The following is a 57,671-nucleotide window of genomic DNA, read 5'->3' on the forward strand; positions in this document are numbered from 1 at the left end:
GCGCCTACGGTTTGCTTCGCTGCACCTCCTCTCGCTGTGTTTGGCTTCGCCAAACGGTCGCTGCGCTCCCACCCCCGGATCAATCCCTCCACTCAGCCTTCCGACGTCGCCCGTGGATCAAGATCAAAAGCTTTCGGCGAGCTGACACTCGGCCATTGAGTGGGGCGGCTTCGCCGCAAGGGCAGCACGCAATCTAAACTGAACGCATCCAGTCCCATGTAGGAGCTGCCGAAGGCTGCGATCTTTTGATCTGGCTCTGGTTTTTGATGTGGCTTTGGCTTTGGCTTTGCCTTGGCTTTGGCTCTTGATGTGGCTTTTGATCTTCAGCCCCTTCGGCAGGCCGAGCGAAGGTGTCCATCCGGGGGTTAGGCGCGCAGCGCCATGCGGCGCAGCCGCATACATCGAGAGGAGGTGCAGCGAAGCAAACCGTAGGCGATGCCCCCGGATGGACACCGTAGCGAGGGAACACTGAGCCTCAGCGAAGTGCCGTACGCGGGGGCAAAGCCTTTTGGGTTACCTTTTCGGCGTCTGGAAAAGGTGACTCGCTGTAAGAGCGAAACCGCCAGCGGCAGCACCCGAAGCAACGGATATTCACCCAAAACCCAAAACCCAAACCCAAAGAGTCTGCTCGACCCAAAGGCCGCCAAGCCCCCAAAAAAAACGCCGGCAAATGCCGGCGTTTCAGTGAGCGCTGAACGTATTACCAGTTGTAGGAGTCGTGAAGAGCAGAAGTGGTGCGCGTTCTGCTCCAGCCTGCTGGCGATGACGGCCTGACAGCTGACCAATCTCCAACTGAATGCACCCAATCCAATTGTGGGCTTGCTCGCGAAGGCGACCTGCCAGCCGACCAAACTCCAAATGAAAACACCCGATCCCATGTAGGAACTGCCGCAGGCTGTGATCTTTTGATCTGCTCTGGCTCTTGATGTGGCTTTTGATGTGGCTTTTGATCTTCAGCCCCTTCGGCAGGCCGAGCGAAGGTGTTCATCCGGGGGTTAGGCGCGCAGCGCCATGCGGCGTAGCCGCATACATCGAGAGGAGGTGCAGCGAAGCAAACCGTAGGCGATGCCCCCGGATGGACACCGTAGCGAGGGAACACTGAGCCTAAGCGAAGTGCCGTACGCCGGGGGCAAAGCCTTTTGGGTTACCTTTTCGGCGTCTGGAAAAGGTGACTCGCTGTAAGAGCGAAACCGCCAGCGGCAGCACCCGAAGCAACGGATATTCACCCAAAACCCAAACCCAAACCCAAACCCAAACCCAAAGAGTCTGCTCGACCCAAAGGCCCGCCAAGCCCCCAAAAAAAACGCCAGCAAATGCCGGCGTTTCAGTGAGCGCTAAACGTATTACCAGTTATAGGTCACGTCAGCAGTCATGGTGCGGCCTTCGCCGTAATAGCAGTCGAGGGTACCGTTGCACGCGGCCACGTATTTCTCGTCAGTGAGGTTTTGCAGGTTGGCTTGCAGTTTCACGCCTTTGACATGCAGCGGCGATTTTTCCAGGTCGTAGGAGACCATGGCGTCATACACGGTGTAGGACGGAATCTGGAACGAGTCCGACTCGTAATCCGAACCGTAGCTGCTGCGCACGTAGCGAGCGCCCAGGCCCATGCCGAAACCGGCGAGGGCGGTGGAGATGTCGAAGTCGTAGTTGACCCACGCGGAGGCGGTCAGCGGTGGACGCATGGCCAGGGTGCGACCTTCGCGACCGTCGTTGTCCTTCTCCCACTTGGTCTGGTTACGCGACACCGCCGCCAGCACGCGCAGGTTGCGGGTGACGTTGACCTTGCCTTCCAGCTCGATACCGCGCGAACGCACGGAGCCGCTCTGGGTGCTGAAGCCCGGGTTGGCGAGATCGGTGGTCAGCATATTGTCCTGATCGATCTGGTACGCCGACAGCTGAATGAAACCGTCGATCGACTTCGGCTCGTACTTGACGCCGACTTCGTACTGCTTGCCGGTGGTCGGTTCGAAGGCGCCGCCGCTCATGTCGGTACCGGTCTGCGGCAGGAACGATTCGGCGTAGCTGACGTACGGCGTGATGCCGTTGTCGAACTCGTAGCCGAGGCCGGCACGACCGGTGAACTTCTCGTCTTTCTGGTTGCTGTGGCCGCCGCTCAGCGGTTGCTTGTTGTCGGTTTCGGCGAAGTCATAACGACCGCCGAGGGTCAGGAACCACTGGTTCCAGCGCAGTTGATCCTGAGCGTACAGGCCGGTCTGGGTGATGGTGTTGTCCCATTTGTACGGCTGACGGAAATTGATCTGGCTGCCATACACCGGGTTGTACAGGTCCAGACCCGGAGCGGTGCGGTCGTACAGGCCGAGGAATTTCGAATTGTAGTGGTAGTAGTCCACGCCCAGCAGCACGGTGTGATCGACATCGGCAGTCTTGAACTTGGCCTGGGCGATGTTATCGATGCCGTAGACCTTGTTGTGCTGCGACCAGTCCACGCCGTAACGGGTCTGGTAGCTGCCGTCGTTGAGGCCGGTGACTGGGTTGGTCGGGAACGCATAACCGTGCAGCGGCGCCACGTACTGGTCGTTGATGTCGGCGTAACGCGCGTTCTGCTTCAGAGTCCAGACGTCGTTGAGTTCGTGGGCGATCTCGTAACCGACGACGAACTGCTCGCGGTGGTACTTGTTCACGTCCGGCTCACCGAGGAACAGGCTGCGGCTGATGCGCCCGGCCTGGCTGCGATGTACGGTGCCGTTGGCGGGCAGGCCCTGGGCTTCCGGTACGTCGTGGTCTTTCTGGTACTGACCGAACACGGTGATGGTGGTCTGGTCGTTGGGCAGCCAGGTCAGGCTTGGCGCCAGCAGCATGCGGTTCTGGCTGGCGTAGTCGATGGCCGAGCCGCTGTCGTTGACCACACCGGTCAGGCGATAGAGGAATTCGCCCTGATCGTCGATCGGGCCGCCGAGGTCGAAGGCACCGTACTTGCGGTCATAGCTGCCGCCACCGAGCTTCACTTCGTGCAGCGGGGTCGCGGTCGGACGCTTGCTGACCATGTTGACGATACCGCCCGGCTGGTTCTGGCCGTACAGCACCGAGGCCGGGCCCTTGAGCACTTCGACGCGCTCCAGGGTGTACGGGTCGATCTGCAGCGAACCGCCGGTGCTGCCGCCGCCGTAAGGCATGTGCAGGCCGTCGAGGTACAGCGGAGTAGGGGAGAAACCGCGGGAGGTCGGTTCGTCGAAGATCTTCACCCGGTCCGAGAAACCGCCGCCGGTCATGCCGGGGGTGTATTGCAGGGCTTCGGTGACGGTCTTCGAACCGCGCATCTTGATTTCGTCTTGAGTGACGACGTTGATGGTCTGCGGGATTTCCTTGAGCGACGAATCGGTCTTCGATCCGGTGGCGCTGCGCTTGGCGACGATTCCGTCTACCGGGCCCCAGGCAGATTCCGCAGTGGCGGAAATGCTGGTCGGGGCCAGATCGAGGCTGGCACCGCCGCTGCTGCGCGAACGCAAGGCGACGTTGTTGCCTTCGACGCTGTAGGCGATGTTGGTGCCTTGCAGCAGTTGCGCGATGGCGGCGGTCGGTTCCAGGTTGCCACTGACCGCGCTGCTGCGCAGACCGCTGACTTCATCCGGGCTGTAAAGCACTTGGAGGTTGGTCTGGCGACCGAATTCCTGCAAGGCGCTCCCCAGCGACTGTGCAGGAATATTGATCGCCACGGCGGCGGCCTGGGCCTGGCCGATCATCGGCACAGTCAGGGCCATGGCGCAGAACGCTGGCAAGGTGCAACGGAAGGAGCGGCGGATCAGCAGAGCCTTGGCGAGCGGGTGGAGTCCGTGCGGTGCGGGCATTGTTCTTCTACTCTTCAAAGTGTTGACTGAGAACTATTTCTATTAACTGTTAGTAAGACGTTGAGCCTTCCGAAAACCGGAAAGCTCAACGCAATTTTTTTACAAATTTTTCACAGTCAGGCGGGTTGCAGCTCAGTGACCACTTTGCCGGCGCTCATGCGCACCAGTTGGTCGGCGACATCGAAGTAACGATCGTCGTGGGAAATGACGATGATGGTCTTGCCCAGACGCTTCAGGTCCGGCAGCAGCTCGGTGTAGAAAATCCGCCGGAAGGTCGGATCCTGATCGGCGGCCCACTCATCGAACACCAGCACCGGACGCTCCTCCAGCCAGGCGTTGATCAGGGCCAGACGCTTGCGCTGGCCGGTGGACAGGTCGGTGGTGGTGAACGAGCCGTCACGCACGCTGACCTTGTGCGCAATTTCCAGGCGCTCCAGATATTGGTTGGCGTCTTCCGGGATATGGGTATCGCCCTGAACCACGTCGTCGAACAGATAATAGTCGGCGAAAATCGTGGTGAACAACTGGCGGTAATCGTCGCGGTTGGCAGCGTCGACGAGCTGCTGGTTGAGGCGGATTTCGCCTTGCTGTGGCGCGTACAGGCCCAGCAGCAACTTGATCAGCGTGGTCTTGCCGCAGCCGTTTTCGCCGACGATGAAAATGATGTCGCCCTGTTCGATTTTCAGGTTCACCGGCCCCAACCGGAACGGCTTGGCGCCTTCTACCGTCGGGAAGCTGTACGAGACATCGGTCAGTTCCAGGCTGTGCACCGGAGTCTTTTGGTGGCCCTGGTCGCTGAGCAGCAGGTGCGGCTCGGGCGAGGAGAATTGCTCGGACAGATCGGCGATCCGGCGGAACGCGATTTGCGCACGACTGACGATCGGCAGGGTGCCGATGATGTGCTCCAGCGGCCCTTTCATGTACAGCAGCACCAGCACGAAGCCGCTCATGACTGCTTTGTCAGCACTCGGCCACAGCGATTGCAGGCCCAGCGCCAGGCCGATCACCACGAAGAACAGCATCGAACCCAAGGTCTTGGCGACCACGAAAATGTTCACCGAACGCACCTGCGTGTCGCAGATCTTGTCGGCCGTACCTTCGATGCCAGAAACGAACATGCGATGCCGGCGCGGGCGGTGGATACGCAGTTCCTTGGCGCCCTCGGCGACCGCGTGATAGTGCTTCTGCAACTCGTCTTCGTAGTCACGGGCCTTGAGGAAACCCTGCATGCCACGCCCGCGCGCGATGTACTGAATGACCGTGCCGATCAGGATCGCCACCGCCATCATCAGGAACATCGGCCACGACAGCATCGCCAGGTAGCCCATGCAACCGAGGGTCACGGTCAGGGAAATCGCCAGCGGCGCAAAGGCGAAAGCGAAGTCGCTGATGGTGTCGACGTCGTGGGTCAGCACCGGAATCAGCCGATGGCTGCGATAGCGCTCGATCTGCTCGATCGGCGCCGAGAGGACTTTTTCGCCCAGCTCTTTGCGCAATTTGGCGATGATGTGCTGGCCGACGAAATTGGTGCCGATGTCGGAGAAGATCGAGCTGGTCAGCGCCAGCAGGCACAGGCCGGCGAACACCGCGACCATCGTGCTGGTCAGTGCGCCCTCAGCGTGCAGCACGTTGTTGATGGTCGCCAGCAGCGCGGTGACGCTCAGGCCACCGACCATGCCGAGCAGGATCGACACGCTGACGATCAGTCGAAAGGGTTTGAGCAGGGCGAACAATTCATTGATCACCCCGCGTGTTGGTTTGCTCATGGAGGTTCCCTGCTTGAAGGAGCGGCGAACACCGGCACTGCTCGTGGGGTTCGCCTGGATGACGTAGAGGGCGGTGGACGCGCCATGGAGGATCGCGCCCACCTTTAGAACGACTGGCAGGACGGCTAATTTAGCCGGGCGATGGCGTTACAGATCGCGGGCGACCCGGAAGCCGATCCAGTCGCCACGGGTGTCGGTGTAGGTGGCGTTGCGGTTGCCCGAACGCGAGAACACCGGTGCCTCGCCCCAGTCGTTGCCACGGATGCGCCGCACTTCGCACTTGCCGCTCAGCCAGGCACTGCCATCGCCTGGCGCGCCAACGTAGTTCTCGTTGTAGCAATCGGCGGTCCACTCATAAATATTGCCGTGCATGTCGTAGACGCCGAAGGCGTTGGCCGGAAAGCTGCCGGCCGGCGCGGTGAAGTTATAGCCATCGGCGGCGCCGTAGGTGTTGGCGTGTTTGGCGATGCTGTATTCCTTGCCCTCATCGAACGGGAAGGGGAACGGGCCCGTGCTGCCGGCGCGGGCGGCGTATTCACGCAGCGACTCGCTGACCAGCCGGTATTGCTGGCCGGTCTTCTTCGACAGCCAGGCCACGTAAGCTTCGGCCTCCGGGAAATCCATGCACACTGCCGGGTGCTTGTCGGTGTACTGCTTGCGCGGGTCGCTGCCCTGATAATCCGGGATACCGGCCTTGCACGCGCGACCGGGACGAGTGTCGCCGTCGGGCATTTTGTAGCCGCTGTCCTTGAGGTAGGCGTCCCACTCGCCGCGCAGTATCTGGAAACGGCTGATCGCCAGCGGTTTGGCAAACGTCACCGGGTGCAGCGGCCCTTCATCCGGCTCGCGGCCGACCTCATCCTCCGGGGTGCCCATGGTGAACGTGCCGGTGGGCAGCACGACCATTTCCGGGCAGTCCTTGCAGTCCTTGAACACCTTGCCCGGCGCAGGCGGGGTGGCGGCATGCGCGGCGCCCGGCAGCAGGCCGGCGGCGAGGGCGGTGAGCATCAGCGCCGGCAGCGCCTTCAAGGAAAATCGACGCAGTTCACTGTTCATTGCGAGTCTCGCTAAAAGGAAAAAGGGAGCGTCCGGATTCACAGGGCCTGGTCGAGCACGGCCAGCAAACGGTCGATTTGCTCTTCGTCGTTGAGCAGCCCCGGTGCGGTGCGAATCACCGGGCCGACGTCGCGGTGCGCGGCATCGGCCACCACGCGGTTGGCCATCAGGTGCGCGGCGATCTTGTCGCTGTCCTTGCCCTTGACCCGGAAGAAGGTGAAACCGGCGGACAGTTCGGGGCTCAGTGGCGTCACCAGTTCGATCTGCGAACGTTGCTGCAGGCGATGTTTCAGGTAGCTGTTGAGCGCGTGAATGCGCGCCTCGACCTCGGCCTTGCCCAGCTCAAGATGCAATTTGAACGCTTCGTCCAGCGCCCAGCGGTGCTCGAACGAGTGGTAGCCACCGGGCGTCATGGTGGTGGAAAACGCCGTGGCTTCGGAGAACGTCGGAATGATCGGGGTGACGTACCTGACCTCGGCGAAGCGGCTGCAGACGATGCCGGTGCCGCGTGGGCCGAACATCCACTTATGGGTGCCGGCGATGAAGAAGTCGCAGTTCATCTGCGCGAAACTCAGGTTGTCCACGCCGAAGCCATGCACCCCGTCGACCACGTAAACGATGCGGTCGGCGTCGCTGCGACCGCGGTTGTGCTTGTCGACGATGGCGCCGATCTCACCGATGGGCAGTTTCATGCCACTGCCCGAATGCACCCAGCACATGCCCAGCACCCGGGTTTCGGGGCGGATGGCGCCGTCGATGGCAGCGAGGATTTCTGCTTTGCTCGCGTTGTACGGATCCTTGAACAGACGAATCTTGCGCACCCGGGTGCCGTCGCGTTCGCTGCGCAGGGCGAGGATGGTGTGGGTCGCGTAGTGCTCGTGCTCGGTGGTGAGGATTTCCTGATCGGGGCGCACGTGCACGCCGCCGTAAATCATCGCCAGACCTTCGGTGGTGCTGCCGGTCAGGGCGATCTGTTTGGCATCGGCTTGCAGGTAGCGACCGGCCCAGACTCGCACGTTCTCTTCGCGCTGTTCGATCACGCCGAGGTCCCAATCCATGGTCAGTCCGGGATTTTTGTCGAGGGCGGTGCGGTGCCGCTCAATTGCGTCGCGCACCGGTTTCGGGTGCGAGGTGATCAGAAAATTGGAAAAGTGCAGATACGCCGGATCCTGATCGAACAGTTGCTGCAACTGCGCCCACTTGTTGCCAGTCACGGGCGCAGCGCTCGCGGCACCCGCGACATTCGGCAGGCTCGCGCCCAGTGGCAGCGCCGCCGCGAGAATCCCGGCCTGCTTCAAGAACTCACGACGATTGCTCATGGCTTGGCGGTTCCCGGCGCGACGGCCAGTGCCGGTTTTGCGGCTTTCTCGACCTGATCCCAGACCCGCAGGAAGTTGCCGCCCCAGAGCTTGGCGATGTCCGCTTCGGAGTAACCGCGCGAGATCAGCTCGGCGGTGACGTTGCGGATTTCGCCGACGTTCTCGAACCCTTTGACGCCGCCACCTTCGTTGAAGTCGGAGCTGATGCCGACATGGTCGATGCCGATCTTGCGCACCGCGTAATCGATGGCATTCCCCAGATCCTTGAGACTGGCTTTCGGTTCCTCTTCGAGGATGCCGTACAGGCGGCTGGCGTACTGGCCGAACTTCTGTTCGGACCACGCCGCAATGATCGGGTCGCCCGGCATCAACGCCATCGCCAGGTTCGGTAGCGGCGGCAGGTCAAAGTCCTTGCGCATCTCGTTGAGCTTGTCCTGGGTTTGCTGAGTGAGCGGACGCAGGTACTGCGAGAACGCGACGATCTGCACCACGCCGCCGCTGTTTTTGATCAGCTGCATTTCCTTGTCGCTGAGGTTGCGCGGAATGTCGACCATCGCACGCGGTGCCGAATGCGAGGCCACCAGCGGCGTGCGGCTCAGTTGCGCGACTTGCTCGAGGGCCTTGGTCGACATTTGCGAGACGTCGATGATCACGCCCAGATCGTTGAGGCGCTTGACCGCCTGCTTGCCCAGATCGGAGAGACCGTCGAGGGCGTCCGGCGAATCATTGAGAAAGGGCAGCGGCCGCGACGAATCCGCCCAGTCGTTGTTGCCGATGTAGCTGAAACCGAACATGCGCATGCCGCGTGCCGTCCACAGGTCCAGCAGGTTTAGGTCGTGGCCCAGCGGATAGGCGTTGAGCATGCTGATGAAAATCGCGAATTTGCCTTCGCCGTGCAAACGCCGGAAGTCGTCGGGGGTGTAGGCGATAGCGACCTGATTGGGGTAGTCGCGAACCATCCCGGAGATGATCTTGAAGCGGATTTCCTGCTGATTGCGCGCCTCGTCGACGAAACCGGGTGTCGGCTTGTGCGGGGCGTTCGGGCCGTTCCACATTTCCGGCCAGCCGAAGATGGTCAGCGCGGCGCCGGACAGGCGCCCACGGTTGGCCTTGGCGAGGTCGAACTGGCCGTCGCCGTCCTTGTCGGCTTCGTGGCCATCGGTGCCGAAATTTTGCGTCAGGCTGACATGGCTGTCGAAAGAGAGCATGCGTTCGTGCAGCTCATCGGCCTGCTTCATGACTTTGGCCGGGTAGCCGAGGTCGTCCTTGAACCAGTGTTGCCACACGGCAAAGCCTGCGCCGGCGCTGATCGCCAGGGCCAACGGCAGGCCGATGAATAGAGCCTTTTTCGAACGTGGTTTTGTCATTGCCATCTCAGTCAGGTTCGCCATCGAGTTGCAGGCGCGGAGGCCTTCGCTATCTGGGAGGAACGAGTGGTTGGCCGTGGAATTTAGGTTGCCAGGTTAAAAGATCGCAGCCTCCGGCAGCTCCTACATTGGAACGCGATCACTGTAGGAGCTGCCGCAGGCTGCGATCTTTTCAGGTACCCCCATAAATTTGTGCATGGAGCAAACGTTCTAGCTTGGATAAAGCCTGCTTCATGGCTGACACAGGTAGGGCAATGAAGATTTCTCGACGATGGTTCATGGCGGGCCTGGCGCTGACCGGCGCTGCCGTGCCTGCGGCGTATTTTGGGCATCGTGAATGGACGAAGCCGGACCCGACGATCACCCCGGGCGAAGCGTCTTTCGACGTCGCGGACAGGGCCGGGCAGCGCCTGGCGAATGCGTTGCGCGGGGTGTGGGATATCCGTTTCGAAGGTGTCGATGCTGGCCTCGAAGGCCTGCCGCCCAAGGACCTGCAAGTGTTACTCGACATCGGCCAGAAGGGGCGCGGCGTGTGCGGTTTTCTCGACACGCCCGAGCGCCTGCGTTCCGGCGAAACCCCGCGTTACCGGATTCTTGGTGATCTCGCCGCAGCCGATGCGGCGAAGCTGAGCTGGCGCCTGATCGGCGCCGATGGCCAGATCAGCTATGAACTGGAGATGATCCTCGATGAGGTCTGGGCCGACTTCGGCAATGCCGGCAGTGGCACGCTCAGCGGCAAGGCCTTGCGCCTGGACCGCTCGCTGGCCTTGCCAGCGCAGGACAACCGCTTCGTCGCCGTCAAGCGGCTGTTTCCCGAAGCGCGCGAGCGCACGCCGCTCAATCCGACGTTGCTGGCGTGGTTGATCTCTCCCGAACATCGCCTGTTTCACCAGTTGTGGCATGCGACCCGGGACAAGTGGCACAAACTGCCCGAGGACAAACGCGAAGCCTTGCGCGGCATCGGCTGGCAGCCCGGACCGCGTGACAAGGAGCGCGATGCCCGTGGCCCGCGCAAGGATCGCAATGGCTCTGGTGTGGACTTTTTCTTCATGCACCGGCACATGCTCGGGACGGCGCGCTCGATGCAGGATCTGCCGTCGTGGGAGTTTTTCCCGCTGCCGCAGCCGGAGCTGATCCGCGACCGCGTCGGCTTCGCCCGCTATTTCGACAATCACGACGGCACTGCCTTGCCGCCGACCTGGACGGCTGCGGGCGATGACGAATTCAGCCAGTGGGTCAGCGATATCAAGACTGCCGAGACCTACGAAAGCAACTTCCAGGTCTGGGAGTCGCAGTACCGCGATCCGGCGTATCTGGCCCGGCTGACCCTCGGCCAGTTCGGCTCCGAAGTCGAGTTGGGCCTGCATGACTGGCTGCACATGCGCTGGGCCTCCGTGCCGCGCGATCCGTCCAACGGTCAGCCGGTGCCGTTTGCCCGCGATCCGGCGGACTTCGCTGCCCGCTGGTACAACGCCGAAAACGACTTTCTCGGCGATCCGTTTTCTTCCCACGTCAACCCGACGTTCTGGCATTTCCATGGCTGGATCGACGATCGTATCGAGGACTGGTTCCGTGCTCACGAGCGCTTCCATCCGGGCGAGGTCACGCGGCTGCAAGTCAATGGCGTGCCCTGGTTTGCCCCGGGGCGCTGGGTGGAGGTCGACGACCCGTGGCTCGGGCCGATCACCCATGGCTGCAGCACCACGCCGGGTTTGCAGATGGGCAAGACGGTGGAGATGGATCCGGAAACCATGAAGCTGGCGCTGCGCATCACCTTCATTACCGACGAGGAAAAACTCGCCGGCCTGTTCCGCCGCGTGCCGCAACGGCCATGGTATGCGCGCAATCTGAAGCCTAAAACCAGCCCGGCTTGAGGGCTGCGTCATCGATCATTCGCGAGCAGGCTCGCTCCCACAGGTTTATGTGTCAGCCCACAATGTCCGGGCTGACCGGACACCCTGTAGGAGTGAGCCTGCTCGCGATAGCCCCCGACCTGTCGACCTACAATTGCCTGAGCCACCGCCATCGCGAGCAGGCTCACTCCCACAGGTTTATGTGTCAGCCCACAATGTCCGGGCTGACCGGGACACCCTGTAGGAGCGAGCCTGCTCGCGATAGCCCCCGACCTGTCGACCTACAATTGCCTGACCCACCGCCATCGCGAGCAGGCCCACTCCCACAGGTTTATGTGTCAGCCCACAATGTCCGGGCTGACCCGGACATTGTGGGAGCGAGCCTGCTCGCGATAGCCCCCGACCAGTCGACCTACAATTGCCTGACCCACCGCCATCGCGAGCAGGCTCGCTCCCACAGGTTTATGTGTCAGCCCACAATGTCCGGGCTGACCAGACACCTTGTAGGAGCGAGCCTGCTCGCGAAAGCGATCTGTCAGTCGGCGCAATTACAAAGTCTGCCACCCACCCCCCAGCGCCTTGTACAACGCTATGCTGGCCTGCATCCGCGCCAGGCGCAGTTGCACGTTCTGATCCTGCGCCGCATACAAGGTGCGCTGGGTTTCGAGGACAGTCAGCAAGTCTTCGGCACCGGCCTGGTAGCGGTTTTGGGCGATGTCGAATGCGGTCTGCGCCTGATTCAGTTCTTCGTTCTGCCACAACCGCTGCTCATCCAGGCGACGGAGGCTATTGAGCGCTTTTTCCACATCGGCGAAACCGTTGATGATCGCGCCACGGTAGGTTTCCAGCAGCTCTTGCTGGCGCGCCGAGGCCTTGTCGCGTTCAGCGCCGAGGCGACCGTTATTGAAAATCGGTGCGACCAGTCCGGCGGTCAGGTTGTAGAAAGGGCTGCGAATCAAATCATCGAACTGATTGGCGCCTGAGCCGAGTTGGGCGGTCAGGGTCAGTGCCGGCAACATGGCCGCGCGAGCGACTTTGACGTCAGCTTCGGCGGCGGCCAGTTGTGCTTCGGCGCGTGCGATGTCCGGACGATGCGTGAGCAACTCGCTGGGCACGCCGGCGGCGATGTCTGGCCATCGCAGGTGATCGAAGGACTCTGTCGCCGACAATTGCTGCACCGGTCGGCCAAGCAGGGCGGCGAGGCTGATCAACGCTTCCTGGGCTTGCTGTTGCACGCGCGGCAATTGCCATTGCTGGGCGGCGACCAGGCTCTTCTGTTGCGCCAGTTCCAGCGCAGTGGCCGAGCCTGAATCAAACCGCGTCTGCACCAGTTTCAGCACGCTTTGCGCGTTGGCCAGATTGAGTTCGGCGATGCGGCTCTGCTCGCGTAGCGACAAGGTTTGCGCATACGTGCTGGCAACGCCGCTGAGCAATGTCAGCTCGACCGTCGCCCGGTCGAATTCGCTGGCCTGCAGGGCGAACTGCGCACTGTCGCGCGATGCGCGTTTGCCGCCCCAGAAATCGATTTCGTAGGTGGCGCTCAGGTTGGTATCGAAATAGTCCACCGCCTTGTTGCTGCTATTGGCATCGAGTTGGCTGTAGCCATTGCCGCGCAGCAGTTTCTGCCGATTGGCATTCAGTCCGGCCTTGACCTCCGGCAACTGTGAGCCGCCAGCGATGACGGTGCCTGCCTGGGCCTGACGCACTCGAGCAACGGCGGCCGCGAGGTCGAAACTGCCGACGCGAGCCTGTTCGATCAGGCGATCCAGTTCCGGGCTGCCAAATTGCGTCCACCACTGCGGGTTGTTGCGGGCAACGCTGGCACTATGGGGCGACTGCCAGGTAGCAGGTATTTGCACGCCGCTGTCCGGGCGCTGAACGGGATTGCCGCAGGCGCTGAGGAGCAGGCACACGGTCAACAGGCTGAGGCGCGGTTTCATAGATCGATCATTCACTGGTAAGGGCCGTGACCGGGTCGAGCCGGGCAGCTTTGCGGGCAGGCATGAAGCCGAAGACAACACCGGTGACCAGGGCGCAGCCGAAGGCGCCAAGTACCGCCATCAAGGAAAAGGCCACGGCCACTTCGCTGAGGATCAGCACGCCGCCAACGATCAGCGCCAGGGCGATCCCGGCAATGCCGCCGACCACCGAGAGCATCACCGCTTCGGTGAGGAACTGCCGGAGGATGTCGCGCTGACGGGCGCCGGTAGCCATGCGAATGCCGATCTCACGAGTCCGCTCGCGCACGGTCATGAGCATGATGTTCATCACGCCGATGCCGCCGACCAGCAGCGAAATCGCGGCAATCGAACCGAGCATCAGCGACAGGGTGTTCTGGGTGCGGGCCTCGGCCTGGATCATCGCGGCATTGTTGGTCAGTTCGAAATCCTTCTTGCCGTTGTGCAGGCGCAGCATCAGTTGCTCGATGGCCTGCTCGGTGTCCTTGACCTTGCGCGCGTCGGCGGCGGCGATGGCCACGTATTCCGGATTGCGCGTGCCGAACAGCCGGACGCTGGCCGCGGAATAGGGGATGGCGATGCGATTGTCGCTGTCGGAGTCGCCGGAGCTGGCGCCTTTTTCCGCAAGCACGCCGACTACCTGAAATGGCACATTCTCGATCAGGATGAATTGGCCGATCGGATTCGGCACATCCTTGAGCAGCTTGCTGCGGACCTTGTGGCCGATCACCGCGACGGCTGCAGCGTTCTGCTCATCGGCCTCGGTGAAGTAACTGCCTTGCACCACCGGCCAGTTGAAGATCGCCGGGAAGTTGGTGTCGTTGCCGCCGACGTAACTCAGGTGGTCGGCATTGCCGTAACGTACGCCGGCCTCGGCACCGTTGACCGGCATGATCCGCTGCACTTGCGGCAGGCTGGCCAGCGCGTGCACATCATCGAGGGTGATGATCCCCGACGGCGTGCGCGGGTTGGGCGCCGATCCGCTCAGGTAAATGATGTTCGAACCGAACGCGCCCATCTGCGCCATCACCTGGCGTTTGCTGCCTTCACCGACCGCCAGCATCACTACCACCGAGGCCACGCCGATGATGATCCCGAGCAGGGTCAGCGCGGTGCGAAAGCGGTTGATCCACATCACTCGCCACGCGGCGTGCAGGGCATCGACCAGTTCGCCTTTCCAGGCGCCGGTGGCTTCGGCGCCGTCGGCCAGGCGCTGGCGCAGATCCACCGCCTGCAGGGCGCCGGGGTTGGCGCTGGTCTGCGCTTCAGGGTTGTCGCGGGCGCTGTCGCTGATGATCAGGCCGTCGCGGATTTCGATGATGCGCTTGGCCCGGGCTGCGACTTCGCGGTCGTGGGTGATGAGGATCACCACGTGGCCCTGGTTCGCCAATTCGTCGAGCAGCGCCATCACCTCTTTGCCGCTGTGGCTGTCGAGGGCGCCGGTGGGTTCGTCGGCGAGGATGATGTGGCCGCCGTTCATCAACGCCCGGGCAATCGACACCCGTTGCTGTTGGCCGCCGGACAACTGATGCGGACGGTTGCCGGTGCGCGAGGCCAGGCCGAGTCGGTCGAGCAGGGCGGCGGCGCGGGCGTGGCGCTCGGCGGCCGGGGTGCCGGCATAGATCGCCGGCATCTCGACGTTTTCCTGGGCCGAGCCGGACGGAATCAGGTGATAGCCCTGGAACACAAATCCAAAGGCTTCGCGGCGCAGCCAGGCCAGCTCGTCGCTGTCGAGGCCGGCGACGTTTTCCCCGGCAAAGCGGTACTCGCCGGAGGTCGGGCGGTCGAGGCAGCCGAGGATATTCATCAGGGTCGATTTGCCGGAGCCGGAAGCACCGACAATCGCCACGAATTCACCGGCGTGGATCGACAGGTCGATGCCGCGCAGCACGTGTACTTCCGGAGCGTCACCGCCGCCGTAGGATTTGCGAATGTCCTGCAAGTCGATCAGAGGCGTTTGCATTCAGCCTCCGCTGCCGTCGACCGGGCCGATCAACAGGTGATCGCCTTCGTTGAGGCCGTCGACAATCTGCACTTTGAGCCGGTCGCTGATGCCGGTGCGCACCTGGCGCTGCTGAATATCACCGTTGGCCGCGACCACACGAGCGGTCTGCAGGTTGGCGCTGGTGCTGCCCTGCAACGCGGCGACTGGCGCGGTGAGCACGCCTTTGGCCTGGTCGGCGACGAAAAACACCTGGGTGGTCATCTCGGCCATCAAGGCGTTGTCGGCGTTATCGACGTCGAGCAAAACCGTGTACAGCACAACGCGGGCGCTGCCGCTTTTACTACTGCTGGCCGGGCTGCCGCCGCCCTGGCTGGTCTGGTCCAGCGGCTTGGGCGGCACCGGCAGAATCTGCCGCACGGTGCTGCTCCAGCGCCGCTGGCCGCCGCTGAGGGTGGTGAAGTAGGCGGTCATGCCTGGTTTGACGTGGCCGATGTCAGCCTCGGAAACCTCGGCCCACACGGTCATCGGTGACAGTTTGGCAATACGCAGGATCAGCGGCGTCTGCTGTTGCGCGTTGAGGGTCTGGCCTTCGCGGGCGTCGAGGGCAACTACGGTGCCGGCCATCGGCGCATAAATCCGCGTGTAGCCGAGTTCGGCCTGATCGCTGCGCAGGCTCGCTTCAGCCTGGCGGATCTGTGCCTGGAACATGTCGACGCGTGCCTGAGTGGCTTTCAGTTCGGCGCGGGCGGTTTGCACGTCTTCTTCGCGGGTGGCGCCGCCGGCGACCAGATTCTGCTGACGCTGATACTTCTGCCGCGCCAGTTCATGCTGGGCGCGCTGTTCCTGCAATTGCGCCTTGAGGTTTTCGATGGAGAAGCGTCCGGCGTCGAGTCTGGCCTTTTGCGTGGACGGATCGATCTCCACCAACAGTTGACCTTCCTTGACCACGTCGCCGACTTCCACGTGGATCCTCTGGATCTGCCCGGAGGCCTGCGCGCCGACATCGACATAACGGCGCGGTTGCAGGGTGCCCAGCGCGGTGACGCTGCTTTCGATGTCGCCACGGCTGACTTGCACGGTGGCGAAGCGCTCGCGGCCCGGCGGCATGATTTGCCACGCGGCGTAGGCAACAACGGGAATCAGACAAAGGACTGCGAGCAGGGCGCGTCGAGCGGGGCGGGGACGTTTCATGCAGGGTTCCGGCCAGTGGAATTCGGCCCGTCGTCCGGCTGCACGCCACAGCGCGCAGCCGCTGAACGCTGTCGCAGGGCGCAACAGACACGGGGAGCTGTCCTGTAAACGATGAATGTGCAGGGGAATTTAAGCGAAGACACAGGATGTTACAGGTATAGAACGGCACTATTTGACGGGCAACGACAAACGCCACTTTAAATCTATATGAGAATTACTATAAATTACGCACCTCAAGTTGCCACTATCTTGCTACCCGTGTTTACGGGGCCGTCGATCAGTGTGCTCAAGGATCGAATCCGCATCGAAGCGGCCGGGAGTCATGTTGGAAAACTACTATCGCGAGCTGGTGTGTTTCCTGAACGCCAAGCTCGGCAACCGTCAGGTCGCCGAAGATGTGGTGCATGACGCTTATGTGCGGGTTCTGGAACGCTCCAGCGACACGCCCATCGAGCAACCCCGGGCCTTTCTTTATCGCACCGCTTTGAATCTGGTGATCGACGATCATCGGCGCAATGCCTTGCGCCAGGTCGAGCCACTGGAGGTGCTCGACAGCGAAGAGCGCTATTTCACCCCGTCGCCCCACGGCACCCTTGATCACGGCCAGCGTCTGGAGATGCTCCAGCGCGCACTGGCGGAACTGTCGCCGTTGTGTCGCGACAGTTTTCTGCTGCGCAAGATCGAAGGCCTGTCGCACCCGCAGATCGCCGAACATCTGGGGATTTCCAAGGCACTGGTGGAAAAACACATCGTCAATGCGATGAAGCATTGCCGCCTGCGCATCAAGCAATGGGATGCCCATTGAGCCGCCATCGCTAAATTTTATTTCACTGTCCTCGTTCCTACTCAACAGACGACCTGCTGTCCTGCTCAAGGCCAGTCGGCTCACTTAGGCTCTCCTTTCCCCTTGTTGAGGGGTTCATCCAGAGGACACTGGAAATGACTCAGGCAATTGCATCGCCCATCGTTCACGACCTGATCGGCGTCGGTTTCGGCCCTTCGAACCTGGCGCTGGCCATCGCTCTGCAAGAGCGCGGCCCGACCCACGGTGAGCTGGATGTGCTGTTCCTCGACAAGCAGGCCAACTACAGCTGGCACGGCAACACCCTGTCGACCCAAAGCGAATTGCAGATTTCCTTCCTCAAGGATCTGGTGACCCTGCGCAACCCGACCAGCCCGTATTCGTTCGTCAATTACCTGAAGGCCCACGGCCGTCTGGTCGACTTCATCAACCTCGGCACCTTCTACCCGTGCCGCATGGAGTACAACGACTACCTGCGCTGGGTCGCCGGGCAGTTCACCGAGCAGAGCCGCTACGGTGAAGAAGTGCTGACCATCGAACCGGTGCTGCACAACCATCAGGTTGAAGCGCTGCGCGTGATCTCCCGTGACAGCGAAGGCCAGCAGTTCGTGCGCACTGCGCGTTCGGTGGTGGTCAGCGCCGGCGGCACACCGCGTATTCCGGAGGCGTTCAAGGCGCTGAAGGGCGACAGCCGCGTGTTCCACCACTCGCAGTATCTGTCGCAGATGGCCAAACAGCCGTGTGTGAATAACCAACCGATGAGCATCGCGATCATCGGCGGCGGGCAGAGCGCGGCGGAAGCCTTCATCGATCTGAACGATTCGTTCCCGTCGGTGCAGGTCGACATGATCCTGCGCGGCTCGGCGCTCAAGCCTGCGGACGACAGCCCGTTCGTCAACGAAGTGTTCTCGCCGGAGTTCACAGATCTGGTGTTCCAGCAAAACAGCGCCGAGCGTGAGCGGCTGGTCAACGAGTACCACAACACCAACTACTCGGTGGTCGACATTGATCTGATCGAACGCATCTACGGCATCTTCTATCGGCAGAAAGTCTCGGGCATCGCTCGTCATGCGTTCCGTACCCTGACCACTGTGGAAAGTGCCACCGCCACCGAGCGCGGCATCGAACTGGCGGTGCGCAACAACGCCACCGGCGAAGTCACCGTGCGGATCTACGACGCCGTGGTCCTGGCCACCGGTTACGAGCGGCAGATGCACCGCAAATTGCTGGCGCCACTGGAAGAATACCTCGGTGATTTCGAGGTCGATCGCAACTACAAACTGATTACTGACGAGCGCTGCAAGGCCGGCCTGTACATGCAGGGCTTCTGCCAGGCCAGCCATGGCCTGAGTGATACGTTGCTCTCGGTGTTGCCGGTGCGTGCCGACGAGATTGCCGGGTCGTTGTATGAGCATGGCAAGAATCGCGGGCATCGTACGGTGGCGGATCTGTTGTTGGCGGCTGCCAGCTGATTTTTGCGTCGTCTGTAATAGCGCTATCGCGAGCAGGCTCACTCCTACAAATGTTCTGTGCACGCAGGACAAAATGTGGGAGCGAGCCTGCTCGCGAAGGGGCCGTCAAAAACACCCTGAAATCTGAAACCTGAACCCTTCCTGAACATCCCCGATAATCCCCGACACACCTCCTTCCACGGGTTTACTCTCAAATCATCGAGGCGTAAGCTTCGCGCGTTTTCATCAATAGCGGAGACCCACAGTGGGTACTTGTTCGAGTGACAGTTGTCGGCCGGTCTCGGTAACCGGCAGATTCTCGGCAAGATAACGCGCAGCCTTTCTCTGCCGTTGTCTCGCCGTAAAGCGAGCAGCGGCATCCCGATCATGGTCAGTTGAGACCATGTCCCGACGTCCTTCTCATCGACACTGAAAGTATGTGATTTCGACCGTGTGGTCGTGATCGCAAACCTATCGACACGCCTGTCTTTTTCTGACCGGCGCGCCAAGCCTTGCCGTGCCGGATTTTCCGGTGAACGAGGCATGGTCGTACCTGCTCGACGGTTTCCCGGCTGACCATAGGGGCAACAGCCATGAAACTTACGCTCAAGGAATTTTTCGCAGGCTTCCTGCGTACGCGCCACATCGCCCGGCACTTCCGTCGCCTGGCGCTGCTGGAATCGATCAACGACACCACGGTCAGCCGTGAAGTCCCGCCCACCCTGGCCAACACCCTGGTCGATGCGGCCCATCGCGACAGCGGTGAACTGCTGTCGTCGCTGGGTACTCACACCGACGGCCTGACCGACTTTGAAGTCGACGCACTGCGCGCGCAGTACGGCCTCAATGAAGTCGAACACGAGCAGCCGCTGCCATGGTGGATCCACCTGTGGCACTGCTACAAAAACCCGTTCAACCTGCTGCTGACCCTGTTGGCGGTGATCTCGTGGCTGACCGAAGACCTCAAGGCCGCCACGGTGATTTTCTCCATGGTGGTGCTGTCGACGCTGCTGCGCTTCTGGCAGGAAAGCAAATCCAACCAGGCCGCCGACGCGCTCAAGGCAATGGTCAGCAATACCGCCACGGTGATGCGCCGCGACGAGCCGCGGATCGAACTGCCGATCAAGCAACTGGTGCCGGGCGACCTGATCGTGCTGTCCGCCGGCGACATGATTCCTGCCGACTGCCGGGTGCTCAGCGCCAAGGATCTGTTCGTCAGCCAGGCGGCGATGACCGGTGAATCGATGCCGGTAGAAAAGTTTGCCTGTCAGGCCGACCGCGACACGCGCAATCCGCTGGAGCTGGAGAACATCCTGTTCATGGGCACCAACGTGGTGTCCGGCACGGCGATGGCGGTGATTCTCACCACGGGCAACAGCACCTATTTCGGCGCGCTGGCGCAGCGGGTCGGCGCGACTGACCGCGCGGTGACCTCGTTCCAGCTGGGCGTGAATAAGGTCAGCTGGCTGCTGATCCGCTTCATGTTCGTCATGGCGCCGCTGGTGCTGTTCATCAACGGTTTCACCAAGGGCGACTGGACCGAAGCGCTGCTGTTCGCGCTGTCGATTGCCGTGGGCCTGACCCCGGAAATGCTGCCGATGATCGTCACCTCGACCCTGGCCAAAGGTGCGGTGTTCCTGTCGCGCAAAAAGGTCATCGTCAAACGTCTGGACGCGATCCAGAACTTCGGCGCCATGGACGTGCTGTGCACCGACAAGACCGGCACCCTGACCCAGGACAAGATCTTCCTCGCGCGCAATGTCGATGTCTGGGGTGAAGACTCCGACGATGTGCTGGAAAAGGCCTACCTCAACAGCTACTACCAGACCGGGCTGAAAAACCTGCTCGACGTGGCGGTGCTGGAACACGTGGAAATCCATCGTGAACTGAAGGTCGGCACGGCGTTTCGCAAGGTCGATGAGATCCCTTTCGACTTCAATCGTCGACGCATGTCGGTGGTGGTGGAGGGGCGTGGCGAGCCGCATTTGCTGATCTGCAAAGGTGCGGTGGAAGAAGTGTTGGCGGTGTGCACCCGCGTGCAGCACGGCGAAGTCGAAGAAGCCTTGAGCGATGAATTGCTGACCCGGATTCGTCAGGTCACCGCAGCATTCAACGCTGAAGGCTTGCGCGTGGTGGCGGTGGCTGCCCGCTCGATGCCGGAAGGTCGCGACACTTACAGCCTGGCGGATGAACAGGAACTGACGCTGATCGGTTACGTGGCGTTCCTTGATCCACCGAAGGAAAGCACCGCGCCGGCACTCAAGGCTTTGGCCGAGCACGGCGTGGCGGTCAAAGTGCTGACCGGTGACAACGAACTGGTGACCGCGAAGATTTGCCGCGAAGTCGGTCTGGCGCAACAGGGCTTGCTGATGGGCAACGACATTGAGCGCATGAGCGACGCCGAGCTGGCGGTGGCGGTGGAGAACACCAACGTCTTCGCCAAGCTCACGCCGTCGCACAAGGAACGCATCGTGCGCATCCTCAAGGGCAACGGGCATGTGGTCGGCTTCATGGGCGACGGCATCAACGACGCCCCGGCACTGCGCACCGCCGACATCGGGATCTCGGTAGACAGCGCGGTGGACATCGCCAAGGAAGCCGCGGACATCATCCTCCTGGAAAAGAGCCTGATGGTGCTGGAGGAGGGCGTGCTCGAAGGGCGTCGGACTTTCGCCAACATGCTCAAGTACATCAAGATGACCGCCAGTTCCAACTTCGGCAACGTGTTCTCGGTGCTGGTCGCCAGTGCGTTCATTCCGTTCCTGCCGATGCTGCCGATGCACCTGCTGGTACAGAACCTGCTCTACGACATTTCGCAGATCGCGATTCCGTTCGACAACGTCGATGAGGACATGCTGAAAAAGCCACAGCGCTGGCAGCCGGCTGATGTTGGACGCTTCATGCTGTTCTTCGGGCCGATCAGTTCGATCTTTGACATCACCACGTTCGCCTTGATGTGGTACGTGTTCGATGCCAACACCCCGGATCACCAGACGCTGTTCCAGTCCGGCTGGTTCGTGGTGGGGCTGCTGACCCAGACGCTGATCGTGCACATGATCCGCACGCCGAAGATTCCGTTCCTGCAAAGCCGTGCAGCCATGCCGCTGCTGGTGATGACCGGGATCATCATGGCGGTCGGGATCTTCCTGCCGATGGGGCCACTGGCCAACTACTTCAAACTGCAGGCGCTGCCGTCGCTGTACTTCGTGTTCCTGCCGATGATCCTGCTGGCGTACATGGCGCTGACCCAGGCGGTGAAAGGCTTCTACATCCGCCGGTTCGGCTGGCAATAACAGCAGGCTGCAATCTTCACCTGCCACCCTTTAGGAGCTGCCGCAGGCTGCGATCTTTTGATCTTGCTTTCAAAGATCAACAGATCGCAGCCTGCGGCAGCTCCTACAGGGATCGGGTGTTTCAAGTGCATTGGCAGCAAGCCCCAACCAAGGGACTGTATCTATTCAAGGAGCTTCATCATGCAAGCCGTCAACAACCTCAACCTCGATTCACTGCTCGACACCCTCGTCAGCCTCAGCGCGGCGTTCATCCTCGGCGGCCTGATCGGTTTCGAGCGCCAGTACCGGCAACGCACTGCCGGCCTGCGCACCAACGTGCTGGTGGCGGTCGGCGCGGCGATTTTCGTCGACATGGCCAACCGTCTCGGCGGCGCTGAAGGCGCGGTGCGGGTGGTCGCCTACGTGGTCTCGGGCATCGGCTTTCTCGGTGCCGGGGTGATCATGCGCGAGGAGGGTAACGTCCGTGGCCTCAATACCGCCGCGACTCTGTGGACTTCCGCCGCCGTCGGTGCCTGCGCCGGTGCCGACCTGCTGGCCGAAGCGGTGCTCGGCACGCTGTTCATCCTCGCCGCCAACACTTTGCTGCGGCCGATCGTCAACAACATCAACCGCCAGCCACTGGACGTAGTCTCGGCCGAAGTCACCAACATCGTTTACGTGATCGCCCGGCGCTCGCAGCAGAAAGCCGTGTTCGCCCTGCTCGAAGCCGAGCTGGAACGCAGCAACTACCCGGCCAGCGACATCGACGTGCACGCCTTCGGTGCCGACGAAATCGAGATCGAAGCCACGCTGGCGACCACTTCGGTGGACGGTGACGAACTGGATGCCCTGGTGGCACGGATCTCGACTTCAGCGCTGGTGGTGCAGGCGTTCTGGAGTCCGAGTACGACGGAATAAGGCAACAACATCGGGCCGCGATTCGGCGTGGCTCCCGGCGATCACAATCGCCACCTCTGTTTCAGGAAAATCGCCGCATCGGAGAATGCCTGTGCGGCATCTTGTCGGCTTTCAAGAGGTTTCCAGCTGTCTTTAGGATTTTTCCTACATAGGTTCTGATTGGATCTGGTTAGCGTGTTGACCACATTTTCTTACGCCGTCAAACCCTATGTCCTACAAGTGCAAACGAATCGTGATTGTTGAAGAACAGCACGCTCTGCAATCCAGAATCGCCAGAGTCTTCAACGAACTGGGCTACCGCCACCTCACGCCAGTGCGTTCGTTTCGTGAACTGTTGGCGTTGACGCATTACTCCCATGAGCCGTTCGAGCAGTTCGACCTGATGATCATCAATGGCGAACTGATTGCCGCCGCGGGTGTTGACCCGGTGCGCTTCTTTCAGGGCAACCCACAGATCCGCCACGGCGTGATTCACGATGCCCGGCGCGGTCAGCCACGGGCCGAGGCGATTTATGCCACCCATCGACGGCAGCTGTTCATGCTCCGTACGCCGGATCGCCAGACTCTTGGCCCCGTACTTGAACATCTCGATGGTTGAGCGATTACAGATGCTCCCTCGCGAGCTCAACACTCATCCGCACTTCACCCACAATGAGACACCCCTCATGCCCAATCTGCCGCTTCGTATCCTGGTGCTTGAAGACCATGCTTTCCAGCGCTCCGTAGCGGTGAACATGTTGCAGGGTCTGGGTTGTGAGCAGGTGCTGGAAGCCAGCGACGGTGCGCAGGCGCTGGCGTTGCTCGATCAAGTCGGCTCGGTGGACGTCGCCCTGTGCGACTTGCAGATGGAGGGCATGGACGGTCTGGAGTTTCTGCAGCGGGTGGGCGCGTCGGGTCAGGTCAGGTCGGTGATCATCAGCAGTTCGCTGTCGGCGGATCTGCGGCGGGCGGTACACCAGATGGTCGCGCTGCTTGGGCTGAACCTCCTCGGGGATGTCGGCAAGCCGCTGCACGCCCAGGTGCTGGCCGAGTTGCTGGACACATTCGTCAACCGGCAGATCAGCCCGTCGCAGCCGCAGCGTACGACGACGCTGGCCAGTGAAAGGGAGGTACGCCATGCGCTGGCTGAAGGCCAATTGCAGGCCTGGTATCAACCCAAGTTCAACCTGCAGAGCGGCGAAGTCTGTGGCGTCGAAGTGCTGTGCCGCTGGCTGCATCCGACACGCGGGTTGATTTCGCCGGCGCTGTTCGTGCCGGTGCTTGAGCGTTGCGCGCTGCTCGACGAGATGCTGTTTGCGCAGATTGGTCAGGCCTTGCGGGTGCAGCGCAGTGCCCGGGCGCAGGGCTTTGTCTTGAACATGGCGTTCAACCTGCAAACCGTGCAATTGGCCAATGCGCAACTGACGTCGACGTTGAAAAGCCTGTTGGCCGAACATAAAACCTGCGGTTCGAGCCTGACCTTCGAGCTGACCGAAAGCGGTCTGCTCGAAGCGCCGGCCACCAGTCTGGAGAGTCTGGTGCGATTGCGCATCATGGGCTGTCGCTTGTCGATCGACGATTTCGGTGCCGGATTCTCTTCATTGCAGCGTTTGTGTCAGTTGCCATTCAACGAGATCAAGCTCGACGCCGATTTCATTCGTAACCTTGCGCACGAACCCCGTTGCCGCGCGGCCATCAGCAGCACCCTGGCATTGGGCGAAACCCTGGGCATGAGCGTGGTCATCGAGGGCATCGAAACCGATGCGCAACGTCGGGAGTTGCTGGCGCTGGGTTGCACGCAGGGCCAGGGCTACTGGTACGCACGGCCGATGGCCGGGGCCGACTTGCTGAACTGGCTGCAACAGCGCAACCACCGGAGAGACTCGGATGAATGAACGGATTTTTAGGAAAGATCCTACAGAGTTGCTCCTGCGGCTTGCGTAGCCTTGGCGCATCCAACCCACTCCAGGAGATTGAGCATGATCAATAAATCCCTGCGCATCCTGATTGCTGATCCGCAGCATTTTCACCGGATGAAAATCGAGCGCCTGTTCAATCGCCTCGACTACTTCCGCGTCGCTCCGGTACAGAGTCTGCTTGAGCTGCTGACCCTGGTGGACTACGGCTGTGAACCGTTCGACGCCGTGGTCATCAACGCCGAGCTGGCGGCCGGATCGCTGGACCTGCCGGGGTTTTTCCTCAACAACCCGCATGTGCGCCACGTCCTGGTCTATAACGAGCCCACGGCACCGGCGCTGACACCCGCCGGTTTCGCTCAGGAAAACCTGCAGATCAGCCATGTCGCGTTGCCCGATGCGGCCGCGATCAGGCACCTGATGGCGCGGGTCGATGTTGCCCCGGTTTGCGCGGCGAACACCTGGAAACCGGCGCCAGCCCTGCAGCGCCGGGCTTGAGCACGGATAACCCTTCCGCGCAACTGTCAGATCTGACAGGTAGATACGGTTTGCTTCCCGTGTAACAGTCTTTGCGCAGCCACCCCGGCGAAGAACAGCCGATGCCGATGGCGCCATCGTCCTGTTTTTGCACTGGGAGCGGTCATGAAGTCAGCGCTGATCGTCGACGATCATCCGGTGGTAAGGGCTGCCGTGAAACTCGTACTCGAAGCCGAAAGGTTCAAGGTGATTCACGAAGCATCCAGCGCCAGCGAAGCCATGGTGCTGAGCCGTGAACACAAGCCGAATCTGGTGATACTCGATCTCAAGTTGCCGGGAGTCAGCGGACTGGAGGTGCTGGAGCGGTTCAAGGCCAACGACCCCGGGTGCAGGGTGCTGATCTTTACTTCTCAGGATCCGCTGCACTATCAGGATCGTTGTCTGCGTAGCGGCGCCATGGGTTACGTGGCTAAAACCAACCAGTTGCTGCAATTGCACAAGGCTGTCCAGGCACTGATGTCGGGCTACTCCTATTTTGCTGCGCTGCCTGATAACGGCCTTGTGTCGACCCCGTCGCACCGCAGCGAAAAACAGCTGATCGACGAGCTCTCCAACCGAGAACTGAACATTCTCGAACAGTTGGCCCTGGGCAACCCCAACAAGAAAATCGCCGCTGAAATGTTCCTCAGCCACAAGACCGTCAGCACCTACAAAACCCGCTTGATAAAAAAGCTGGGGCTGCACTCAAAGTCACCGGTGTACTTGCGCGAATTCGCCAAGCGCAACCATTTGATCTGAGTAGAAAATTGAACCTGCAACGCTGGTGGTGCGTGCTGTGGTTGAGCATCACGGCCACCTGCTGGGGCAGTGAACCGCCACAGCCACTGGAGTTGTTGAGCCAGGCGGCACTGGAAAACATCCGGGTTCCGCTCGACGAGCAGGATCGCCAATGGCTGCGCCAGCACCCACGGTTGCGCATGGGCATTTCCGGCGCCGATTACCCACCGTTTGAAATCACCCGCAATCGGCTGGAGCTGGAAGGCCTCACCGCCGATTACGCGGAGCTGCTGGCGCAACTGCTCGGTGTGCGGGTCGAGGTGCAACGCTTTACCCATCGCGACGCGGTGATGAGCGCACTCAAGCGCGGCGAACTCGATCTGCTGGGCACCTCGAACAATTTCGAGCTGGCCGATCCGGATTTCATTTTGTCGCGCCCCTACGCCGAAGATCAGCCGATGCTGGTGACCCGGCTCGACGAAACGTTACCGGCGGATCTGGCGGGCCAACGCATCGCCATGGTCGAAGACTATCTGCCGCTGACCAGCGTGCAGGCGTTCTACCCCGAGGCGAACGTGCAGCGCTATCCCTCGGCGATGGATGCGCTGGGTGCGGTGGCATTCGGCGTCGATGACGGCTATCTCGGGGATCTGATCAGTGCCAATTACCTGATCAACACCAATTATCGCAATGACCTGCAACTGGCCGGGCCTTCCGGGCTGGATGCCAATCCCTTCGGTTTCGCCCTGCTGCGCAGTGACGTACGCCTCAAACGCATCATCGACAAGGCGCTGGCGGCGATTCCCATGGAGCGTCGTCAGCTGATCGAACAGCGCTGGAGCGCGGGGCGTGCGCACATGGCCACGCAGTCGCGGGTGCGCCTCAGTGCCGGCGAGCAGCAGTGGCTGGAGCAACATCCGCGGGTGCGGGTCGGCGTGATCGAAGACTTCGCACCGTTGACGTTTTTTGATGCCGACGGGCGATTCAACGGGCTGTCGGCGCAGTTGCTCAGCCTGATCAGTCAGCGTACCGGGCTGCAATTCGAAGTGGTTCGGGGGCGTTCGCTGGACCGCCAGATCGAGCAGCTCAAAGCCGGTGAACTCGACGTGTTGCCGGTGGTGACCCCGAGCAGCGAACGGGAAACCGAGCTGCAATTCACCCGCGCCTACCTGAACAACCCGTTCGTGCTGATCAGTGCGACAACGGCGGGTAGTCCGCGCAGTCTCATTGATCTGCCAGGCAAGCGTCTGGCGATATATCGCGGTCATCCACTGCGTGACTACATTCTGCAGCGGGTGCCCGGGATCCGCCTGGTGGAAGTCCGCAGCCCGGCCGACGGCATGGAACTGATCGCCAAGGGGCAGGCCGACGCCACCGTCAGCTCGCTGCTGGTCGCGCGTTTTCTGATTGCCCGCCTTTACCGCGAGCGCCTGCGCATCACCAATACCATTGGCGATCAACCGGCGCGCATCGCCCTGGCGACCGCACCGCAGGATACGGCGCTGCACACGATTCTGAACAAGGCGCTGCTGAGCATCGCGCCGCAGCAGATGGACGAACTGGTCGAGCGCTGGAGCCATGACGTGGTCGTGGAAGAGAGCTATTGGCAGCGTCATCGCCGCGAAATCCTTCTGGCGTTTGCCGGTGCGGCAGGGTTGCTGTTGCTGGCCTTGGCCTGGATCGGTTTTCAGCGCTGGCAGTTGCGCCAGCGTCAGCAGTGGCTGCAGCAGTTGCAGCAAGCCAAGGATGCCGCCGACGATGCCAACCGGGCCAAGACCACGTTTCTGGCGACCATGAGCCATGAAATCCGCACGCCGATGAACGCCCTGATCGGCATGCTCGAACTGGCCCTCAAGCGTGCCGAGGAGGGCGTCACCGACAAGCTGGCGATCGAGGTCGCGTCCGGTGCCGGCCAGCAATTACTGGGGTTGATCGGCGATATTCTGGATATCGCGCGTATCGAGTCCGGGCATCTGTCCCTCGCACCGCAACGGGCCAATCTGCGCGAACTGGTGATCTCGGTGTGCCGGGTATTCGAGGGGCTGGCGCGGCAGAAGCGCTTGCTGTGGCGTGTTGAACTGGATGCACAGAGTGACGTTGAGGTGATGCTCGACCCGACACGCTTCAAGCAAGTGCTGTCGAACCTGTTGAGCAACGCGATCAAGTTCACCGAGTACGGTCAGGTCAGTCTGCAACTGGCGGTGACCAGGACAGCGCTCGGCCAGTTGGCGGTGAAGGTGGTGATTGAAGACAGTGGCATCGGCATCAGTGAGGATGACCGCAAACGCCTGTTCAGCCCGTTTGTCCAGGCCGGCAATCATGGTCAGTCAGCGCGCAGTGGCTCGGGGTTGGGGCTGGTGATCAGCCGCAACCTCTGCGAAATGATGGGCGCAACGCTGCGCCTTGACAGCGAGCCGGGGCATGGCACGCGGGTCGAGATAACTCTGCAATTGCTGCCGTTGGCCGCGCTCGCCTCCGAGGCGACAAGCCCCGTAGTGGCGGACACGCCGGTGCGCTCACTGAGCGTGCTGGTGGTGGACGATCATCCGGTCAACCGCTTGCTGCTGTGCTGGCAACTGAGTGAACTCGGCCACCGCACGGTTGACATCGAAGACGGTGAACAGGGTTTGCAGCGCTGGCGGGCACAAGCATTCGATGTGCTGATCACCGACTGCAACATGCCGCGGCGCAACGGCTACGAACTCGCCCGGACGATCCGTGACGAAGAGGCGGCGAGCTGCCGGGCGCGTTGCCTGATTCTCGGGTTTACCGCCAACGCGCAGGTCGAGGAGCGGAGCCGTTGCCTGGAGGCCGGCATGGACGATTGTCTGTTCAAGCCGATTCGCTTGCGTGATCTGCAACAGGCGCTGCAGGTGGCCAGTCACGGCGAAGGTGAACACCTGCCGACCCCGGCAGTGACGTTGACCGAGATCGATCTGAGCGCGCTGGAGCAGATGGCCGGAGACGATCATGCGGTGATGCAACGCCTGCGCGAACAAGTGTTGCGCAGCTTGCACGACGATCTGCAACGGCTTGATGCGGCGCGCCAGCCTCAGGATCTGGACGGGTTGCGGACACTGGCGCATCACATCAAGGGCGGTGCGCAAATGGTAGGTGCGGCGCGAGTGGCGGCAGCGTGCACCGATCTCGAACAGGCGTGCCGCGACGCCGAAACCCTGGCTGTCCACCGCTCGGTGGACACGCTGCGCACCGCCATGCTCGGTCTCGCGCAGCGTCTTCAGGACTGAGCGTTCAATCCCACTGCGGGGCAATGCCTTTCGGGCTGGTCAGGCGCTGGCCGCGCTCCAGACCGGCGATCAGCGCCATGTCGGCTACGCTCAGGGTCAGCGCGGTGGCACCGAGGTTGCTCTGCAGGTTGGCGCGTTTGGTCGATGATGGAATCACTGCGTAACCCGACTGCATTGCCCAGGCCAGAGTGACCTGCGCCGGGGTCGCTTGCAGGCGTTCAGCAATCTGCTGGATCACTGGATCCTTCAGCACTTCGCCATAGGCGAGGGTCATGTAGGAGGTGATCTGGATGCCCTGGCTGCGGGCGAACTCGACCACTTTGCGGTTTTGCAGGTACGGGTGCAGTTCGATCTGGTTGGTGGCGATGTTTTCTGCACCAACCGCTGCGATGGCCTGTTGCATCAGCTCGATGGTGAAGTTGGACACCCCGATCTGCCGGGTCAGGCCCAGGCGTTTGGCTTCGAGCAGGGCGCCCATGAATTCGGCGACCGGCACCTGATCTTCCGGCGACGGCCAGTGGATAAGCGTCAGGTCGAGGTAGTCGGTCTGCAATTTCTGCAGGCTTTCCTTGAGGCTCTCGATCAGACGATCCTTGGCGAAGTTGGCGATCCAGATCTTGCTGGTGATGAACAGCTCTTCACGAGCAATGCCGCTGGCGGCGATGGCTTGACCGACCTCGGCTTCGTTCTCGTAGATCTGTGCGGTGTCGATGGCGCGGTATCCGAGTTCAAGGCCGGTGCGCACCGAATCGATGACCACCTGACCTTGCAGGCGAAACGTACCCAGACCAAAGGCGGGAACAGACATTGATGACTCCAGGGTTGCAGTGGGAATGGGCAGGAGTATCCGCATCTGAGCCCTTGAGAAAAACCGCTGTCGGGGCAAAGCACTGTTGAGCAGAAGTCATGAATCTTTCGCCGCCGGCAACACTCCTGTCGGCGCTGCGGCACGCTGCGATCTTTTGATCCTGAAAAACAAGTTCTAAAGATCGCAGCGTGCCGCAGCGCCTACAGGGGGGATCGCTTGCGAAGGGCGTGCCACTGTCCTGCAGGTGGAACACTAAAGCCGGTTTTTGCCGTCTAGTCCTCCAGCTGTCATGGATTTAAGCTTAATCCATTGCGTCACCCACCTTTTGGAGGCAACCATGAAAAACATCATCGGTATCTACACCAGCCCTCGCGGCGATTGGGTCGGCGATGGTTTCCCGGTGCGCACCCTGTTTTCCTATGACAATCTGGGCAAACACATCAGCCCGTTCCTGTTGCTCGATCACGCAGGCCCGGCCGAATTCACTCCGACCACCGAGCGCCGTGGCGTCGGCCAGCACCCGCACCGTGGTTTTGAAACGGTGACCATCGTCTACGACGGCGAAGTGCAACACCGCGACTCCACCGGCAGCGGCGGCACCATCGGTCCCGGCGACGTGCAATGGATGACCGCTGCATCCGGGATCCTGCATGAAGAGTTTCACTCGGATAATTTCGCCAAGACCGGCGGCAAGCTGGAAATGGTGCAGTTGTGGGTCAACCTTCCGGCTAAGGACAAAATGGCCGCGCCCGGCTACCAGACCATTCTCGACGGCGACATTCCCAATATCGCGCTGAAAGACGATGCCGGCCGGTTGCGGCTGATCGCTGGTGAGTTCGATGGGCATAAAGGTCCGTCGCAGACCTTCACGCCAATCGACGTCTGGGACCTGCGGCTGAACGCCGGCAAGTTGCTGACGCTGGATCTGCACGAAGGGCGCAACACCGCGGTGGTGCTGTTGAAAGGTTCGGTGCAGGTCAACGGTGCGCAAACTGCGAGTGTCGGGCAGTGGGTGCTGTTCGAGCGCGACGGTCGTCAGTTGACCCTTGAGGCCAGTGAAGACGCGGTGGTGCTGCTGCTCAGCGGCGAGCCGATTGATGAACCGATTGTCGGCCATGGCCCGTTCGTGATGAACACCGAACAGGAGATTCATCAGGCATTCGCCGACTTCCAGTCCGGGCGTTTTGGCCGGATGCACGGGTAATTCCCCCCCTGTGGGAGCGGGCTTGCTCGCGAAAGCGCAGTGCCAGTCAATGCGTGTCTGACTGATCCACCGCCTTCGCGGGCAGGCCCGCTCCCACATTGGGTTTTCGGTGTTTTTGCGCGGGCGTTCATCCTCTGAAATCAATTGCTCCTACACTGAGCTAATCTGTGCGATCTTCTCGCGATTGGCCCCTGTCGGAGTGGTTTGATGTTGTCTTTTTTGACCGAACATCCGTTGTTCTGCGCGTTGATCCTGATACTCCTCGATCTGGGCCTGTGGCGCCTGATCAGTTCCCGTGGCAGCGAGTGGAAGCTGTTGGTGCGGGTGCTGATTTTCACCCTGTTCAGCGCAGTACTGTTCAACGAAGGCCTAAACCCGATGGAGCCGGCGCCGTGGGCTGACAACGTGCCGCTGCACCTGGCGGCGACCGGGTTGCAGATCGGCTGGTGGCTGTTCGGCGCGCGCACCCTGACCGTGTTGATCGGCGCGGTGATGATGCAGCGCGTCGGGCACACCGGACGGCTGTTGCAGGATCTGCTCGGTGCGGTGATTTTCCTGATCGCGATTATCGCGGCGTTGGCCTACGTGCTGGATCTGCCGGTCAAAGGTGTACTGGCGACGTCCGGGGCCTTGGCGATCATCGTCGGTCTGGCGTTGCAGAGCACCCTGAGTGACGTGTTCTCCGGGATCGTGCTCAACACCACCAAGCCCTATCAGATCGATGACTGGATCTCGATCGATGGCACCGAAGGCCGGGTCATCGACATCGACTGGCGCGCCACACGTCTGCAGACCAGCCAGGGCAGCATGGCGGTGATTCCCAACTCGCTGGCGGCCAAGGCCAAGATCATCAACTTCAGCCGACCGAGCAACATGTTCGGAGTCGCCGTCAGCGTCCAGGTCAGCCCGCATGCCCGGCCCAATACGGTGATCGACGCGCTGGAGCGGGCGATGCAGGGTTGCCGTCCGCTGCTGGACAATCCCTCGCCAAGCGTCGCGCTGAAAAGCTCCAGCAGCGCCGGTGCGGAATATGAAATCAGTGGTTTTGTCTCATCGATGGATCAGAAGCGCTCGGTGCGCAATCAGCTGTTCGATCTGGCGTACCGGCATCTGCAGGCATCCGGGGTCAATCTGTTGTCGAGTGTCGAACCGATCGTCGCCGGCAACCTCTCGCGGCCGCGGGCGCTGCTCGACAGTTCGCCGATTTTCTCCACCCTGCGCCAGGAAGAGAAAGACACCTTCAGCCAGAACATGACCCTGCAAACCTTCCGTGCCGGCGAGACGATCCTCGAGGCCGGGGAGGTTAGCGATCATTTGTTCATCATCGAATCGGGTGTGGTCAGCGTGACCTTGACCCGCCATGGCAGCCCGTTCGAATCCGGGCGCATGGGGCCGGGGGAGGTGATCGGCGAGGCCGGCATCCTGTCCGATTCGTCAGTGCCGGCGACCTTCGCGGCGAAAACCTTTTGCGCGCTGTACCGCATCGAAAAGACCTACCTGAAGCCGTGCCTGGATGCCCGCCATGACATCAACGAGGCGATGAAAGCCTTGCTCGATTATCGTCTGCACAAGGCCCAGACCTTGACGCAGGACGTACCGACCGTGGTGGCGAAAACCGGGTTCCTGCAGTGGTTGCGCAATCGCGTGTGACGGGTGGTCTACTCGTCTTCCGGGAGATTGGCTATTTGTCCGGGGCAGTGGCGGGACTACCTTAGTCACACATTCACTGGCCCCGGAAATTCAATCATGAAAGCTCGTACCGATTTCTACACCGCTTCTCCAGACGCCCTGAAAGCGATGATGGCCCTGGAAACTGCGGTTTCGAAGCTGCCGCTGGAAAAGACCCTGATTGAACTGGTCAAGCTGCGCGCTTCGCAGATCAACGGCTGCGCGTTCTGCATCGACATGCATACTGCGGACGCGATCAAGGGCGGCGAAACCCCGCGCCGGCTGTTCGCCGTGACCGCGTGGCGTGAAGCGCCATTCTTCACCGAGCGCGAACGCGCTGCGCTGCTGTGGACCGAGTCGCTGACCCAATTGAGTCTGACCCACGCCCCGGACGAAGACTACGACATCGTCGCTGCGCAATTCACGCCCAAGGAAATGGTCGACCTGAGCGTGGCGATCAACACCATCAACAGCTGGAACCGGCTGGCGGTGGGCTTCCGCAAAATCCCGCAGCTCTAAGCCGCAACGCATTACCCCTGTAGGAGCTGTCGAGTGAAACGAGGCTGCGATCTTTTAAAGACAAGATCAAAAGATCGCAGCCTGCGGCAGCTCCTGCAGCGGTGGGCTTCCGCAAAATCCCGCAGCTCTAAGCGCCAATGCATTACCCCCGTAGGAGCTGTCGAGTGAAACGAGGCTGCGATCTTTTGAAGACAAGATCAAAAGATCGCAGCCTGCGGCAGCTCCTACAACGGTGGGCTTCCGCAAAATCCCGCAGCTCTAAGCCGCAACGCATTACCCCCGTAGGAGCTGTCGAGTGAAACGAGGCTGCGATCTTTTAAAGACAAGATCAAAAGATCGCAGCCTGCGGCAGCTCCTACAGGGGCGTGACATCAATGCGCATCCGCACTCGGCGCCGTCGGTGGTTGTATCTTGCGCATCAAGGGCACCATCGCCGTGGCGATGATGAAGCACAGCATGATCATCAAAAAGGTATCGCCGTAGGTCTGGGTCTGCGCCTCGCGGTAGGTCAGCAGCCACAGTTGACGCAGGCTGGCGGTGACGCCGACGTCACCGCTCTGACCCAGCGTCGCCAGGTTGCCACCGACCTGCGCCAACCACTGATTCATCGCCTCGTTGCTGCTGTTCAAATGCTCGGCCAAGCGGCTGAAGTGCAGGTTGGTGCGGTCATTGAGAATGGTCGCGCAGGCGGCAATGCCGATCGCCCCGCCCAGATTGCGCATCAGGTTGAACAGCCCCGAAGCGTGCTTCAAGCGTGCCGGTGCCAAACCCCCCAAGGTCAGCGTCACCGCCGGCGGCACTGCCAGTTGCTGGGCGATTCCGCGCAGCGCTTGTGGCAGCATCAACTCAGCGGCACCCCAGTCGTGGGTGATCGGACTGAACTCCCACATCGACACGGCAAACAAGCCCAGGCCGATCATCATGATCCAGCGCAGATCCATGCGATTGGCGAGAAAGGCGTACAGCGGAATCGCCATGATCTGGAACACCCCGGTGGAAAAAACCGCCAGACCAATGTCCAGCGCGCTGTAACCACGCACCCGTCCAAGAAACAGCGGAGTCAGGTAAATCGTTGCGAACAGGCCGATCCCGGTGACAAAGGAAAAGAAACAGCCCAGGGCAAAGTTGCGATCCTTGAGCGCGCGCAGATCGACGATCGGATTGGCCACGTGCAAGGTGCGCCCGATAAAGGCCAGCCCCGCCAGACCGCTGATCCATGCCGTGGTCAGAATCGTTTGATCGCTGAACCAGTTCCAGCGCGGGCCTTCTTCGAGGGTGTATTCCAGGCAGCCGAGAAACAGCGCGAGAAACGCCATGCTCAGGTAGTCCGCGCCTTTGAGCAGCGCCAGTTCGGGCTGGTCGATCTTCACCAGCATGGGTACTGCGACTGCGACGAAAATGCCCGGCACCAGGTTGATGTAGAACAGCCAGTGCCATGAGGAAATGTCGGTGATCCAGCCACCGATCACCGGTCCCAACGTCGGCGCCAGCGACGCCACCGCACCGATGGTCGCGGCGGCAATCACCCGCTGTTTGCCGCTGAAGAAAAAGAACGCGGTGGTGAATACCAGCGGAATCATCGAGCCGCCGAGAAAGCCTTGCAGCGCCCGAAAGGCGATCATGCTCTGGATGTTCCAGGCCACGCCGCAGAGCAGGCTGGCCAGGGTGAAGCCGACCGCCGAGGCGCAGAACAGCCAGCGTGTGGAGAACACCCGCGACAGCCAGCCCGACAGCGGGATCACGATGATTTCGGCGATCAGGTTACTGGTCTGCACCCACGCGGTTTCGTCGGTGCCGGCCGAGAGTCCACCGCCGATATCGCGCAGCGAGGCCGAGACGATCTGGATGTCCAGCAGCGCAATGAACATGCCGATGCACATCGTGGCGAAGGCGAACACTTTGGTCGCGGTGGCCATGTCGGCGGCGTTGAACGGTTGCGCCGGGGCAGCGAGGGTGGTGCTCATGGTGCGACGGCCACGGCGCTGGTTTCGGCTTGTGCGCGGGTGTCGACTTCAGCGGTGACCGACAACCCTGGCCGCAGGTGACCGAGCACCCCGTCGGCCGGATCGAGCAGGATGCGCACCGGCACCCGCTGGACGATTTTGGTGAAGTTACCGGTGGCGTTCTCCGGCGGCAGCACGCTGAATTGCGAGCCGGTGGCGGGGGCGAGGCTGTCGAGTCGACCGTGGAACTCCTGGCCGGAGAGCACGTCGGCGCGGATGCTCACCCGTTGTCCGGGTTTCATCCGCGCCAGTTGGTCCTCCTTGAAATTGGCATCCACCCACAGACCGCTGGCCGGCACCACCGACAACTGTTGCGAGCCGGCCTGGGCATAGGCGCCGACCCGCGCGCGGCGGTTGCCGATCACGCCATCAACCGGCGCGCGCAGTTCGGTGTAGCCGAGATTCAACTGCGCCAGATCACGCTCGGCGCGGGCTTGTTGCAGGGCGGCGCGGGCCTGTTGTTTCTGGGTGTCGATCACCGCCAGTTGGCGCTGTGCGGCGAGCAATTCGGCCTGTGCGCGGGCACTCAAAGCCTGGGCGGTCTTGAAGGTGGCGTCGGCGCGCTGGGCACTTTCCACCGACACGGCATTGGTGCTGACCAGGCGTTTGTAGCGCGCATTGTCATCCCGCGAGCGGGCGGTTTCGGCACCGGCGGCATCGATGCCGGCGCGGGCCTGGCCGATCACCGCATGCTGCAGTTGCTCAGTGGCGTCGAGGTTGGCCAGCAGCGCTTCTTCGGCGGCGACTGCGCCTTCGGCTTTGGCGAGGTTGGCGCGATAGTCGCGTGCGTCGAGTCGGATCAGCACGTCGCCGGCCTTCACCGATTGGTTGTCGCTGACCAGTACTTCGTCGATGTACCCGGCGACCTTCGGCCCGATCACCGTGACGTCGCCACCGATGTAGGCATCGTCAGTCTCCTCGAGAAAGCGCCCGGTGCCCCACCAATGACTGGCGTACACGCCGACCACGGCCAGCGCAATCAGGCCAGAGCCGGTCAGCAGCAGGCGCTTGCGTAATGGCGGTTTGGCGGGGGTGACCGGGGCTGACAGGTCGGGTTCGAGGGTGGGCATGCTGGTCATGGCGTAATACCTGCGAAAACGGGTCGTTATTATGGTTGTAATATGACGTAAGTAATATTTTGTGGCAATTAAGTTTTGTGCCGGTCGTCAGTTGCTTGCCTGAACTCGGGGTTTGGAGCGGTTTCGATTAATGACAGCGCCGGTAATAAGGGCCAAGTCTTCGAGAACTCAATGAAAGCTCTCGGGGAACCCCTGATGGCGTGGCGTTGAACACAGCAAAATCAAATGTTTAAGAAATGTAAGCGTTGTAGGAAGCGTCTTGCATTTGCGTAGGAAGGCTCTGACTATCACTCGCATTGATGAAGTGGCATTACGCCATTTTATGATTGCAAGGATGTTGCGTGTCGTATTCGCTTCGCGTTGTTTTTCGTCGTCGTTCCACGCTTTGCCCGCTGTTGTCGGCCTTTGTGTTGAGTGTGTGTGCCTCCTCGATTCAAGCGGCTGACCCTGTTGCGCCGGGCCAGGAAGTGCTGCGCCAGCAGCAACAGCAACAACGCGATCTGCAACAACTGCAGCTTGAGCAACGCAAGCGCCAACTGGAGCGCGGTGCGTTCGGTCCTGCGCCCGCCACACCAGCGCTCCCGCAGACAGTCGCCCCCGATGAACGCTGCTGGCCGCTAAGTGGCACGCGCATCGGCGGTGTCACGCTGATCGACAGCGACAAACTCAACGCCCGGATCAAACCGCTGCTGGCGCCGTGCATGGGCGTTGGTCAGATCAACCATTTGCTGGCGACCATCACCGCGATCTACGTCGAGCAGGGCTACATCGCCAGTCGCCCGTACCTGTTGAGCGCGCCAGCGGCGGGGCAGTCGCTGGACATCATGATTGACGAGGGCTATATCGAGTCCATCGAGCTGGCCGACCAGAGCTTGCCCGTTTCGCTGGGTGACGCGTTCCCGCACATGCTCGGCCAGCCGCTGAACCTGCGCGATCTGGAGCAGGGCCTGGATCAACTGAACCGCTTGCGCTCGATAGATCTTACCGCCGACATCGCCCCCGGCAGCCAGCCTGGCGCGTCGCGAATCATCCTGCGTTCGCGCACGGCCGGGCAGTCGCGCTGGGCGTTGGGCCTGGGCATGGACAACCTCGGCAGCGCCAGCACCGGGCGTGATCGCGATACCGTCAGTCTGAGCTTCGACAGCCCGTTGCAACTCAACGATCTGTTGAGCCTCAGTGCCAGCGATACGTTGAATCAGGGTGACCGCTACAGTCGCAACGCCAGCCTGTATTACGCGATTCCCTACGGCTACTGGACCTACAGCGCATTCGCCAGCCATGCCGAATATCGCGCGCCGTTCAAACTGCCCAGCGCGACCTTGTACAGCACCGGCATCACCGATCAACTGAGCCTGCGCGCCGACCGCGTATTGTGGCGCGACCAGAGCCGCCAGCTCAGCGCCAATCTGCAATTGGCGCACAAAGACGTCGACAGCTATCTGGAGAATGTCCGCCTGGGCATTCAAAGCCCGACCCTGACCGTGGCCGAAGCCGGACTCAATCTGTTCTGGCTCGACCGTGCGGTGTGGAACCTCGACTTCACCTATTCGCAAGGTCTGCGCTGGCTGGGTGCCGATGACGACGCCAATCACGCGGTCAGCAATCTGCCCAAAGCGCAGTTTCACAAGTACCGCGCCGGCCTCAGCCAATGGCGCAACGGCCAGTTCGGCGCGCAAACGTGGCAGTGGCAGAGCCAGCTCAATCTGCAATACAGCCCCGATGCGTTGCCGGCCATCGAACAGTTGCTCGGCACCGACGATTCAGCGGTGCGCGGTTATCGGATCAGCAGCGCCTCCGGTGCCAGCGGCGCGATCTGGCGCAACACCTTGCGTCTGCCGCTGCGCAGCGATTGGCCGCTGCAGATTACCCCGCGCGTGGGCCTGGACAACGGCTGGCTCAAGGCCGACCACGGCGCCCAGGGTCAACGCCTGAGCGGTGCCAGCGTCGGGCTGAATCTGGGCTGGAAGCATCTGCAAGTGGACGTCGATTACCAACGCGCCCTCAACACCCCCAACGGTTTGCAGCACGAGCCAGAGACCTGGCTGATGCGCGTGGGGTTGCAGATATGAGCACCACCGAGACTCATCAAGCAGTGAACAAACAGCCGTCGGATCTGAGCGCGACAGCCACGGCCAAGACTAAATCGCGCGCCGTGATGCCGTACTTACATGGAGACGTTTTTATGCCAGCACACACCTTTGCATTCCATCTTTCTCCTCGGGGCAAATTGCGCTGGGCGATCGCCAGCCTGTTCTTCGCCGTGCACCTGCCCAGCGCCATCGCCGGCGGTGTGGTGGTGGCTCCCGGCCCCGGCGGCACCGCGCAATTGCAGACCCAGGGCGGCGTACCCATCGTCAACATCGTCGCGCCCAACGGTGCGGGCCTGTCGCACAACCAGTTCCTCGACTACAACGTCGACCGTCAGGGCCTGGTCCTGAACAACGCCTTGCAGGCCGGACAATCGCAGCTCGCCGGACAACTGGCGGCCAACCCGCAACTGCAGGGTCAGGCGGCGAGCGTGATCCTCAACGAGGTGATCAGCCGCAACCCTTCGGCCATCAACGGCGCCCAGGAAATTTTCGGCCGCGCGGCCGATTATGTGTTGGCCAACCCCAACGGCATCTCGGTGAACGGCGGCAGTTTCATCAACACGCCGAACGCCAGTCTGCTGGTCGGTCGTCCGGAATTGAACGACGGCAAACTGCAAGCCCTGAGCACCCGCGACGCCAGCGGTCAGCTGCAGATCCAGAGTGGCGGCCTGCGTAACGCCGAGGGTTCGGTCAACCTGATCGCCCCGCGTATCGACAGCCAGGGCCGCATCGATGCCCGCGATCAACTGAACCTCACGGTCGGACGCAATCAGGTCGATTACGCCAGCGGTCAGGTGAAAGCCGTGGACCCGGCGGGCAACACTAAAGATCAACGCATCGACGCCAGCCTGTTCGGCGCGATGCAGGCCGGGCGCATCAACATCGTCAGCACCGCTGAAGGCGCCGGCGTGCGTGTGGGGGCGGTGCCAGTGGCCGGGCGTGACGGCGTGCAGATCCGTTCGGCTGGCGACCTCAGCGTCAGCGGTGAAGCCATCCCCAACAGCCTCGAAGTGACCCGTGCCGGCATTCGCAGCAGTCAGGGCGATGTCGGCCTGCACAGCGGCAACGACCTGACGCTGGCCGCCACCGATGTCAGTGGTCGCGATGTCAGCGTCAATGCCAAGCGCAACCTGACCCTGAGCACCGTCGAAAGCCGCAAGCTCCAGGAGCAGCGCGAAAACTGGAGCAACAGCACCATCGGCATCACCTGGGAAACCTACGACCGCACCCAGACCGACAGTGAAACTCGCCAGCACGGCAGCCAGATCGTCGCCCGCCGTGACGCCAGATTGTCCTCCGGCAAAGACACCGAACTCAAAGCGGCCAAGGTTGAAGCAGCGAAAAATCTCGATGTGCAGAGTGGCGGCGATCTGCGCCTGACCGCGGCCACCGAAAGCCACACCCAGACCGATCAGGGCAACCATCGCAAGCATCTGTGGAAGGCTGACTGGAACAACAGCAGCGAAGAACAGCGCAGCCTCGGCAGCCAGTTGAAGGGCGGCAATATCGCTCTGCAGACCGCTGCCTTGTTGCGCGCCGAAGGTGCCGAACTGAACAGCTCCGGTGATGTGAAACTGGCGGGCAAGCAAGTTGACGTCACCACGGCCACCCGCACCCGTCGCAGCAACAACAACAGTTACTCCGGCGACCTGGTTGGCGGCGGATTCTTCGGCAAGACCGGTGACGCCGACAAGGGCCAGACCCGGCATCAGGGCAGTAAAATCAATGCGGCCGGCAAACTGATCGTCAAGGCTGACGATGTGCGCATCAGCGGCAGCCAGGTCCGTGGCGGCACCGAGGCCAGCGTGATCAGCGATCAGGGTTCGCTGGTGATCGACGGTGTGCAGGACACTTCGCACAGCAACAACCACGACAAGGACAGCAAGTTCTTCGGCATCACCAAGGACGAGTCGCGGCAGAATTCCAGGGACAGCACCACGGTGCGCAGCGAACTGGTTTCCGACAGCAACCTCAAGCTCAAAAGCGCCAAGGACATCGAAGTGGCCGGCTCCACGGTCAAGGCCGGCGGTGCGCTGACGGCGGACGCTGCCGGTGATGTGAACGTGCATTCCACGCAGAACACTCACGACAGCAGCTCGACCACCGAAACCCGTGGCTTCGACGCCTACGCCAAAGAGCAAACACCGGAGCAATACCGCGCCGGGGTGCACTACGAAGACAAGCAGCAGACCGTCACCCGCAACGACGTCAACCAGCAAGGCTCGAGCCTCAGCGGCGCCAGCGTGCAGGTGAAGGCGGGCGGCGATCTGACGATCAAGGGCGGTGAAGTCAAATCCACGGCTGGCGACACCACGCTGAGCGGCAAGAACGTGTCGTTGCTGGCCGAACAGGACAGCCACAAAACCTCATCCGACACCTCCAGCACCGGCGGCGGTTTCTACTACACCGGCGGCCTCGACCGTGCCGGCAGTGGCGTTGATTCTGCCCATAGCACCACGCAAGACACCAGCAGCAAAACCACCGCGCAAACCACCAGCGTGCAGAGCAGCGGCGGCTTGACCATCAACGCCGACAAGCTGGTTACCGAAGGTGCGCAGGTCAAGGCTGGCAACGGTCTGCACGTCGCGGCCAACGAGATCGACAACCGCGCGGCGAGCAACACCGAAAGCAGCAGCCACAATCAGAGCAACTGGTCGGCGGACATCGGCGCCAACGTCGAGTACAAGGACATCACCCGCCCGATTGCCGGTGCGGTCAAGGATGTGCTCAACGGCAAGGTGCCGGACAAGGAAGCCCTGAGCAATCTCGGCCAGCCGAACGTTGGCCTCGACGTGGCGATCGGTCACGGCAGCGCCGACAAGACCGAGCAGAACAGCAACGCCGTGGTCAGCCGTTTCGACGGTGGCAGTGTCGAGGTAAAAACCGCCGGCACCCTGCACGACCAGGGCACTCAGTACAGCGCCAGCAACGGCAAGGTCAACATCAGCGCCGACAAACTGGTTGCCGATGCCGCGAGCAACACTCACAGCAGCACCGATAACTCAGTGGACGCCAAGGTCGACGTGCGCGTTTACACCAAGACCGGCGAAGACGTGAACGTCGCCGGCAGCGGCGCCGGTGGCAACAGCTACAGCAGCAAGGACAGCAGCACCGCAGTGGTCGGCGGTTATACCGGCAGCCAAGGCGTGAACATCAATGTTGGCGCTGACGCGCAGTTCGCCGGCAGCCGTTTCGACGGCGGGCAGGGCGGTGTGAGCATCAAGACCAGCGGCGATCTGGCGCTGAATCAGGCCAACGACCGCCAGAGCAGCAGCGACTCCAGCCTGCGCGGCAACGGCTCGCTGACGGTCGGCACCTTGCCGGGCACCGACGGCACCAACGTCGACCTCGGCGCCGGGTTCCAGCTCGATCACACCGGCAAGCAGACCACTGACACTCAGGCCCATGTCGCGAGCATCAGCGGCAACGGTCCGGTGCAACTCAACAGCGGCGGCAATCAGGTTCAGCAAGGCACGAAGATCGACAGCGCTGGCGGGATTGATCTGCACGCTGACGGCAAGCTTGATCTGCAAGCGGCCACCGATACGCACACCGCAACCGGCAGCAATCTCGGCGGCGGTTTAAAGGGCGGCGGCAGCAAATCCAGCAGCGAGAAAAGTCGCGATCAGGGCGGCAATCTGAGCGGCAACTTCAACATCGGCCGAATCAACGAAAGCTCGCAAACCCTGACCGGTGGCCAGCTCAACAGCCAGATCAACGTCGCATTGAGCGGTGACGCGGTGCACCTGCAAGGCACGCAAGTCGGCGCCCCGAGCGTCAACATCGATGCGCAGAAGGGTGGTTTCGTTCAGGCGTCGGCGCAGTCCACCGAGCGTCGCAACAACTGGAACGTTGCACTGAATGCCGGCGGCAACCTGAGCAGCAAGACCCCGACCGCAGCCGATGAAAAGGCCAGCAGCGACCACGGCTTCAACGCCGGGGCCAAGGTCGGCGTCGATTACCTGCAAGGCACAACCCAGCAGAACAGCCAGATCAAGGCTGACAGCGTGGTGCTCAACAGCGCGGGGGATGAGCAGCTGTCGGGCGCGCGGATCGACGCGAAAACGGTCAGCGGCAAGGTCGCCGGTGATCTGACCGTCGAAAGCCGTCAGGACTCGAAGACGCAGGCCAAGGTCGATGTTGATCTGGGCCTGACGGCGAAGAAAAATCCACCGAGCGACAAGGAAAAACTCGCCGGCACCGACTACAAACCGACGCTGAAAGCGCAAGGCGAATACGCGCACAAGGACAGCGTGGCGCAGGCGTCCGGCATCAGTGGCAATCAGGGTGTGAAGTTGAACGTGGGTGGTGGCACGCAGCTGACCGGCGCACGGATCTCGGCGACTGACGGCAAGGTGGATCTGGGCGGTTCGAAAGTCGGTAGCCGCGATCTGGTCAGTCGTGAATACGGAGTGAAAGCCGGGCTGGACCTGCCGCAGAAAACCGAGGAGAACGCACCGAAGGTGTCGTTCGAAAACGGCAATCTGAACGTCGGTCCGGTGACCCTGAGCGGCAATCTGGACAGCCAGACCCTGCAAGCGGGGCTCGACGAAAAAGGCTAAACATCACCGCTATAAAAACTGTGGGAGTGAGCCTGCTCGCGATAGCGTCAGTTCAGTCAGCGAAACTGTTGACTGAACCAGCGCCTTCGCGAGCAGGCTCGCTCCCACATTGTTTTTTATTTCGATGAAACCTTGAGGTCAGCTCGAAGCCTTACCCTGCAAGCGGGGCTCGACGAAAAAGGCTAAACATCACCGCTATAAAAACTGTGGGAGTGAGCCTGCTCGCGATAGCGTCAGTTCAGTCAGCGAAACTGTTGACTGAACCAGCGCCTTCGCGAGCGGGCTCGCTCCCACATTGTTTTTTATTTCGATGAAACCTTGAGGTCAGCTCGAAGCCTTCGCCTTACCTGCATTCATCAGCACGACCACCGCCAGCAGCGCGGACAGGATCGAGCCCAATAACACCCCAACCTTTACCGAGTCGACCAGATGCGCTGCGCCCGGGAACGCCAGCGCGCCGATGAACAGGCTCATGGTGAAGCCGATCCCGCAGAGCAGGGCGACGCCGTACAGTTGCAGCCAGCTCGCGCCTTGCGGCAGTTGTGCCAGACCACTGCGAATCGCCAGGGCGCCGAGGCCGAGGATGCCGATCTGCTTGCCGAACAATAGCCCCAGCGCCACGCCCAGCGGCACCGGCTCGAGCAGGTTGCTCGGAGAAATGCCGGTCAGCGAAACCCCGGCGTTGGCAAAGCCGAAAATCGGTACCACGGCAAACGCCACCCACGGGTGCATTTTTTCTTCGAGGTACAGCAGCGGCGAATTGTGCTCGTCTTCCGGGTTACCCAGCGGAATGCACAGGGCCAGAATCACCCCGGCGAGGGTCGCGTGGATCCCCGATTGCAGCATGAAGAACCACAGGAAGGCGCCGGCGATCAGGTACGGCCAAAGCTTTCTGACGCCGCAGCGGTTGAGGATCACCAGCAGTGCAATCACCGCCAACGAGGCCAGCAGCATGCTCACCGACAGGCCGCTGGTGTAGAAAATCGCGATGATCACCACTGCGCCCAGATCATCGAGGATGGCCAGCGCGGAGAGGAAGATTTTCAGCGACACGGGCACCCGTTTGCCCAGCAGCGACAGCACGCCCAAGGCGAAAGCAATGTCGGTGGCCGCGGGGATCGCCCAGCCGCTCAGGGTCTGTGGATTGCCCCAGTTGATCGCGACATAGATCAGGGCCGGGACCAGCATCCCGCCCAGCGCGGCGAAGCCCGGCAGCGCACGCTGCCCCCAGGTCGACAACTGGCCGGCGAGCATTTCGCGCTTGATCTCCAGGCCCACCAGCATGAAGAAGATCGCCATCAGGCCATCGTTCACCCAGTGCTCGATCGACAAGCCGGCGATTTTAATGTGCAGGGTCGAGAAATACGTGGCCGCCCAAGGCGAGTTGGCGACCAACAGTGCGGCGAGGGCCGCGGCCATCAGGATCAGACCGCCGGCGGATTCGGCGGCGAAGAATCGGGTAAGAAAGGCCAGGGCAGACGGCGATTCCTGGCGGGCAGGGGCAGCATGCAGGCGTGACGGATCGTGGCTCATAGGCACGGCAACTCCGCGCGGCGGCCCGACCTGCGCTGAATTAAACCTGCCCTGCCGCGTTGTTGCGGTGGCACCCGGGCGGCATTTTACACAATAGGTGGTGGCTTAGGGGGAACGCGGGCGCAGTTTCGACGATGTGTGTCATTGCCCGGCAATTTCTCGATAAGCAGCAAGTGACTCTTAGATCTGTGCTTAGCTGTGCGTCGTCCGTTTCAGCCTCTGACCCTCTATAAAAATGAAAACAGTCTTCATCGCTTTCCTCGGTTTTTTATCCGTCACTCAAGCAGCAACCTCCGTTGCGGAAAATGCCAACGGCAAGCGTCTCTATACCCAGCGCTGTGCCGTGTGCCACGGCGCGGATATCAAGGCAACCGGGCCTTTGGCCAACAAAAGCAATCCGCCGACACCCGACCTGACAACCTCCGCTTTCAAGCAGCGCCTGAAAGATTATCCGGGCGTTATCGTGTCCTCTATCATTCTTCGCCCGAATGGCAATCTGATTCCCAAAACCTTGCAGGACAACGGCGTGAAAATCGCGCCGCACGCCTGGAGCGTTGAGGATTTTCGCGATCTGCATCAATACATGAGTGAGGTGATTGCGAAATCACGCTGATCCCGGGATCAGCGGCGGGCTCGGTGCCCAAGGAATGAATTGCCGAGCTTAATAGGAAGCATTACTATTCACGCCCCATTCCACCGCACGCTGTCATGAACCCCATGCTGCCCCGCAGACCCGGCTTTTTCGAGCATTACGAAGAGTTGATCGGCACCTGGACCCGGCGTCTGCGCAATCGCGCGCAGGCCGAGGATCTGGCGCACGACACCTTTGTGCGGGTGCTCGAATCCGATTCGGCAACGGTGCAGCAGCCACGGGCGTATCTGCACCAGACCGCACGCAATATTGCGGTCGACGGTTATCGGCGTGAGGACCGGCGGGAAGCCATGGAGTCGCAGGCGATCGATCACAGTGTGTCGTCCACCGGCGACCCGGAGCATTACATGCAGGCGATCCAGCTGGCCGACTCCATCGAACGGGCGTTGCAGGAGTTGCCGCTCAACTGCCGCAGGATTTTCGTCTGGCAGAAGATCGAAGGGCTGACCCAGGCGGAAATCGCCGAACGCCTGGGGCTGTCGAGGAACATGGTCGAAAAGTATATGATCCGCACCCTGCGCCACTTGCGCGATCGCCTCGACGGCATGCAGTCATGAGCGGCCGCCGCTTTTCATCCCCAGCCCGACAGGACATTCCATGATGGATACCCGTGATTGCGCGTGCGGGCAAACAATGGTGCGCGATGAAGCGGCACGCTGGTTTGTGCGTTTGCAGGAACCGCTGATCAGCGCCGACGAACAGCAGCGCTTCGACGTATGGCTGAATCAGCATCCGCAACACCGTGACGAATTCCAGTTGCTGCAAGGCTTGTGGACGGCGGCCGATCTGCTGCCGGCGCCACGTCTCAAGGCCCTCGTCGAAACCCCGCCGGCCCGTCGCGAACGTCGCCCACTGCTGCGCTATGCCGTGGCGGCCAGTGTGCTGGCGGTGGCGCTCGGCCTGGGTTTGTTCAGCGGTCTGAATCACCCCGACGGCTATAGTGCCGAGTTCGCGACGGCGCTGGGTGAGCGCAAGCATGTGGCGCTGCCGGACGGATCGGTGATCGACCTCAACAGTCGCAGCCGTCTGCAGGTGCGTTATAAGAAAGATCGGCGGCTGATCGAATTGAGCGAAGGCGAGGCACTGTTCAGCGTTCAGCACGATACTGCACGCCCGTTCGTGGTCGAGGCCGGCAGTGGCAAGGTCACGGTCACCGGTACCCGTTTCGACGTGCGTCGCGATGTCACGCAAACCCGGATCGCGGTGGAGCAGGGCACGGTCAAGGTCCAGGGGCGCAATGCGCCGGACGACCAATTCATCAACCTGACTGCGGGCCTCGGCACCCATGTCGATGCCGAAGGCAAAGTCGCCGCCGCCTATGCGGTCAACCCTGTCGAACTGACGGCCTGGCGCAGCGGCAAACTGGTGTTCAACAATGCCAGCCTCGGCGAAGTGGCGGCGGAGGTTTCGCGTTATCGCGACAAACCGCTGAAGGTCAGCAACACGACCGTCGCAAATCTGCGTCTGACCAGCGTGTTCAAATCGGACAACACCGACGCCTTGCTCAAGGCTCTGCCGAGCATTCTGCCGGTGGCTGTTCGCACCCTGGCCGATGGCAGTCAGGAAATAATTTCAAAATAACATTCAGGTTTTTTTCGAGTTCATCGTCTTCCTGTTCAACTGCAACTGGTTTGCATTAACAGACGCACACTCTTGCGATCCACAGGACTACGTTCGACGTGAAAAACACCTCAGCCAATAACAAAAAATCCCCCTGGTTGCCGCTGGCCCTGGCGTTGGCGGTCAACGCCGCCGTGCCGCTGGCCTTCGCCGCTGAAGCCATTCACATCCGCGCCCAGCCGCTGGGCCAGGCCCTGAGCGAACTGGGCCAGCAAACTTCGCTGCAAGTGTTTTTCAGCCCGGATCTGGTCGCCGGCAAACAGGCACCGGCGGTTGACGGCAACCTGTCCCCCGAGCAGGCGTTGCGCCAATTGCTTCAGGGCAGCGGCCTCGACTATCAGATCAACGAAGGCTCGGTGACCCTGGCGCCGTCCGCAACTGCCGCCAGCAATGGCCCGCTGGAACTGGGCGTGACCGACATCAAAGTGGTCGGCGACTGGCTCGGCGACGCCGACGCTGCGGTGGTGCAGAACCACCCGGGCGCACGCACGGTGATCCGCCGCGAAGCCATGGTCGAGCAGGGCGCGATGAACGTCAGTGACGTGCTCAAGCGTGTTCCCGGTGTGCAGGTGCAGGACTCCAACGGCACCGGCGGCAGCGACATTGCGCTGAACGTCGGCGTGCGTGGTCTGACTTCGCGCCTGTCACCACGCTCCACGGTGCTGATCGATGGCGTGCCGGCGGCGTTCGCACCGTACGGTCAGCCGCAGCTGTCGATGGCGCCGATCTCCTTGGGCAACCTCGACAGCATCGACGTGGTACGCGGCGCCGGCTCCGTGCGTTACGGGCCACAGAACGTCGGCGGGGTGATCAACTTCGTCACCCGCGCCATCCCGGAAAAAACCACCGGGGAAATCGGCACCACGCTGGAAACCACCCGTTACGGCGGTTGGAAGCACATCGACACGGCGTTTCTCGGCGGCACCGCTGACAACGGCATGGGCGTGGCGCTGCTGTACTCCGGGGTCAACGGCAACGGTTATCGTGAGCGCAACAACGGCAACGACATCGACGACGTGCTGCTCAAGACCCATTGGGCGCCGACCGATCAGGACGATTTCAGCCTCAACTTCCATTACTACGACGCCAGCGCCGACATGCCCGGCGGCCTGACGCAGAAGCAGTACGACGACAAACCGTATGATTCGGTGCGCGACTACGACAACTTCAGCGGTCGGCGCAAAGACGTGTCGTTCAAGTGGATCCGCCAGATCGACGAGTGCACTCAGGCAGAAATCCTCACCTACTACACCGACAGCTTTCGCGGCAGCACCATCGCTGCCCGCGACCAGAAAACTCTCAGCTCGTACCCGCGTTCCTACTACACCCTCGGTGTCGAGCCGCGTGTGTCGCGGGTCTTCGACGTCGGCCCGACCACTCAGGAAGTCAGCGTCGGTTATCGCTACCTGAAAGAGGCGATGCACGAGCAGTCGAGCCGTCTGGCGCTGGTCAACAATCAACCGGTGGTCACCCCGACCTCCGACGGCCATGTGTTCCAGGACCGCACCGGTGGTACCGAGGCCAACTCGGTGTATGTCGACAACAAGATCGACGTCGGCAACTGGACCATCACTCCGGGCATTCGCTTCGAACACATCAGCACCGACTGGCATGACCGCGCCGTGCTCGACACCGCAGGCAAACGCGTGCCAGAGAAAAACCGCAGCATCGAAAGCAACGAACCGCTGCCGGCGCTGAGCGTGATGTATCACCTGTCGGACGCGTGGAAACTGTTCGCCAACTACGAAACCTCGTTTGGCAGCCTGCAGTATTTCCAGCTCGGCCAGGGCGGCTCGGGGGATCAGACCGCCAACGGCCTGGAGCCGGAAAAGGCCAAGACCTACGAGATCGGTACGCGCTACAACGATGACGTGTGGGGTGGGGAAGTGACGCTGTTCTACATCGACTTCGATGACGAGCTGCAATACATCAGCAACGATGTCGGCTGGACCAACCTCGGCGCGACCAAGCACCAAGGCATCGAAGCGTCGGTGCATTACGACATGGCGGCGCTCGATCCGCGTCTCGACGGTCTGACCGCCAACGCCGGTTTCACCTACACCCGCGCCACGTACGAAGGCGAGATTCCGGGCTTCAAGGGCCGTGACCTGCCGTTCTATTCGCGTCAGGTAGCAACCGTGGGCTTGCGCTACGACGTCAACCGCTGGACCTACAACATCGACGGTTTCGCCCAATCGAAACAGCGCTCGCCGGGCACCGGGGTCAACGCCGATGGCAGCTTCAACGGCAATTACATCACCGAAGGCACGGCCGACGGGCAGTACGGCGACATCCCGGGTTACGTGACCTGGAACGTGCGCGGCGGTTATGACTTCGGGCCGCAGGTGTCGAACCTGAAGCTTGGCGCCGGGGTAAAAAACGTCTTCGACAAGCAGTACTTCACCCGTTCCAGCGACAACAATTCGGGGATGTATGTAGGTACGCCGCGGACGTTCTTTGTGCAAGCCAGCGTCGGTTTTTAAAGCTTAAGAGCAAAAGATCGCAGCCTGCGGCAGCTCCTACAGGAAACGCATTCCCATGTAGGAGCTGCCGCAGGCTGCGATCTTTTGCTTCAGACTTTCAACACCTTGCCGCCAATGGCTACCGCCACTAACAACACCGCCATCAACCCGAAAGCAAAACTCAAACTGCTGGCATGGGCGACAAAGCCGATCACCGCCGGCCCCGCCAGAATTCCCGCGTACCCCAGCGTGGTAATCGCCGGCACCGCGATGCTTTCCGGCATCACGGTCTGCTTGCCCACCGCCGTGTACAGCACCGGCACGATGTTCGAACAGCCAGCGCCGACCAGCGCATAACCCAGCAGCGCCGCTTCCCAGCTCGGGGCGAAGGTCGCCAGAAACAGACCTGCCGCCGCCAACAGCCCGCCGAACAAAATGATCCGCGTGGCCCCGACACTGCGCACGATCCGGTCACCCAGCAAGCGTCCCGCCGTCATGGTCAGGGCAAATGCGGCGTAACCCAAACCCGCATACGCCGTGTCGATTCCGCGTTCCTGCGCGAGGAACACCGCGCTCCAGTCCAGCGCCGCGCCTTCGGTGAGGAACACGATGAAGCACATCCCGCCGATGAACAGCACGATGCCGTGGGGAATGGCGAACGCCGGCCCGGAGCTTTCACTGCCATACGGCAGCATGTGCGGCACCGCTTTGAACAGCGCACCGATCAACACCGCCACCACCACCAGCATCGCCGCCAGTGGCGTCAACCCGAGACCGAGCAGGGCGCTGACGCCGGCCGCGCCGACAATCCCGCCGAGGCTGAACAGGCCATGAAACCCCGACATCATGTGCTTGCCGCTGGCCCGTTCGACGATCAACGCCTGCAGGTTGACGGTCGAATCCAGCGTGCCCAATCCGGCGCCGAACATGAACAGCGTGGCGATCAACGCCGGTATCGACGACACCGTCGCCAGCAACGGCAGCGCCGCACAAATCAGCAGGGTGCCGCCGGTCGCCACTTTGCGGCAGCCAAACCGTGTGGCGAGAATCCCTGCCAGTGGCATCGTCAGAATCGAGCCGACTCCCAGGCACAGCAGCAACAGGCCCAACGTGCCTTCGTCGAGTCCGGCGCGGGCTTTGGCGTACGGCACCAGCGGCGCCCACGCGGCAATGCCCAGGCCGGCGATGAAAAAAGCGATGCGCGTCGACATCTGTTGCAGGTGTCCGGGGACGAAAGTGTCTTGGGGGTTGAGGCTGGTCATATCAATCCTTGGCAAAAAACGTCGCGTCCCCGAATGACAGTGATAGCGCGTCGAGGTTCGATCGCAGCTCTCAGGGCAGGTGCAGCCGACATCCTAACCTGTGGCAGTGGCTTGCTCGCGATGGTGCTGGTTCAGGCGATGAATATGGCGACTGACAAACCGTCATCGCGAGCAGGCTCACTCCCACAGGGTTCTTCGCTGAACCGGGTATTTGTGAGCGCCGGTCATCCAATGTAGGAGTGAGCCTGCTCGCGAAGGCGGTGTATCAGCTAACCAATATGGCGGCTGATGCACTGCTATCGCGAGCAGGCTCACTCCTACAGGGTTCTTCACGGAACCGGGCATTTGTGAGCGCCGGTCATCCAATGTAGGAGTGAGCCTGCTCGCGAAGGCGGTGTATCAGCTAACCAATATGGCGGCTGATGCACTGCTATCGCGAGCAGGCTCACTCCTACAGGGTTCTTCACGGAACCGGGCATTTGTGAGCGCCGGTCATCCAATGTAGGAGTGAGCCTGCTCGCGAAGGCGGTGTATCAGCTAACCAATATGGCGGCTGATGCACTGCTATCGCGAGCAGGCTCACTCCTACAGGGGATCGCGGTTTACAGTGACTGCTTCGACAAGGAGGACTGGGCCGGTGATGACGCAATTTTACGATGCGCGGGGCAATATTTACGGGGTGGTTTCGCCGCAGAGGCTTCGTGAGGCGGGGATCGATCTGCCGAGCGGTGCCGCAGAGTGTGCTGCGTCGAGACCGGCATGGAGTCGCGCAGCCATTGCGCTGTGCTGCGACTGGCCAGAGGGCCAGCGCCCGGCGGGGAGCAAATCGCATCGCAGCGACGGGCTGCTGATCGGCCCGTTCCAGGCAGTGCCGCCGTTCGACGTGCTGATCGTCAATACCGACGGCACCTTGGCCGAGCGCAGCGGCAATGGCCTGACGATTTTTTCCCAGTCGTTGCTGGAGCAAGGGCTGATGCCGGCGCAAGGCGCGTTGCTGAAGGTACATCACGACAAGGGCGATGCTGTGCAAACCTCGGTGAAACCGGCGGAAGTCGAAGGTGTGAACGGCTTCTGGCTGGACCTTGGTCAACCGGGCTTCGGGCCTTCGGCGGTGGGTGCGCAGCAGGTTGAAAAGCGCGCGTTCAATGGCAAGGAAGTCAGCCACGTAGGGCAACTGGCCGAGCTCAGCCCGGCGTGGCAGCACAGTCAATTCGTGCGCATCGGCAATCCGCATTGCGTAACGTTGTTGACCGACATCGCCGGGTTGCCGAGTAACTCACAAATGCGCGAATCGCCTTGGGCCGAAGGCCTGACCCGAATCGCCTACGCGATGCCGGCGGGCGTCGGACTGCCATGCCCGGCTGGCATCAATCTGCAATGGGCCGCGCTTGAGTCAGCGCAGCGCATCGTTGCCCGGGTATTCGAGCGTGGCGAAGGGCCGACGGCGTCTTCCGGCACCAGCGCCAGTGCGGTGGCCTGTGCGGCATGGGCGGTGGGTTGGGTGGCGAGTGGGGAGGTGCACGTCGTCATGCCGGGCGGGACGGCGCCGGTGTTGCTCGAAGAAGCGCAGGGCGAATTGGTGCGGGTCAGGTTGTTTGGTACGGCTCGATTGATCGGCTGAACCGGCAATCGCCTTCGCTGGCAGGCCTCCCGCAGGGAAATGCATATCCATGCAGGATCGCACGTTCTGTAGGAGCTGCCGCAGGTTCGGGCCGCGATCGAACCTGCGGCAGCTCCTACAGGGAATAGAGGTCAGCCCAGAGGGTTGCTGAACTCCACCACTGGCATCTGCCGCTGCATCAGCACCTTGCCGCCGCGAATCGAATACAGCGGCAGGCCCTGGCTGCGGATCACTTCGTAATCGCTGTCTGCCGATAGAATCAGCAGGTTCGCCGGGCGCCCCTGTTCCAGACCATAACGCTCACCCAGGTGCATGGCCTTGGCGCTGTTGTCAGTGACCAGATCCAGCGCGTTCTGCAGGTTGCGGTAACCGAGCATGTGGCAGATGTGCAACCCGGCTTCCAGCACGCGCAGGATGTTGCCGTTGCCCAGCGGATACCAAGGATCGACGATCGAGTCCTGGCCAAAGCACACGTTCATCCCGGCTTCGAGCAATTCATTCACGCGGGTCACGCCACGGCGTTTCGGGAAGTTGTCGAAGCGTCCCTGCAGGTGAATGCTTTCGGTCGGGCACGAGACGAAACTGATCCCGGAATGCCCGAGCAGGCGGAACAGTTTGGCGCAGTAGGCGTTGTCGTAAGAGCCCATCGCCGTGGTGTGGCTGGCGGTGACCCGCGCGCCCATGTCGCGGCTGCGTGCCTCTTCGGCGAGCACTTCGAGAAAGCGCGAGTGCGGGTCGTCGGTCTCGTCGCAATGCACATCAACCAGGCACCCGGTGCGTTCGGCCAGGTCCATCAGAAACTTCACTGAACTGACGCCCTGATCGCGGGTGTACTCGAAATGCGGAATACCGCCGACCACGTCGGCGCCCATGCGAATCGCTTCCTCCATCAGCTCGCGACCGTTGCGGAACGACTCGATGCCTTCCTGCGGGAACGCGACGATTTGCAGGTCGATCAGATGCCGGGATTCTTCGCGCACTTCGAGCATCGCCTTGAGCGCGGTGAGTTGCGGGTCGGTGACGTCGACGTGGGTGCGCACGTGCTGGATGCCGTGGGCGGCCAGGGCCTGAATGGTTTTCTTGGCGCGAGTCTTGGTGTCTTCTTCGGTGATGGTGACCTTGCGCTCGCCCCAGCACTCGATGCCCTCGAACAGCGTGCCGCTCATGTTCCAGCGCGGCTCGCCAGCGGTCAGCGTGGCGTCGAGGTGGATGTGCGGCTCGACGAAGGGCGGCACCACCAGGTTGCCACCGGCGTCGAGGTCGCCGGGGTTGAGGGTCGGGGCTTCGGTCTGGCGACCGATGCTGCTGATCAGGCCGTCTTCCAGGTGCAATTCGTGCAAACCTTCCTGGTTGCGCAGTCGGGCGTTGATGATGTGCATCAGGCGAATCCTTCTTATAGGTCTGGTAGTGGCGCACTGGCGCGACGGGCGCCGAGCAGGCCGGTGACGATGACATACGTTAGCGCGGCGGCGGCAATCCCTACCAGCGGCGCGACCCACGGCGAGTGGAACGCGGCGAGCGTGCCGACCGCGTAAGCCCCCAGCCCCGGCCAGTTGAACGCCGGCAGCCGTGCGTCGGCCAGTCGCGGATAGCGCCCGCGCCAGCGGAAGAAAAAGTCGGCCATGATCACCCCGCCAATCGGCGGAATCACCGTGCCCAGCAGAATCAGGTACGGCACCAGCATGTCGTACATGCCCAGCAGGGCGAGCAGGGTACCGATCACCGCACCGGCCAGGGTCACGGTTTTGCGTCGGCCGGTGCGCAGCAGGTTGCAGCCGGCAACGGCAAAGTTGTAGATGGTGTTGTCCTGAGTGCTCCAGATATTCAGCAACAGCATGGCCATCGCGGCCATGGCGAAACCTTGCAGCAGCAACACTTCAACCACGTCGGGTTGCTGATAGACGATCGCGCCGTAAGCACCGATCAGCACCATCAGGCCATTGCCGATGAAAAATCCGATCAGGCTGGCCAACACGGCAACCCGTGCCGAGCGTGAGAAGCGGGTCCAGTTGGTCGCCTGGGTCGCGCCGCTGACGAAGGTGCCGAACACCAGCGTGATCGCAGTCGACCAGTCCAGCGACCCCGTTGGCACCACGCTGAGCAAACCTTCGAGGCCGCCGACTTTCACCGTCGCGACCCACATCGACAGCATCAGCAGCAACATCATCGCCGGCACCGCGATGTACGACAGAATCTCCAGACCGCGATACCCGACATACGCCGTGGCGCAGAACACCAGGCCGAACAGCACCATCAAACCGAGCACTGTGCCTTGCTCCAGATCGAAGTATTTGCCGAGCACCACGGCGGCGGTCGCGGTGCCCCAGGCGTACCAGCCGATCTGGGTGAAACCGAGGATCAGGTCGCTGAGCTTGCTGCCGACTTCACCAAAACAGAAGCGCCCCATCAGCACCGAATTAAGCCCGCTTTTGAAGGCGATATAACCGAGGCCTGCCGCATACAGACCGAGCAGCAGGTTACCGACGATGATCACCGCCATCATCTCGCCAAAACTGAAGGCCACACCGAGCTTGCCGCCGGCAAACATGGTTGCGGTGAAGAAGGTGAAACCGAGCAGCACCATGGCGGTCGAGGCCAGGCCTTTGCGTGCATGCATCGGGACTTCGCTGAGGGGGTAGTCGTTGCCGGGGTCGTTCTGCGTCATGGGGCGTTCCTTGCTGAAGAGGGGGGACGCGGGGTGGGTTGCAGCGGTCGTGCCAAATGCTGATTGGCGCGGGTTATGTATAGACGAGGCACGCCGTCAGGCGCGAAAACAGTGCATCTGAAAGCACCAAAGCCCAATGTAGGAGCTGCCGAAGGCCCGAGCCTGCGGCATCTCCTGCTGGGGGATTGGTGTGGGTCAGAGGAAGCGCAGCAGGGCGGCGACGATGGCTTCCGGGGCATCTTCCTGAACGAGGTGGCCGGCGTTGGCGATTGGATGAAATTGCGCGCCGGGAATCATCTTGTGCAGCGCCCGGCCACGCTCGTTGGGAATCCACTGATCGGCTTCGCCCCAGAGAATCTGCACCGGACAGCGGATGTTCGGGTACAGCGGTTCGGCCTCGCGGGTGTAGCGCTCGTCCATCTGCGCGATCTGCCGATAGAACGCCGCTTGCCCCGGATCGCCGAGCCACGGTTGCACGTAGGGCGCCAGTTCTGCGTCGGGGATGTCGCGGTGAATCGCCCCGCGAATGTAAGTCGGGACGATCGCGCGCTGAATGTAATCCGGCAGGCCGCGGAACGCCGCTTCATGCTGGCGCACATGCTGCACGAACGGTGATCCCCACGGCGTCAGCGCCACCGGATCGATCAGTGTCAGGCTGCGGTAGTCCTTGCCATCGAGCAAGTGCGCGCGCAGCGCGGTGGCACCGCCGAAGTCGTGGGCGACCACGTCCGGGCGCTGGATGTTCCAGTGATCGAGCAACTGCGCGAGAAGTTGATTCTGCACGCCGAGGGAAACATCGGCATCCGGTTGTGCGGAGCGCCCGTAACCCAGCAGGTCAAAATAATGCACCCGGTGACTGGCGAAAAAATGCGGCGCGATGCGGTGCCACACGTAAGACGAGAACGGCGTGCCGTGCACGAACACCAGTGGCGGGCCGTCACCGCGCACGGCGTGGTGCACCGGATGCCCGTTGAAATCGAAGACCTGATCCAGCAGCCAGTCCGTCATCGGCCTGTCCTCTTGGCGGGTTTGAGCCAAAAAGCATAGGCATAAAAAAACAGCCGTGAAGGCTGTTAACGCAGATCACCTGTAGGAGCTGCCGCAGGCTGCGATCTTTTGATCTTTAAAAACAAGATCAAAAGATCGCAGCCTGCGGCAGCTCCTACAAGGGGATTTGTGTTGGATCATTCACCGCGATAGATGCAACCGCTGGTGCAGGTCTCGTGAATGCGGATCGCGCTGAGCTCCGGCAACAACGGCTTCATTTCATTCCAGATGAATTTGGCCAGGACTTCGCTGGTCGGGTTTTCCAGGCCAGGAATGTCGTTCAGGTAGTTGTGATCCAGACGCTCGTACAGCGGCTTGAAAATCGCCTTGATCTCGGAGAAGTCGCGGATCCAGCCAGTGTGCGGATCGAGGTCGCCGCTCAGGTGAATCGCCACCTTGAACGAGTGACCGTGCAGGCGTCCGCACTTGTGGCCGTCCGGTACGTGCGGCAGGCGGTGGGCGGATTCGAAAGTAAATTCCTTGAAGATTTCCACAGTATTTTCGGCTCTGTTCAGGTGGCGTTCGCCGCAGCGATTCGGGCAGGCGGCGAGTTTACCAGCTTGTGTTTGGCGATGCGGGAAAACACTGACTAAAGGGTCAGCAAGCGCTCGGCGAGGCGACCGTTGGCGGCCAGTTCGAGAAACTCGTCGCCCAGTCGGCGGCTCTCGTCCATCGCCGCGTGCCAGTACTTTTGGCGGCTCGGCGCATCACCCATGAAGCGCTTGAAGTCGTTACGGTCGGGCAGTTTGCCGTAGGGCAGGCGCGCCAGATATTCCTTCGATGGCGCCAGCAACAGCACGTCCTGCAAGCGCTCGACCGAGGCGCGGCGCCACGGCAGGGTCTTGTCGAACCAGCCCGGAATTACCCTGTCGGTAAAGTGTGGATAGAGCACAATTCCGTCGCCGCTGTAGGGCAGGTCGAGGTGATAGTCGAGCAGCCCGCCGTCGCGGAAGGTGCCGGCACCGGCACCCGGCAGGTCACGCACGCCTTCCATGACCATCGGGATCGAGCCCGAGGCCAGCAGCGCCTGACGCAGGTTGCCGGTATTGAGGGCAACGAAGCGCGACGGGAAGTCATTCAACTCATCCACCGGCGGCGCGAGGCGCGGATCGTGAATGATCAGGCGTTCGAAGTGCCGCGACAGCCGTGCGCGCCCGCGCAGGTTATCGGCGATCACCGAGCCCAGCGCCAGACCGAGGCGGCCACGATGGTCGTCGGCCAGCCGTCCGTGGCTTTTCACTACCATGATGTTCAAACGATAGTCAGCGTTGTTGAGGATGCTGGCGTCGCGGCCGTCGAGCAGGTCATTGAGCATGCGCTGCGAGCTCTGGCTGATCGCGGCCATGGTCACGCCTTTGTTGAAGTTCTGCTCAGCGTACAACTGACCGAGGCGGCGAATGCCTTCGGCGGCGTCCGGCAGGCAGGCGCTGGCGAAGCGCCAGGAACCGACCGATGCACCGATCAGCGAGCGTTCGCGCGGCGCGCTTGGCAGCCATTCGCCGAACAACGCCAGGTCCAGCCCTTGAATCCCCAATGCCTTCGGCCCGCCGGCTGCACCGGGCAGGGTGCCGACGTCAGCGGCGTTCAGGCCTTGTGCACGAATGCGCGCCATGGCCCGTGGGCCGGCCTTGAGGGTGAGGGCGGGAAACTTGATGTGGATGGCAGTCATACCGGTCTCGATCGTTAGCAAGCGAACAATTATAAGCACATGTTACCGATCTCTGTAGGAGCTGCCGCAGGCTCGGGCCGCGATCGGACGATCTTTTGATTTTTTA

General features: G+C 61.8%; 38 protein-coding genes. 20 read left to right on the forward strand and 18 right to left on the reverse strand.

Annotated elements, in window-relative coordinates; all coding sequences use genetic code 11:
- Positions 1–1,343: 1,343 nt before the first annotated feature.
- From BW33_RS16380 to pvdM, 5 genes are all read right to left on the reverse strand, one after another.
- Positions 1,344–3,806, reverse strand: a complete 2,463-nt coding sequence (locus BW33_RS16380; protein WP_047600030.1) for a TonB-dependent siderophore receptor — start codon at positions 3,804–3,806, stop codon at positions 1,344–1,346.
- Between the two features lie 116 nt (positions 3,807–3,922).
- Entirely contained in the window at positions 3,923–5,572 is a 1,650-nt protein-coding gene (locus BW33_RS16385; RefSeq protein WP_007968743.1) for a cyclic peptide export ABC transporter, read from the reverse strand.
- 147 nt (positions 5,573–5,719) lie between these two features.
- The gene (pvdO, locus tag BW33_RS16390) at positions 5,720–6,628 is read right to left on the reverse strand and encodes a dihydropyoverdine dehydrogenase (protein ID WP_047600031.1); all 909 of its coding nucleotides are present in this window, start codon (positions 6,626–6,628) and stop codon (positions 5,720–5,722) included.
- A gap of 38 nt (positions 6,629–6,666) precedes the next feature.
- A complete protein-coding gene (pvdN, locus tag BW33_RS16395; RefSeq protein ID WP_047600032.1) occupies positions 6,667–7,947 on the reverse strand; it encodes a pyoverdine-tailoring periplasmic protein PvdN in 1,281 nt (426 codons plus the stop codon).
- Positions 7,944–9,314 (reverse strand): pyoverdine-tailoring dipeptidase-like protein PvdM, encoded by a 1,371-nt coding sequence (gene pvdM / locus BW33_RS16400; protein WP_047600033.1) that lies wholly within the window; start codon positions 9,312–9,314, stop codon positions 7,944–7,946. The genes pvdN and pvdM overlap by 4 nt, the downstream gene beginning before the upstream one ends.
- Before the next feature lie 254 nt (positions 9,315–9,568).
- Here pvdM and pvdP point away from each other — a divergent pair, with 254 nt between their 5' ends.
- Positions 9,569–11,188, forward strand: a complete 1,620-nt coding sequence (gene pvdP, locus BW33_RS16405) for a pyoverdine maturation tyrosinase PvdP (RefSeq protein ID WP_047600034.1) — start codon at positions 9,569–9,571, stop codon at positions 11,186–11,188.
- A gap of 527 nt (positions 11,189–11,715) precedes the next feature.
- Here pvdP and BW33_RS16410 read toward each other — a convergent pair.
- The 3 genes from BW33_RS16410 to BW33_RS16420 are packed head-to-tail and all read right to left on the reverse strand — an operon-like array spanning position 11,716 to position 16,261.
- Positions 11,716–13,107, reverse strand: coding sequence for an efflux transporter outer membrane subunit (locus tag BW33_RS16410; RefSeq protein ID WP_047600035.1), 1,392 nt, complete (start codon positions 13,105–13,107; stop codon positions 11,716–11,718).
- Positions 13,108–13,114: 7 nt separating this feature from the next.
- Positions 13,115–15,088 (reverse strand): MacB family efflux pump subunit, encoded by a 1,974-nt coding sequence (locus tag BW33_RS16415; protein WP_047600036.1) that lies wholly within the window; start codon positions 15,086–15,088, stop codon positions 13,115–13,117.
- The gene (locus tag BW33_RS16420; protein ID WP_047600037.1) at positions 15,089–16,261 is read right to left on the reverse strand and encodes an efflux RND transporter periplasmic adaptor subunit; all 1,173 of its coding nucleotides are present in this window, start codon (positions 16,259–16,261) and stop codon (positions 15,089–15,091) included.
- Positions 16,262–16,583: 322 nt separating this feature from the next.
- On the opposite strand from BW33_RS16420, the gene BW33_RS16425 reads away from it, so the two are divergent.
- The 9 genes from BW33_RS16425 (at position 16,584) to BW33_RS16465 (ending at position 29,101) form a co-directional block, all read left to right on the forward strand.
- Positions 16,584–17,066, forward strand: coding sequence for a sigma-70 family RNA polymerase sigma factor (locus BW33_RS16425; RefSeq protein WP_045122005.1), 483 nt, complete (start codon positions 16,584–16,586; stop codon positions 17,064–17,066).
- Positions 17,067–17,200: 134 nt separating this feature from the next.
- Positions 17,201–18,535, forward strand: a complete 1,335-nt coding sequence (locus BW33_RS16430; RefSeq protein WP_047600038.1) for a lysine N(6)-hydroxylase/L-ornithine N(5)-oxygenase family protein — start codon at positions 17,201–17,203, stop codon at positions 18,533–18,535.
- 572 nt (positions 18,536–19,107) lie between these two features.
- Positions 19,108–21,807, forward strand: coding sequence for a magnesium-translocating P-type ATPase (mgtA, locus tag BW33_RS16435; protein WP_047600039.1), 2,700 nt, complete (start codon positions 19,108–19,110; stop codon positions 21,805–21,807).
- Between the two features lie 180 nt (positions 21,808–21,987).
- Positions 21,988–22,704: an MgtC/SapB family protein gene (locus tag BW33_RS16440; RefSeq protein ID WP_047600040.1), complete on the forward strand. Its 717-nt coding sequence runs from the start codon at positions 21,988–21,990 to the stop codon at positions 22,702–22,704.
- 232 nt (positions 22,705–22,936) lie between these two features.
- Positions 22,937–23,302, forward strand: a complete 366-nt coding sequence (locus tag BW33_RS16445) for a hypothetical protein (protein ID WP_081794225.1) — start codon at positions 22,937–22,939, stop codon at positions 23,300–23,302.
- Between the two features lie 67 nt (positions 23,303–23,369).
- Positions 23,370–24,578, forward strand: coding sequence for an EAL domain-containing response regulator (locus BW33_RS16450; RefSeq protein ID WP_047600042.1), 1,209 nt, complete (start codon positions 23,370–23,372; stop codon positions 24,576–24,578).
- 84 nt (positions 24,579–24,662) lie between these two features.
- The gene (locus BW33_RS16455; RefSeq protein ID WP_047600043.1) at positions 24,663–25,097 is read left to right on the forward strand and encodes a hypothetical protein; all 435 of its coding nucleotides are present in this window, start codon (positions 24,663–24,665) and stop codon (positions 25,095–25,097) included.
- 144 nt (positions 25,098–25,241) lie between these two features.
- The gene (locus BW33_RS16460) at positions 25,242–25,874 is read left to right on the forward strand and encodes a response regulator transcription factor (protein WP_047600044.1); all 633 of its coding nucleotides are present in this window, start codon (positions 25,242–25,244) and stop codon (positions 25,872–25,874) included.
- Positions 25,875–25,882: 8 nt separating this feature from the next.
- Complete coding sequence (locus BW33_RS16465; protein WP_047600045.1) at positions 25,883–29,101, forward strand: transporter substrate-binding domain-containing protein; 3,219 nt, start codon at positions 25,883–25,885, stop codon at positions 29,099–29,101.
- A gap of 4 nt (positions 29,102–29,105) precedes the next feature.
- Here the strand turns inward: BW33_RS16465 and dkgB are convergent, their stop codons facing one another.
- A complete protein-coding gene (gene dkgB, locus BW33_RS16470; protein WP_047600046.1) occupies positions 29,106–29,909 on the reverse strand; it encodes a 2,5-didehydrogluconate reductase DkgB in 804 nt (267 codons plus the stop codon).
- Between the two features lie 337 nt (positions 29,910–30,246).
- Between dkgB and BW33_RS16475 the strand changes: the two genes are divergently transcribed.
- The 3 genes from BW33_RS16475 to BW33_RS16485 all read left to right on the forward strand — a co-directional run bounded on the left by BW33_RS16475 (position 30,247) and on the right by BW33_RS16485 (position 33,300).
- Positions 30,247–31,113 carry a pirin family protein gene (locus tag BW33_RS16475; protein WP_047600047.1) on the forward strand — a complete coding sequence of 289 codons (867 nt, stop codon included), beginning with the start codon at positions 30,247–30,249 and terminating at the stop codon, positions 31,111–31,113.
- A 207-nt stretch (positions 31,114–31,320) separates the two neighbouring features.
- Entirely contained in the window at positions 31,321–32,763 is a 1,443-nt protein-coding gene (locus BW33_RS16480; protein WP_047600048.1) for a mechanosensitive ion channel domain-containing protein, read from the forward strand.
- Between the two features lie 96 nt (positions 32,764–32,859).
- Complete coding sequence (locus tag BW33_RS16485; RefSeq protein WP_047600049.1) at positions 32,860–33,300, forward strand: carboxymuconolactone decarboxylase family protein; 441 nt, start codon at positions 32,860–32,862, stop codon at positions 33,298–33,300.
- Positions 33,301–33,671: 371 nt separating this feature from the next.
- On the opposite strand, the gene BW33_RS16490 is transcribed toward BW33_RS16485, so the two are convergent.
- Entirely contained in the window at positions 33,672–35,264 is a 1,593-nt protein-coding gene (locus tag BW33_RS16490; protein ID WP_047600050.1) for a DHA2 family efflux MFS transporter permease subunit, read from the reverse strand.
- Positions 35,261–36,382 (reverse strand): HlyD family secretion protein, encoded by a 1,122-nt coding sequence (locus tag BW33_RS16495; protein WP_047600051.1) that lies wholly within the window; start codon positions 36,380–36,382, stop codon positions 35,261–35,263. The genes BW33_RS16490 and BW33_RS16495 overlap by 4 nt, the downstream gene beginning before the upstream one ends.
- 341 nt (positions 36,383–36,723) lie before the next feature.
- Between BW33_RS16495 and BW33_RS16500 the strand changes: the two genes are divergently transcribed.
- A complete protein-coding gene (locus tag BW33_RS16500; protein WP_047600052.1) occupies positions 36,724–38,451 on the forward strand; it encodes a ShlB/FhaC/HecB family hemolysin secretion/activation protein in 1,728 nt (575 codons plus the stop codon).
- A 113-nt stretch (positions 38,452–38,564) separates the two neighbouring features.
- Positions 38,565–43,034: a hemagglutinin repeat-containing protein gene (locus BW33_RS16505; RefSeq protein WP_047600053.1), complete on the forward strand. Its 4,470-nt coding sequence runs from the start codon at positions 38,565–38,567 to the stop codon at positions 43,032–43,034.
- A gap of 324 nt (positions 43,035–43,358) precedes the next feature.
- Here the strand turns inward: BW33_RS16505 and nhaA are convergent, their stop codons facing one another.
- Complete coding sequence (gene nhaA, locus BW33_RS16510; RefSeq protein WP_047600054.1) at positions 43,359–44,567, reverse strand: Na+/H+ antiporter NhaA; 1,209 nt, start codon at positions 44,565–44,567, stop codon at positions 43,359–43,361.
- Between the two features lie 235 nt (positions 44,568–44,802).
- Between nhaA and BW33_RS16515 the strand changes: the two genes are divergently transcribed.
- From BW33_RS16515 to BW33_RS16530, 4 genes are all read left to right on the forward strand, one after another.
- Positions 44,803–45,180, forward strand: a complete 378-nt coding sequence (locus BW33_RS16515) for a c-type cytochrome (protein WP_047600055.1) — start codon at positions 44,803–44,805, stop codon at positions 45,178–45,180.
- Between the two features lie 95 nt (positions 45,181–45,275).
- A complete protein-coding gene (locus tag BW33_RS16520; RefSeq protein WP_047600056.1) occupies positions 45,276–45,776 on the forward strand; it encodes a sigma-70 family RNA polymerase sigma factor in 501 nt (166 codons plus the stop codon).
- 40 nt (positions 45,777–45,816) lie between these two features.
- The gene (locus BW33_RS16525; protein WP_047600057.1) at positions 45,817–46,800 is read left to right on the forward strand and encodes a FecR family protein; all 984 of its coding nucleotides are present in this window, start codon (positions 45,817–45,819) and stop codon (positions 46,798–46,800) included.
- Positions 46,801–46,898: 98 nt separating this feature from the next.
- Positions 46,899–49,322 (forward strand): TonB-dependent siderophore receptor, encoded by a 2,424-nt coding sequence (locus tag BW33_RS16530; RefSeq protein ID WP_047600058.1) that lies wholly within the window; start codon positions 46,899–46,901, stop codon positions 49,320–49,322.
- Positions 49,323–49,411: 89 nt separating this feature from the next.
- Here BW33_RS16530 and BW33_RS16535 read toward each other — a convergent pair whose 3' ends face one another.
- Entirely contained in the window at positions 49,412–50,563 is a 1,152-nt protein-coding gene (locus BW33_RS16535; RefSeq protein ID WP_047600059.1) for an MFS transporter, read from the reverse strand.
- A gap of 640 nt (positions 50,564–51,203) precedes the next feature.
- Here BW33_RS16535 and BW33_RS16540 point away from each other — a divergent pair.
- Positions 51,204–52,184, forward strand: coding sequence for a DeoR family transcriptional regulator (locus BW33_RS16540; RefSeq protein WP_047600060.1), 981 nt, complete (start codon positions 51,204–51,206; stop codon positions 52,182–52,184).
- A 131-nt stretch (positions 52,185–52,315) separates the two neighbouring features.
- On the opposite strand, the gene codA is transcribed toward BW33_RS16540, so the two are convergent.
- From codA to BW33_RS16565, 5 genes are all read right to left on the reverse strand, one after another.
- Positions 52,316–53,563 carry a cytosine deaminase gene (codA, locus tag BW33_RS16545; protein ID WP_047600061.1) on the reverse strand — a complete coding sequence of 416 codons (1,248 nt, stop codon included), beginning with the start codon at positions 53,561–53,563 and terminating at the stop codon, positions 52,316–52,318.
- A gap of 14 nt (positions 53,564–53,577) precedes the next feature.
- Positions 53,578–54,849, reverse strand: a complete 1,272-nt coding sequence (gene codB / locus BW33_RS16550; protein ID WP_047600062.1) for a cytosine permease — start codon at positions 54,847–54,849, stop codon at positions 53,578–53,580.
- A 195-nt stretch (positions 54,850–55,044) separates the two neighbouring features.
- Positions 55,045–55,857, reverse strand: coding sequence for an alpha/beta fold hydrolase (locus BW33_RS16555; RefSeq protein WP_047600063.1), 813 nt, complete (start codon positions 55,855–55,857; stop codon positions 55,045–55,047).
- A 176-nt stretch (positions 55,858–56,033) separates the two neighbouring features.
- Positions 56,034–56,390 carry a 6-carboxytetrahydropterin synthase QueD gene (gene queD, locus BW33_RS16560; RefSeq protein ID WP_003223505.1) on the reverse strand — a complete coding sequence of 119 codons (357 nt, stop codon included), beginning with the start codon at positions 56,388–56,390 and terminating at the stop codon, positions 56,034–56,036.
- Between the two features lie 95 nt (positions 56,391–56,485).
- Entirely contained in the window at positions 56,486–57,565 is a 1,080-nt protein-coding gene (locus tag BW33_RS16565; protein ID WP_047600064.1) for a patatin-like phospholipase family protein, read from the reverse strand.
- Positions 57,566–57,671: the final 106 nt, after the last annotated feature.

Origin of the sequence: Pseudomonas sp. RIT288, from assembly GCF_000631985.1 — a bacterium.
Lineage (GTDB): Bacteria > Pseudomonadota > Gammaproteobacteria > Pseudomonadales > Pseudomonadaceae > Aquipseudomonas.

Bases quoted from the DNA above. Each gene is read 5' to 3' on its own strand.
- BW33_RS16565 (WP_047600064.1), bottom strand. From the start codon at position 57,565: ATGACTGCCATCCACATCAAGTTTCCCGCCCTCACCCTCAAGGCCGGC.
- BW33_RS16440 (WP_047600040.1), top strand. From the start codon at position 21,988: ATGCAAGCCGTCAACAACCTCAACCTCGATTCACTGCTCGACACCCTC.
- BW33_RS16490 (WP_047600050.1), bottom strand. From the start codon at position 35,264: ATGAGCACCACCCTCGCTGCCCCGGCGCAACCGTTCAACGCCGCCGAC.
- BW33_RS16415 (WP_047600036.1), bottom strand. From the start codon at position 15,088: ATGCAAACGCCTCTGATCGACTTGCAGGACATTCGCAAATCCTACGGC.
- BW33_RS16475 (WP_047600047.1), top strand. From the start codon at position 30,247: ATGAAAAACATCATCGGTATCTACACCAGCCCTCGCGGCGATTGGGTC.
- BW33_RS16485 (WP_047600049.1), top strand. From the start codon at position 32,860: ATGAAAGCTCGTACCGATTTCTACACCGCTTCTCCAGACGCCCTGAAA.
- BW33_RS16425 (WP_045122005.1), top strand. From the start codon at position 16,584: ATGTTGGAAAACTACTATCGCGAGCTGGTGTGTTTCCTGAACGCCAAG.
- BW33_RS16520 (WP_047600056.1), top strand. From the start codon at position 45,276: ATGAACCCCATGCTGCCCCGCAGACCCGGCTTTTTCGAGCATTACGAA.
- BW33_RS16430 (WP_047600038.1), top strand. From the start codon at position 17,201: ATGACTCAGGCAATTGCATCGCCCATCGTTCACGACCTGATCGGCGTC.
- codA (WP_047600061.1), bottom strand. From the start codon at position 53,563: ATGCACATCATCAACGCCCGACTGCGCAACCAGGAAGGTTTGCACGAA.
- BW33_RS16505 (WP_047600053.1), top strand. From the start codon at position 38,565: ATGCCAGCACACACCTTTGCATTCCATCTTTCTCCTCGGGGCAAATTG.
- mgtA (WP_047600039.1), top strand. From the start codon at position 19,108: ATGAAACTTACGCTCAAGGAATTTTTCGCAGGCTTCCTGCGTACGCGC.
- BW33_RS16380 (WP_047600030.1), bottom strand. From the start codon at position 3,806: ATGCCCGCACCGCACGGACTCCACCCGCTCGCCAAGGCTCTGCTGATC.
- BW33_RS16420 (WP_047600037.1), bottom strand. From the start codon at position 16,261: ATGAAACGTCCCCGCCCCGCTCGACGCGCCCTGCTCGCAGTCCTTTGT.
- BW33_RS16450 (WP_047600042.1), top strand. From the start codon at position 23,370: ATGCCCAATCTGCCGCTTCGTATCCTGGTGCTTGAAGACCATGCTTTC.
- BW33_RS16410 (WP_047600035.1), bottom strand. From the start codon at position 13,107: ATGAAACCGCGCCTCAGCCTGTTGACCGTGTGCCTGCTCCTCAGCGCC.
- pvdO (WP_047600031.1), bottom strand. From the start codon at position 6,628: ATGAACAGTGAACTGCGTCGATTTTCCTTGAAGGCGCTGCCGGCGCTG.
- codB (WP_047600062.1), bottom strand. From the start codon at position 54,849: ATGACGCAGAACGACCCCGGCAACGACTACCCCCTCAGCGAAGTCCCG.
- BW33_RS16480 (WP_047600048.1), top strand. From the start codon at position 31,321: ATGTTGTCTTTTTTGACCGAACATCCGTTGTTCTGCGCGTTGATCCTG.
- BW33_RS16385 (WP_007968743.1), bottom strand. From the start codon at position 5,572: ATGAGCAAACCAACACGCGGGGTGATCAATGAATTGTTCGCCCTGCTC.
- BW33_RS16525 (WP_047600057.1), top strand. From the start codon at position 45,817: ATGATGGATACCCGTGATTGCGCGTGCGGGCAAACAATGGTGCGCGAT.
- pvdN (WP_047600032.1), bottom strand. From the start codon at position 7,947: ATGAGCAATCGTCGTGAGTTCTTGAAGCAGGCCGGGATTCTCGCGGCG.
- pvdP (WP_047600034.1), top strand. From the start codon at position 9,569: ATGAAGATTTCTCGACGATGGTTCATGGCGGGCCTGGCGCTGACCGGC.
- dkgB (WP_047600046.1), bottom strand. From the start codon at position 29,909: ATGTCTGTTCCCGCCTTTGGTCTGGGTACGTTTCGCCTGCAAGGTCAG.
- BW33_RS16555 (WP_047600063.1), bottom strand. From the start codon at position 55,857: ATGACGGACTGGCTGCTGGATCAGGTCTTCGATTTCAACGGGCATCCG.
- BW33_RS16540 (WP_047600060.1), top strand. From the start codon at position 51,204: ATGACGCAATTTTACGATGCGCGGGGCAATATTTACGGGGTGGTTTCG.
- BW33_RS16515 (WP_047600055.1), top strand. From the start codon at position 44,803: ATGAAAACAGTCTTCATCGCTTTCCTCGGTTTTTTATCCGTCACTCAA.
- nhaA (WP_047600054.1), bottom strand. From the start codon at position 44,567: ATGAGCCACGATCCGTCACGCCTGCATGCTGCCCCTGCCCGCCAGGAA.
- BW33_RS16455 (WP_047600043.1), top strand. From the start codon at position 24,663: ATGATCAATAAATCCCTGCGCATCCTGATTGCTGATCCGCAGCATTTT.
- BW33_RS16535 (WP_047600059.1), bottom strand. From the start codon at position 50,563: ATGACCAGCCTCAACCCCCAAGACACTTTCGTCCCCGGACACCTGCAA.
- BW33_RS16460 (WP_047600044.1), top strand. From the start codon at position 25,242: ATGAAGTCAGCGCTGATCGTCGACGATCATCCGGTGGTAAGGGCTGCC.
- pvdM (WP_047600033.1), bottom strand. From the start codon at position 9,314: ATGACAAAACCACGTTCGAAAAAGGCTCTATTCATCGGCCTGCCGTTG.
- BW33_RS16495 (WP_047600051.1), bottom strand. From the start codon at position 36,382: ATGACCAGCATGCCCACCCTCGAACCCGACCTGTCAGCCCCGGTCACC.